At 36.3% G+C, this 41,154-nt stretch carries 38 protein-coding genes and 1 tRNA gene (1 of these 39 cut by a window edge); 15 read left to right on the top strand and 24 right to left on the bottom strand.

What is annotated here, in order from left to right; genetic code table 11:
- Together MWU65_RS12875 and MWU65_RS12870 are read left to right on the top strand one after the other, a co-directional pair.
- Positions 1 to 692: gliding motility-associated C-terminal domain-containing protein (locus MWU65_RS12875; protein WP_247078492.1), on the top strand; the 692-nt coding region annotated here is incomplete at its 5' end.
- Positions 693 to 696: 4 nt separating this feature from the next.
- Complete coding sequence (locus MWU65_RS12870) at positions 697 to 1,629, top strand: PorP/SprF family type IX secretion system membrane protein (RefSeq protein ID WP_247078491.1); 933 nt, start codon at positions 697 to 699, stop codon at positions 1,627 to 1,629.
- Positions 1,630 to 1,661: 32 nt separating this feature from the next.
- On the opposite strand, the gene MWU65_RS12865 is transcribed toward MWU65_RS12870, so the two are convergent.
- From MWU65_RS12865 to MWU65_RS12825, 9 genes are all read right to left on the bottom strand, one after another.
- Positions 1,662 to 2,504: a S4 domain-containing protein gene (locus tag MWU65_RS12865; RefSeq protein WP_247078490.1), complete on the bottom strand. Its 843-nt coding sequence runs from the start codon at positions 2,502 to 2,504 to the stop codon at positions 1,662 to 1,664.
- A 79-nt stretch (positions 2,505 to 2,583) separates the two neighbouring features.
- The gene (locus MWU65_RS12860; RefSeq protein ID WP_247078489.1) at positions 2,584 to 3,489 is read right to left on the bottom strand and encodes a geranylgeranylglycerol-phosphate geranylgeranyltransferase; all 906 of its coding nucleotides are present in this window, start codon (positions 3,487 to 3,489) and stop codon (positions 2,584 to 2,586) included.
- Positions 3,490 to 3,503: 14 nt separating this feature from the next.
- Entirely contained in the window at positions 3,504 to 4,439 is a 936-nt protein-coding gene (locus tag MWU65_RS12855) for a mevalonate kinase (protein WP_247078488.1), read from the bottom strand.
- 2 nt (positions 4,440 to 4,441) lie between these two features.
- On the bottom strand, positions 4,442 to 5,530 hold the full coding sequence (locus MWU65_RS12850; protein ID WP_247078487.1) for a diphosphomevalonate decarboxylase: 1,089 nt from the start codon (positions 5,528 to 5,530) through the stop codon (positions 4,442 to 4,444).
- 99 nt (positions 5,531 to 5,629) lie between these two features.
- The gene (locus MWU65_RS12845; RefSeq protein WP_247078485.1) at positions 5,630 to 6,037 is read right to left on the bottom strand and encodes a hypothetical protein; all 408 of its coding nucleotides are present in this window, start codon (positions 6,035 to 6,037) and stop codon (positions 5,630 to 5,632) included.
- An 84-nt stretch (positions 6,038 to 6,121) separates the two neighbouring features.
- Positions 6,122 to 6,655, bottom strand: coding sequence for a DUF1697 domain-containing protein (locus MWU65_RS12840; protein WP_247078483.1), 534 nt, complete (start codon positions 6,653 to 6,655; stop codon positions 6,122 to 6,124).
- Entirely contained in the window at positions 6,652 to 7,932 is a 1,281-nt protein-coding gene (locus MWU65_RS12835) for an NAD(P)/FAD-dependent oxidoreductase (RefSeq protein ID WP_247078481.1), read from the bottom strand. The genes MWU65_RS12840 and MWU65_RS12835 overlap by 4 nt, the downstream gene beginning before the upstream one ends.
- Positions 7,932 to 8,690, bottom strand: a complete 759-nt coding sequence (locus MWU65_RS12830) for a glycerophosphodiester phosphodiesterase family protein (RefSeq protein ID WP_247078479.1) — start codon at positions 8,688 to 8,690, stop codon at positions 7,932 to 7,934. The genes MWU65_RS12835 and MWU65_RS12830 overlap by 1 nt, the downstream gene beginning before the upstream one ends.
- A gap of 107 nt (positions 8,691 to 8,797) precedes the next feature.
- The gene (locus tag MWU65_RS12825) at positions 8,798 to 9,817 is read right to left on the bottom strand and encodes a LacI family DNA-binding transcriptional regulator (RefSeq protein WP_247078478.1); all 1,020 of its coding nucleotides are present in this window, start codon (positions 9,815 to 9,817) and stop codon (positions 8,798 to 8,800) included.
- A gap of 194 nt (positions 9,818 to 10,011) precedes the next feature.
- Here MWU65_RS12825 and MWU65_RS12820 point away from each other — a divergent pair, with 194 nt between their 5' ends.
- Positions 10,012 to 11,499: an FGGY family carbohydrate kinase gene (locus tag MWU65_RS12820; RefSeq protein WP_247078477.1), complete on the top strand. Its 1,488-nt coding sequence runs from the start codon at positions 10,012 to 10,014 to the stop codon at positions 11,497 to 11,499.
- Position 11,500: 1 nt separating this feature from the next.
- Positions 11,501 to 12,826, top strand: a complete 1,326-nt coding sequence (gene xylA, locus MWU65_RS12815) for a xylose isomerase (RefSeq protein ID WP_247078476.1) — start codon at positions 11,501 to 11,503, stop codon at positions 12,824 to 12,826.
- 96 nt (positions 12,827 to 12,922) lie between these two features.
- On the opposite strand, the gene MWU65_RS12810 is transcribed toward xylA, so the two are convergent.
- The 3 genes from MWU65_RS12810 to MWU65_RS12800 are packed head-to-tail and all read right to left on the bottom strand — an operon-like array spanning position 12,923 to position 15,672.
- The gene (locus MWU65_RS12810) at positions 12,923 to 14,077 is read right to left on the bottom strand and encodes a tetratricopeptide repeat protein (RefSeq protein ID WP_247078475.1); all 1,155 of its coding nucleotides are present in this window, start codon (positions 14,075 to 14,077) and stop codon (positions 12,923 to 12,925) included.
- A 7-nt stretch (positions 14,078 to 14,084) separates the two neighbouring features.
- Positions 14,085 to 15,305 carry a M56 family metallopeptidase gene (locus tag MWU65_RS12805; RefSeq protein ID WP_247078474.1) on the bottom strand — a complete coding sequence of 407 codons (1,221 nt, stop codon included), beginning with the start codon at positions 15,303 to 15,305 and terminating at the stop codon, positions 14,085 to 14,087.
- A gap of 4 nt (positions 15,306 to 15,309) precedes the next feature.
- Positions 15,310 to 15,672, bottom strand: coding sequence for a BlaI/MecI/CopY family transcriptional regulator (locus MWU65_RS12800; protein WP_247078472.1), 363 nt, complete (start codon positions 15,670 to 15,672; stop codon positions 15,310 to 15,312).
- Between the two features lie 120 nt (positions 15,673 to 15,792).
- On the opposite strand from MWU65_RS12800, the gene MWU65_RS12795 reads away from it, so the two are divergent.
- Positions 15,793 to 16,314 carry a DUF456 domain-containing protein gene (locus tag MWU65_RS12795; protein ID WP_247078470.1) on the top strand — a complete coding sequence of 174 codons (522 nt, stop codon included), beginning with the start codon at positions 15,793 to 15,795 and terminating at the stop codon, positions 16,312 to 16,314.
- Between the two features lie 38 nt (positions 16,315 to 16,352).
- On the opposite strand, the gene MWU65_RS12790 is transcribed toward MWU65_RS12795, so the two are convergent.
- From MWU65_RS12790 to MWU65_RS12780, 3 genes are all read right to left on the bottom strand, one after another.
- A complete protein-coding gene (locus MWU65_RS12790) occupies positions 16,353 to 16,904 on the bottom strand; it encodes a nitroreductase (protein ID WP_247078468.1) in 552 nt (183 codons plus the stop codon).
- A gap of 51 nt (positions 16,905 to 16,955) precedes the next feature.
- The gene (locus MWU65_RS12785) at positions 16,956 to 17,333 is read right to left on the bottom strand and encodes an RDD family protein (RefSeq protein ID WP_247078465.1); all 378 of its coding nucleotides are present in this window, start codon (positions 17,331 to 17,333) and stop codon (positions 16,956 to 16,958) included.
- A 67-nt stretch (positions 17,334 to 17,400) separates the two neighbouring features.
- The gene (locus MWU65_RS12780) at positions 17,401 to 18,294 is read right to left on the bottom strand and encodes a LysR family transcriptional regulator (protein WP_247078463.1); all 894 of its coding nucleotides are present in this window, start codon (positions 18,292 to 18,294) and stop codon (positions 17,401 to 17,403) included.
- A 78-nt stretch (positions 18,295 to 18,372) separates the two neighbouring features.
- On the opposite strand from MWU65_RS12780, the gene hutH reads away from it, so the two are divergent.
- The 7 genes from hutH (at position 18,373) to MWU65_RS12745 (ending at position 26,264) form a co-directional block, all read left to right on the top strand.
- Positions 18,373 to 19,953 (top strand): histidine ammonia-lyase, encoded by a 1,581-nt coding sequence (gene hutH / locus MWU65_RS12775; protein WP_247078461.1) that lies wholly within the window; start codon positions 18,373 to 18,375, stop codon positions 19,951 to 19,953.
- A gap of 1 nt (position 19,954) precedes the next feature.
- Entirely contained in the window at positions 19,955 to 21,190 is a 1,236-nt protein-coding gene (gene hutI, locus MWU65_RS12770) for an imidazolonepropionase (protein WP_247078459.1), read from the top strand.
- A gap of 315 nt (positions 21,191 to 21,505) precedes the next feature.
- Entirely contained in the window at positions 21,506 to 23,509 is a 2,004-nt protein-coding gene (locus MWU65_RS12765; protein WP_247078457.1) for a urocanate hydratase, read from the top strand.
- A 135-nt stretch (positions 23,510 to 23,644) separates the two neighbouring features.
- Positions 23,645 to 23,962 carry a thioredoxin gene (gene trxA / locus MWU65_RS12760; RefSeq protein WP_247078455.1) on the top strand — a complete coding sequence of 106 codons (318 nt, stop codon included), beginning with the start codon at positions 23,645 to 23,647 and terminating at the stop codon, positions 23,960 to 23,962.
- A gap of 240 nt (positions 23,963 to 24,202) precedes the next feature.
- Complete coding sequence (locus tag MWU65_RS12755; RefSeq protein ID WP_247078453.1) at positions 24,203 to 25,129, top strand: DUF58 domain-containing protein; 927 nt, start codon at positions 24,203 to 24,205, stop codon at positions 25,127 to 25,129.
- 73 nt (positions 25,130 to 25,202) lie between these two features.
- Positions 25,203 to 25,276, top strand: a tRNA-Asp gene (locus MWU65_RS12750).
- A 97-nt stretch (positions 25,277 to 25,373) separates the two neighbouring features.
- Positions 25,374 to 26,264, top strand: coding sequence for a DUF808 domain-containing protein (locus MWU65_RS12745; protein WP_247078452.1), 891 nt, complete (start codon positions 25,374 to 25,376; stop codon positions 26,262 to 26,264).
- Positions 26,265 to 26,275: 11 nt separating this feature from the next.
- Here the strand turns inward: MWU65_RS12745 and MWU65_RS12740 are convergent, their stop codons facing one another.
- The 5 genes from MWU65_RS12740 to modA all read right to left on the bottom strand — a co-directional run bounded on the left by MWU65_RS12740 (position 26,276) and on the right by modA (position 32,115).
- Positions 26,276 to 27,349, bottom strand: a complete 1,074-nt coding sequence (locus MWU65_RS12740) for a PepSY-associated TM helix domain-containing protein (protein WP_247078451.1) — start codon at positions 27,347 to 27,349, stop codon at positions 26,276 to 26,278.
- Positions 27,350 to 27,355: 6 nt separating this feature from the next.
- Positions 27,356 to 29,743, bottom strand: coding sequence for a TonB-dependent receptor (locus MWU65_RS12735; protein WP_247078450.1), 2,388 nt, complete (start codon positions 29,741 to 29,743; stop codon positions 27,356 to 27,358).
- 132 nt (positions 29,744 to 29,875) lie between these two features.
- Positions 29,876 to 30,517, bottom strand: a complete 642-nt coding sequence (locus MWU65_RS12730; RefSeq protein ID WP_247078449.1) for an ABC transporter ATP-binding protein — start codon at positions 30,515 to 30,517, stop codon at positions 29,876 to 29,878.
- 2 nt (positions 30,518 to 30,519) lie between these two features.
- The gene (locus MWU65_RS12725) at positions 30,520 to 31,275 is read right to left on the bottom strand and encodes an ABC transporter permease (protein ID WP_247078448.1); all 756 of its coding nucleotides are present in this window, start codon (positions 31,273 to 31,275) and stop codon (positions 30,520 to 30,522) included.
- 87 nt (positions 31,276 to 31,362) lie between these two features.
- On the bottom strand, positions 31,363 to 32,115 hold the full coding sequence (modA, locus tag MWU65_RS12720; protein WP_247078447.1) for a molybdate ABC transporter substrate-binding protein: 753 nt from the start codon (positions 32,113 to 32,115) through the stop codon (positions 31,363 to 31,365).
- 159 nt (positions 32,116 to 32,274) lie between these two features.
- Here modA and hutG point away from each other — a divergent pair, with 159 nt between their 5' ends.
- Positions 32,275 to 33,222, top strand: a complete 948-nt coding sequence (gene hutG, locus MWU65_RS12715) for a formimidoylglutamase (RefSeq protein WP_247078446.1) — start codon at positions 32,275 to 32,277, stop codon at positions 33,220 to 33,222.
- 11 nt (positions 33,223 to 33,233) lie between these two features.
- On the opposite strand, the gene MWU65_RS12710 is transcribed toward hutG, so the two are convergent.
- Both MWU65_RS12710 and MWU65_RS12705 read right to left on the bottom strand, forming a co-directional pair.
- Positions 33,234 to 34,391, bottom strand: coding sequence for a homogentisate 1,2-dioxygenase (locus MWU65_RS12710; RefSeq protein ID WP_247078445.1), 1,158 nt, complete (start codon positions 34,389 to 34,391; stop codon positions 33,234 to 33,236).
- A 297-nt stretch (positions 34,392 to 34,688) separates the two neighbouring features.
- On the bottom strand, positions 34,689 to 37,334 hold the full coding sequence (locus MWU65_RS12705) for a c-type cytochrome (protein ID WP_247078444.1): 2,646 nt from the start codon (positions 37,332 to 37,334) through the stop codon (positions 34,689 to 34,691).
- 178 nt (positions 37,335 to 37,512) lie between these two features.
- Between MWU65_RS12705 and MWU65_RS12700 the strand changes: the two genes are divergently transcribed.
- Positions 37,513 to 38,403 (top strand): sugar phosphate nucleotidyltransferase, encoded by an 891-nt coding sequence (locus MWU65_RS12700; protein WP_247078443.1) that lies wholly within the window; start codon positions 37,513 to 37,515, stop codon positions 38,401 to 38,403.
- Positions 38,404 to 38,408: 5 nt separating this feature from the next.
- Positions 38,409 to 39,473 (top strand): aminoglycoside phosphotransferase family protein, encoded by a 1,065-nt coding sequence (locus tag MWU65_RS12695; RefSeq protein ID WP_247078442.1) that lies wholly within the window; start codon positions 38,409 to 38,411, stop codon positions 39,471 to 39,473.
- A gap of 55 nt (positions 39,474 to 39,528) precedes the next feature.
- Here the strand turns inward: MWU65_RS12695 and MWU65_RS12690 are convergent, their stop codons facing one another.
- Together MWU65_RS12690 and MWU65_RS12685 are read right to left on the bottom strand one after the other, a co-directional pair.
- Positions 39,529 to 41,106: an arylsulfatase gene (locus MWU65_RS12690; RefSeq protein ID WP_247078441.1), complete on the bottom strand. Its 1,578-nt coding sequence runs from the start codon at positions 41,104 to 41,106 to the stop codon at positions 39,529 to 39,531.
- Between the two features lie 21 nt (positions 41,107 to 41,127).
- Positions 41,128 to 41,154, bottom strand: partial view of a sulfatase gene (locus MWU65_RS12685; protein WP_247078440.1) — the final stretch only. The gene runs 1,392 nt beyond the window's last position; the window shows 27 of its 1,419 coding nt (coding positions 1,393–1,419); the start codon falls outside the window, past its right edge; the stop codon is at positions 41,128 to 41,130.

Below are 41,154 nucleotides of genomic sequence, written 5' to 3'. Positions count from 1 at the left end.
CTGAAAACACACAAATATATGTGACTATCACTCCGTATAACGCAACGGGAGATGCCACTGGATGTTCTGAAGAGTCGTTTACCACAGAAAATACGACAACCGTCCCTAACTGTACTTCATTGAGCAGTCCGCTTACGGGGACTACCAATGTACCAATAGATACAGATCTAAGCTGGAATATGGTTGCTGAAGCAACGGGTTATAGATTATCAGTAGGAACCACTTCAGGGGGAACAGATATAATAAACGATGAAGATGTAGCCATTTTAACGAGTTACAACCTTGTTGCCGATTTACCTTTGGGAACTATAATTTATGTAAACATAACCCCATACAATGATCTAGGAGATGCCTCTGGCTGTTCTGAGGCGTCATTTGCAACTGTAAAAGAAAGTAAAAACAAAGTAAAGTATGGTTTTTCTCCTGATGGCGATGGAATTAATGAATACTGGCATATTGAAGGTATTGAAGACAATCCAGATAATATTGTTACAATCTATAACCGTTGGGGAGATATGGTTTTTCAAATACAAGGGTATGATAATGCCTCTAGAGTATTTAGAGGTATTGCCAATAAAAAAACTAAAATAGGTGCCAAGGTACTTCCTGAAGGAACCTATTTCTTCAACTTCAGTATTAGTAGTGTCCATAATTTTGAAAAACTACAAGGCTTCCTTGTTTTAAAAAGATAATTAAATGATTTCAAGAAAAAATACAACAGCCTTAGGTATTCTTATGCTCCTATCTGTATTTAATTTCAACATAATTTACGGGCAACAAACTCCCGTATTTGCAGAGTACAATTATAATGCATTTATTATAAATTCGGCCTATGCAGGTTTTCAAGAAGACACCGAAATTGCGATAAGCAATTCGGGTTTCTCTAAACAATTTGAGGGAAGCCCAAAAAACTTCACCCTCAGTTTTAACACCGCCCTAAATGATGGAAAAGTAGGTATTGGCGCAGGGTTTATTCAGGATGATATTGGGGTAACTTCCTCAACGAATATTTTTGGGGCTTATTCTTATAAGATATTTTTTGATTTTAAGAGCAACAGGCCTTATTGGCAGCACTTTACACCTACTGTGCTATCCTTTGGTATCACCGGCGGCCTACAAGTATTTAAAGACAACCTTTTAGAGTTGGGCATTACCGATGATCCTAGATTTCAAGAAAATGTAAATGCTACTATACCAACAGTTGGACTAGGAATTATGTTTAATCACGATACCTTTTTTATCGGGGCTTCCTCTCCTAACATCCTTGGAGATAAGCTTGCCTCTGAAGACAATATTAATCTAGAAAGTGTGTATTATGCCTATTTAGGATACCGATTTTACACCGATCTTTTTGAGCATACAATGATTAAACCAAACGCACTTATAAAACAAGAAAAAGGGGCGCCATTACAAGCAGATTTCAATGTGGCAGGTAGTTTTAATAATAAATTTGAATTGGGAATTGGGTACAGAACAAACACATCCCTTAATTTTTTAGCTGGCTTTTATGCACTAAAAAATATACGATTTATTTACAACTACAACAGTAGCAACGCTAAAGACGCTCCCATTGCCAATACCCATGGTATTGCAATTACTTATAAATTTGGAAAGGGGTATTCAGACTAGGATTGGGTTCTAAATTATGCTTGGCACATTTTTTATTTTACCATTCCTAGGTTAATAACCTCTTGTTTGGTCAAATAACGCCAGTGTCCGCGCGGTAAATCTTTTTTTGTAAGTCCGCCATAAATAACTCTATCTAACTTGGCAACTTCATAACCCAAGTGTTCAAATATTTTGGTTACAATATTACTTCTGCTGCTAAAAAGCTCAATTCCTATTTGGTTTTTAGGCGCATTATCTACATAGCTAATATCCTGAACGTTTACAACATTCTCGTCAATAGCAACCCCATTCTGAATTTTTTTCAGATCGGCACTTTGCAAAGGCTTTGTTAATTCTATATGGTATATCTTACGAATACCGTTTTTTGGTGTGGCTAACCGTTTTGTAAGTTCACCATCATTGGTAAACAACAACAAGCCCGTAGAGGCTTTTGCCATTTTATCTACAGGTAACAAGGTAGACTTAGAAGCACTTGAAATTAAGCCTGCAACATTTCTTTTACCATGCTCATTTCTTACGGTTGTACTAAAATCTTTGGGTTTGTTTAGTAATACGTACTCTTTCTTTTCTGGGTTTAAATGGCGACCATCAAACTTTACAACATCGTCTAGTTTAACCTTATACCCCATTTCTGACACTACTTTACCATTAACGGTAACGCTACCAGCTGCAATAAATACATCGGCCTCTCTTCTAGAGCATACTCCAGAATTTGCAACATATTTATTCAATCGAATAGCATTAGGGTCTGATGGTTTTTGAGGGCTTGTATTCTTTGGTTTTGGTGTACCTGAACCAGTGAAATTCCTCTTTTTCATTCCTCCATTATCCTTTCCCGAAGATTTTCTGTCCTTATTATAGTCAGATTTGCCCATTGTAGTTTTATTTTTTTTGCAAAGGTAGCAAAGGAATTTGGATGTAATACTATAGTACTCTATAATATAGCGCCTATTCTTATAAAATTCTATTTAGAACTAAGTCTATGTCTATCAACAAAATACTAAAAACTCCAACAATGATGATAAATTTAAGAATATTGTGCAGTGTATTGTATTGTTTTTTTGTTTGAGATCGCCATAATAGGAACACAAAGGCAATGAGTAACAATATTGCCATTTTAAAATAAAAGTGCATGTGACCCACATCAAAATTATAAATCAACAGTAAGGATGGTATTAAACTGAATAACACCAGTAAGGTGATTCCTATTTTAGACAACTTAGTCCCATACAAAACTGGGATGGTTTTATAGTTTTGGGCCAAATCTCCCGCTATATTTTCCAAATCCTTGATCATTTCTCTTGCCAAAATAAGAACGAATAAAAATATGGCATGCACAAAAATCACAGTTTCAAAATTCCTATAATACACAAATACAACAAAGAATGGTGCAATAGCCAAAGTCGCAGATACAAAGTTTCCGAGCAAGGGTATTTTTTTCAATCGATGTGAATAATACCAAATTCCAAAAATATAAGAAGAGAAAAACATAACTGCCTTAAAAGACACATAACTAGCACAGAAAACAGCTAGAAAATTTAACACAAAATAGGTTGTTAATTTAGTGCGCTGACTCACCAACCGATCTAGCATGCTCTTTTTTGGTTTATTGATAAGGTCTTTTTCTGAATCGTAAAAATTATTGATAATATAACCCGATGCAATGACCATTGCCGATACCAATACAATTATAAAAAGATTAATATCCAAAACAACGGTACGGAGTGGCAGTTGTGGTGCAAGGATATAAATGGAGGCTAAATATTGTGCTAGGGCTATCACTAAAATATTGTACCCCCTAACCACCGAAAACAGGCTAAAGAACTTTAAAACTATAAGTCTGTTCTTTCTGCTTAACATATTTAAAATGAAGTTTAGAAGTTATAAACTACTTCTAAATTATAATCTTTTAGTTCTTTACGCGCATGCTCAATATCTTCGGTAAAACCAAGAATATAGCCGCCCCCGCCTGAACCACATAGTTTTAAATAATACTTATTTGTGTCTATGCCGTGTTTCCATAATTGATGAAATTGTGAAGGGATCATAGGTTTAAAATGATCTAAAACTACATGCGATAATTGCTTTATATTACCAAACAGAGATTTCACATTGCCATTGACAAAATCTTCAACACAAGCATCTGTATGCTTTATAAACTGATCTTTTAGCATATGCCTAAAGCCATCCTCTTTCATACGTTCCATAAACAATTGTACCATAGGCGCAGTTTCACCAATGATACCACTATCCAATAAGAAAACAGCTCCTTTACCCTCGTTATTTTGAGATGGAATACTTGTAGACTCTATATTATCTTGAGAATTTATAAGAATCGGTAAACTTAAATAACTATTTAATGGGTCTAAACCTGAGGACTTCCCATGGAAAAAAGATTCCATTTTACTAAACACAGTTTTTAAGGTAAGTAACTTTTCTTTTGTTAAATTTTCTAGAATGGTTATTTTATTAAAAGCGTACTTGTCATAAATTGCCGCAACAAGAGCACCACTACTTCCCACACCATAGCCTTGTGGTATAGAACTATCAAAATACATCCCGTTACTCACATCACGTTTTAGCGTTTCTATATCAAACGTAAAACTTTGGTCTTCTACTGCTATTTTTTCTAAATACGTTGCAAATTTCTGTAAACTAAGGTTGGACTCTGCAGCTTCTACTGATAATTCGTCTGACGTTTTTAATGCGCCTTTGAAGAAATTATAAGGTATAGAAAGACCTTTAGAGTCTTTTATGATTCCATATTCTCCAAAAAGAAGAATTTTTGAGTAAAATAAAGGTCCTTTCATTCTTAATTGTATAATTGTTTCGCGCCTAGTCCAATTCTGTCGCAAAGATACTGCTCGTTTTCACAATATGCAATAAGCTGATCTTTAATAAATTGAAATGCTTGTTCTTTTTCACTTTCAGGATAAAGCACATGCACATTAGCGCCTGCATCTAAGGTAAAACAAATATTTGACTTTGTTATTGTCCTAAACTCCCATATTTTATTGATGATTTCTAAGGTATTGGGTTTCATTAATATAAAATACGGCATGCTCGTCATCATCATGGCATGCAGCGTTAATGCTTCACTCTCCACTATTTCTATAAATTTTTTAAGATCTCCTTCCTCAAAAACAGTTTGTAAGTCATCTAAATTTGTGTGTGCCTGAGCAAACCTTTGTGCGGCATATGGATGATTGTGCATTAAATTATGCCCCACAGTACTACTCACTTGTTTTTGCCCTTTATCAACGAGTAAAATAGTGTCCTGATAGTTATTAAAAACAGGATGTACCTTATGCGGGTATTTTATTCCAAATAAATCCGTGCTTCCGTTTGTATTCTTATGCTTTCCCCATTGCACTAACGGTCCTTCTATACTCCTACACGCACTTCCAGATCCTAATCGCGCTAAAAAAGAAGCCTTATTTTTAAAATAATTGGCACTTATTTCTGGGTTTAATTCTTTCTCCAAACTCATAAAACACAATGCTAAGGCAGACATACCACTGGCAGATGAAGCAATTCCACTGCTATGCGGAAATGAATTTGAAGTGTCAATGTTAAAATGATACGATTTTAAAAAAGGAAGGTACTTTTCTATTCTTGCTAAAAAAATTTCAATCTTTGGTTTAAAATCTTCTTTAGGCTTGCCTTCAAAAGACAAATCGAAAGAAAAATTTGCTCCTTTTTCTTTTAATTTTTTATAGGTTACGGCGGTTGTGGTAGCGCAAGCATCTAAGGTAAAACTAATGGATGGGTTTGCTGGAATCTGGTTTTCTTTCTTTCCCCAATACTTAACCAATGCAATATTACTGGGCGATTTCCATTCTACTGTTCCTTCTAAAACAATCGTTGGATAAGCAGAAGGTATAAAATCGGTTTCGGTCATTCTTTTCTAAATTAATTATGACAAATATACTAAAGATACCTGACCGACAAATTCAAGAATTTGGAATTAGAACTTTTTAGGATACAAATGTTTGAGGCCTTACTCCTTGCTGATTTCAATTTCAGCAACATAGTCATCCAAATTTATCACTTTGTCTTTTTCAGGGTACGGATGCACTTCTAACAACTTAATTCTATATCCGTTAATCAAAGTATCATTTATAAAACCATTCCCCGAATGTGTATTTAAACTAAAACCTGAGTCAACACCTAACCTATTTTCAAAAGTAAACGCAACCTCAGCATTACCAGCCCAAACACAGGTTACACCTATGGGGCACCTTGAGTCTGATTTCACCGAAAAAAAGGTTATTGCAAAACCATTTCCGTTATGGGATTCCCCCAATTCAAGTTCAATTACTTTAGGGATTTCTTCAGATTCACAATTGAGGTTCATAAAACCTATTAAACAGCATAGAAGGAGTTTTATGGACATACTTTTTTTCATACGTTCGTTTTAAGAATACCAAGATGAAGGTATATTAAAGAAGATGCTTTTTTTTACTATTGGTTGCGTAATCTGTGTCTTATTTTAGGAGGCACTCATATCCAATAACTTTACCATCGTATTATAATTACGTGTTGTTGCCTGTACTTGTAATTTACGCTCAAAAAAATTAGTGCCGCATTTTGCTTTTCCAAACCCTTCTAAACAATACAAATACACACAATTTGTAGTAATTTCAAAAAACTCATTAGGAAAGGTTACTTTACGGAGCTCTTCAATTAATAGCTGTTTGGGTGTTTTATTTAATAATACAAAACAAACAGCTTTAGGGTCTTTATCTCTATAAGGGTTATTCTTGAAAATTTGCCCTAAAGTGGCTGCTTTACAAACCAAAATTGGAACATCAAACCCAAAAGTATTCAAAATTCCTTTTTCAATTTTTTCTGATAACACCTCAACATTTTCAACATTACTTTTAAAAACAACATTGCCACTTTGTATATAGGTTTGCACCTCAGAAAATTTCATTTTTTCTAGCATCTCACGTAATTCTGCCATTAAAATTTTCTTTTGTCCACTAACATTAATCCCCCTTAAAAGTGCTATGTATGTGATCATCCTTTAGATATTTCTTGAGCAACTATAAAACCACTTGTCCATGCATTCTGAAAATTAAACCCTCCTGTTATGGCGTCAACATTTATAACTTCTCCTGCAAAATATAAATTAGGCACTATCTTACTCTCGTAGGTTTTAAAATTTATTTCCTTTAAATCAATACCTCCTGCAGTTACAAATTCTTCTTTAAATGTACTTTTCCCATTTACAGAAAATTTACATTCCGTAAGTTGATGAGACAATTCCTGCAATTGCTTTTTCGTTATTTCTGCCCATTTTACCGTTTCGTCTATTCCAGAAGCACGCACCAAACTTGTCCACAATCTTCTTGGAAGGTCTAAAACTTTGGTCCGTAACACCGTTTTTTTAGGCTCTGCTTCTTTTACATCTTGCAAATAATCTATAACGGCGCCTGGAACTATGTCTGGCAACCAATTAACATGTATTGTAAATTGATACCCTACTTCATTTAAGATTGTAGCTCCCCAAGCAGAAAGTTTTAAAATAGCAGGTCCGCTAACTCCCCAATGCGTTACCAACAAAGGCCCGTCTGCCTCTAACAATGGTTTTTTAGCGGTTTTCCCGTTTAACTTTATTGTGAGTTGTGTGTTCGTTACTACTTTTGAATAAATAGCCACCCTGGCCACAGTACTTACCCCTGGTATTCCATTGATACGTTCGTCATCTATATTAAATGTAAAAAGGGATGGCACTGGAGGAATAATGGTATGACCTAAACCTTCAATTAATTTCCACATTTTTGGATTGCTCCCCGTTGCCATAACTATTTTTTTGGCCTGATACTCTTTTTTAGTTGTACTGATCTTCCAGCCTAATTCTGGTTTGTTCTTATCGTTGAATTCGATGGCGGAAACAGGACTAAGTCTTATAACTTTTACCCCTAATCGGTCTGTCTCCTTTAAAAAACAATCGATAATACTTTGGGAGGAATTACTAACCGGAAAAATTCTTCCGTCCTCTTCAATTTTCAAAGGAATTCCACGTTCTTCAAAGAAGGCCATTGTATCTCCGGTGCAAAACGTATGAAAAGGACCTAATAACTCCTTTTCTCCTCTTGGGTAATTTAGCACCAAATCTGCAGGGTTAAACGCTGCGTGTGTCACATTACATCGGCCACCACCAGATACTTTAACCTTTGTTAAAACATCCTTACCTCGTTCTAAAATAGCAATTTTTAAATTCGGAGCATTTTCTGCGATCTGAATGGCTGTAAAAAAACCTGCGGCGCCACCGCCAATTATAACAACATCAAACATTAATAAACACGTTCTGGATAATTTGTAAAAATACCATCGACTCCCAAGTCTTTCATTTTTTGTATTTCTTGGAGCTCATTTACAGTATAGGTGTATATTTTTAAATCCTTTGCTTTTATGGCTTTAACATCTTCGGCAGTTAAACTACCCGCATCGGGGTTTATAGCAACTGCATTGAGTTCCAATGCTATGGGAATGGCCAATTGCGGATCTTTTCCTGTGAGCAGCGCTATGGCAATATCATTGTTAATTTGCCGCATTATGGCAAGCTCATTCCAATTAAAACTAGAAATTAAAAAGTTGTCTAAAGTCCAGCTTTTATTATCGATAACCTCTTTTATGATAGCATTTACACCCCTAGCTGTATGTGCTCCTTTCAACTCAATATTTAAACCTACTTTAGCATCAATGGTTTGCAGTACATCGGTTAACAGCGGTATTTTATGATTCCCAACTAGGTTTAGTTTTTGCAATTCTTGCCAAGTGTATTCTTCTATGGAGCCCACTCCATCTGTTAAGCGTTCTACATTACTGTCATGAAAAACAACGAGCTCACCGCTTTTAACTTTAAACACATCAATCTCTATCATATCTACCCCCAAATCTAAAGCCTTCTGTATTGATGCCAGCGTATTTTCAGTTTCATGCCCCATAGCGCCCCTATGACCAATTACCAGTACTTTTTCATTCATTTGGCTACAACTTTGGAGTAAAAATAAAGAAAGTATTATTGCTATATAGGTATATTTAGTATTCATTTTATTTCTGATTTAACTACTTACTCACAATTAAATTTAATGCATAACTACAATAAAAAAGGGAACATATACGGTATATACGTTCCCTTTTTTAGTATTATTTATTCTTAATTCAAGGTCGATTCTCTTTCTACTAAGGTTGATTGTATCACCTCGGTTCTATAGGTTTCTTCTTCTTTTTCGCTTTCAATCTTTTCTATCAACATTTCTGAAGCAATCTCTCCCATCTTTTCGCCATGTTGTGCAATGGCAGTAAGACTAGGATAGGCGTATTTGGAAAGAATTCCATCTGTAAATCCAATAAACTCGACATCTTCAGGAACTTTAAGTCCCTTTTTTAGGGCAACACGCATACTATACATCGCAAATATTTCATGCACACACAAAACAGCATCTACCTCTTCCCGATCATAAAAGTCACTAATAGCACCTTCATCCATCCGCATTTGTGGCAGGCTTAAGATTAAATTTTCATTAACGGTTATACCACAATCTCTTAAAGCATTACGATAGCCATCTGTACGTTCTTTTCCGATGCTTAAATAGTTGTCCGTTGTAATTAAGGCAATTTTTTTACGCCCATTTTCAACCAACTTTTTAACTGCCATATAAGCACCTTCCCTGTCATTTATTACCACTTTATCACATTCTATTTGATCTGTAACCCTGTCAAATAAAACCAAAGGAATTCCTTGTTCTGTTATTTCTTTTAAATGGTTGTAATCATTCTTCAATTGGGTTTCCATTGCCAATGACATGATAAAACCATCTATACTCCCATTGGCCAACATTTCCATATTGATCACTTCTTTGTCAAAAGACTCGTCAGACAAACAAACGATAACATTATACCCTTTAGAATTGGCGTAAGTTTCAATGCCTCGCACTACTGTTGTAAAAAAATGATGAACAATGTCTGGTACAATAACACCAATGTTTTTGGTGCGTTTATTTTTTAAACTTACCGCAATATTGTTAGGTCTGTAATTATAAAGCTTTGCATAAGCTTGGATTCGTTCTTTTGTTTCCCTACTTATTTCCTCACTATTTTTTAATGCCTTGGAAACCGTAGAAATAGACACTTCTAATTCTCTTGCAATATGTTTTAGTGTGATAACTTTTTTCAAAATAAGACCCTTTTTAATAACTGATGAAATTACGCATAAAAAACAATAATCAAAAATTTAACTGAAGCTTAAAAATTTAACGTTTACCACTATTTCCGTTAATACCCTCGTATTCAATTATTCTTTTCCATATCTGCCTTGCTCAATTTTTAGAAAAACAATATCTTTCACAAACATAAAACACAGCTATTTTAATGTATTACATAGGTTATGATATTGGCAGCTCTTCGGTTAAGGCTGCTTTAGTGAACGCTACAACTGGCAAACAATTGGATGTTTGCAATGAGCCTGAGAGCGAAATGGAAATGATTGCATTGAAAAATGGTTGGGCAGAACAAAACCCAAACGATTGGTGGACACACGTTTGCAGTGCAACACATAAATTAATTTCACAAAATAAGATTAGCGCATCTGACATTAAAGGTATTGGAATTTCGTACCAAATGCACGGACTTGTTGTTGTAGATAAAGCTGGTAATTCGCTGCGAGATTCTATAATTTGGTGCGATAGTCGGGCTGTTGCCATAGGCGATAAGGCATTTAAAGAATTGGGGAACGACAAATGTGCCACACAATTGCTAAATTCTCCTGCTAATTTCACAGCTTCTAAACTAAAATGGGTACAAGAAAACGAACCTGAAATTTATGCTAAGATTCATAAATTTATGCTGCCTGGCGATTATATCGCTTTCAAACTAAGTGACAGTATCAATACCACAATATCTGGATTATCGGAAGGTATTTTGTGGGACTTTACAACCAATACGCCGGCACAATGGGTGCTGGATTATTACAAAATAAGTGCAGATTTACTTCCCAATATAGTACCTACTTTTTCTACACAAGGAACCGTTTCTATGGCCGGGGCTAGCACTTCTGGTTTAGCGGAAGGTACTCCTATTTTGTACCGTGCAGGAGACCAACCAAACAATGCATTGTCCTTAAACGTTTTTAATGTTGGTGAAGTAGCTGCTACAGGAGGTACCTCAGGAGTTGTTTATGCAATTACAGATCAATTGGATATTAAAGAAAGTGCAAGACTAAATCATTTTGCTCATGTAAACCACAGCAAGGAAGCGTTGAAAATTGGAAAAATGCTTTGTATTAACAGTGCTGGAATTCAATACCGTTGGCTGTTAAACAATTTAGATGTAGCGTCTTATGATGCAATGAACACCTTAGCAAAGAGTATTGAAATTGGTTCTAACGGAGTTACTATTATCCCTTTTGGCAATGGTGCAGAACGGATGCTTAATAATACATCTTTGGGTACATCTATAAGCAATCTAAATCTAAACATTCACAACAAAGCCCATTTATGCAGGGCTGCTTTGGAAGGTATCGCATTTTCTTTTGTGTATGGCATGGAAATTATGAAGGCAGACGGCTTGGCTTCTGGGGTTATACGAGCGGGAAATGACAATTTATTTCAATCAGAAATTTTCTCGACAACAATTGCTACTTTAGTAGAACAGGATATCGAAATTTACAATACAACAGGAGCTATTGGCGCTGCCAGAGCCTGTGTATTGCATACCGGAGATTATAAAACTTTCGGAGATCAAATAATGAACAACGATCATATACATACATATACACCAGATACGGCTAAAAAAGACAACTATTACAAAGCGTATAGCCTCTGGAAAAACGAATTAGAGCAACTTTTAAATAAAAAATAAAATGGCATTAATAGGAGACAAAGAATACTTTAAAGGTATAGGAGATATTAAATTTGAAGGCAAGGAATCTGACAACCCTTTAGCTTTTAAGTACTACAACCCTACCCAAGTGGTAGCAGGAAAAACTATGGCAGAGCACTTTAAATTTGCAATTGCCTATTGGCATACATTCTGCGGACAAGGATCAGATCCTTTTGGACCAGGAACCCAGAGTTTTGAATGGGACAAGTCATCGAACGCCATTACTGCTGCTAAAGAAAAGGCAGATGCGGCTTTTGAGTTTATTACTAAAATGGGCTTTGATTATTTCTGTTTCCATGACTATGACTTAATTCAAGAGGGCAACACTTTTGCTGAATCTGAAAGTCGTTTGGCCACTATAGTTGATTATATCAAGGAGAAAAAAGCAGCTTCTGGGGTGAACCTATTGTGGGGAACAGCCAATTGTTTTTCTAACCCGAGATATATGAACGGGGCAGCTACCAATCCAGATTTTAATGTATTGGCAAGAGCAGGCGGACAAATAAAATTAGCCTTAGATGCTACCATTGCATTAAATGGAGAAAACTATGTGTTTTGGGGTGGTCGTGAAGGATATATGAGCTTGTTAAATACCGATATGAAACGCGAGTTAGACCATATGGGGCGTTTTTTAGGCATGGCAAGAGATTATGCACGTTCTCAAGGCTTTAAAGGAAACTTCTTTATAGAGCCAAAGCCAATGGAACCTATGAAACACCAATATGATTTTGATTCGGCTACTGTTATTGGCTTTTTAAATGAATATGGTTTACAAGACGATTTTAAAATAAATATAGAGGTAAATCACGCTACACTAGCAAACCATACCATGCAACACGAATTAGAAGTTGCTGCAGCACATGGCATGTTAGGGAGTATAGATGCCAACCGTGGCGATTACCAAAACGGATGGGATACAGATCAGTTTCCTAACAATATTACCGAGGTTACAGAAACCATGCTAACCTTTTTAAAAGCCGGCGGCTTACAAGGTGGCGGCGTTAATTTTGACGCAAAAATAAGACGTAATTCAACCGACTTAGAAGATGTTTTTTATGCGCATATTGGCGGGGCAGATACTTTTGCTAGAGCTTTATTAATTGCGGATAAAATTATCACTTCTTCGCCTTATGATAAACTGAGGTCGGAACGTTATAGTTCTTTTGATGCTGGTAAAGGAGCCGATTTTGAAGCAGGAAAATTAGACTTTAATGACCTGTACAAGTTAGCCAAGGAAAATGGCGAATTAAAACTACAGAGCGGCAAACAAGAATTGTTTGAGAATATTGTGAATCAGTATATCTAAATCTTTTTTACACACCCCTTAGTCCCCTCTTTTTAGAGGGGATAACCTAAGGACAATAATCTAGCTTCTGTAGAATACCAATTTTAAAACAAGTCGCTAACCACCATTTTCAGAAATTTGGGTTTTTAATTCAGTAATACGTTTGTCTGCCAGAGCATCAAAATACGAGTTTAGCTCGTTGTTCTTTATTTGCTTTTTAAGATCAACGTAACATTTCAAATTAAGCTTAACATCTTTGTAATATGCTTCACCAACTGCACAAATTTGATATGCATACTTAAGTTGCTCAGGCGCTTCATACGCTGCCAATCTATAATACTTCAAAGCTTCTCCTAACTGATTTTGCTCACGCGCAATACCGGCCAACATTCCATACTCCGTATCCAAAACCACCACCAACTCATCAATGGCTTTTTGCACATACACTTTAGCACTATCTAATTGACTGTCTTTCCTAAAAACTTCGGCCATATTAGTGTAAGTTGTTGGATCTGGATTTAATGCTTGTAGTTTTAAAACATTGCGATAACTTTCCAACGCTTTTTCAAACTCATAAAGTTTATAATAAGAATACGCCAACTTATTATGAATATGTGCTTTGTTGGCTTCACCCAAGGCTATTAAGCGTTCAAAAAGGGGAATTGATTCTGTATACTGATAATTATTAAAAAACGCCAATGCCTTTAAATTAATAAGCGACACATCATTTTCATAAAACCGAAGCCCTTTGTCTACATATTTAAAAACAGAATCTACCTCTTTACGGGCTACATAATACCTGCCAATTCTAAAAAGACTTCGCAAATGTGTGCTATCAATGAGTACCGCTTTTTTATAATCTATAAGTGCTTTATCAGAATCTCCAAGCTTTTCAGTTATACTGCCAGCATTATAAAAATACTCTGGATTCTTAGGATTGTTTTTTATCAATACCATAAATTCGGAAAGCGCTAAGGAATCTTTATTCACTTTAGACAACAGCTTTCCCAACTCAAAACGTGGCAGTTCAGAAGTATTCTTTTTGATAAGTACATTCTTGTATTCCGCAATAGCCTTGTCGTAATTTCCAATAGCATGGTATGCCCTAGCAATCTGTAAACTAGCATTGGTGGTACCTAATTTTGCATAATTATTTATTGCAGCAGTATAATTCCCCGAGGCATACAAACTATCTGCAGTTGTTAAAACAGACGACTGAGCTTTAGCTTTAATACCTATAAAAACTAGAATTAAAAATAAGTACGGCTTCATGTATACCTTATTGCAACCTAAAGGTAATGGGCAAAGAAAAAGGTACTCTTACGTTAGTTCCGCGTTGCATCCCAGCTGTCATTTTTGGCAACAAACTTATAATACGAGCCGCTTCCTTTTCTAAATTTTTATCTGGTCCCCGCATTTGCAGTTGCCCTATAGACCCATCTTTTTGAATGACAAAGCGAATATTAACTTTCCCCTGCACTCCTTGTTGTTGGGCTATTTCTGGGTATTTAAAGTTTTTACGAATATGTTTGTTCATTTGCTCATTGAAACATGCACGAACATCTTCGGCATTTTCGCAACCTGGAAAAACGGGTGGGGTTTCAACGACTGAAAAAGGCACATCCACTGCAATTTCAATTACTTCATCTACTTGTTCTTTTGGCTCTGTTTCACAGGAGGTATAAAACAACATCCCCGTTATAAGGGGCACAAGTGCCAAATACTTAAACTTTAAAATTGTACTCGATTTTGATTTCTGTAACATAACTATTCGTTTTTTGATTAATGATGATTTATAAAAATGATTGATGAATGAAATATTTTTAGTTTGAAAAATTTGAGACAATAACAATTCGTATTGTTCGCTTCTATTGTCTTTGCCTGCGTGGTCATCTGCAATAAACTCATGCAATTCGGCTATCCTATTTTGATAGACATAAACCAACGGATTAAACCAAAAGACAATACGTAATATCTCAAAAAACAATAAGTCCAAACTGTGTTTTTGTCTAATGTGTACCAATTCATGTTCTAAAATTCCTTTTTCACTTGTTTTGTCTACAGCATCACCTATAAAAACCGTATCGTAAAAGGAAAAAGCGAGGTTACTCTTTGCTACGGTAACCTTAGTGTAGTCTGAAAATTGTTGCAATTCACCTTGTCTCTTTAATTTAACTATTTGGTGAATCTTAAATCCAAAAACTAAGACTGAAATTGCCATTCCAGTGTAGAATAAAAGCTGAAAAATTGAAAAATTACTGGCTACATCTGAAGTATTTGGCGTTAGTATAATTTCTTGGAGCACAATGACTGAGAATTGCTCTGGAACAACCGTGGCAAAGGCTGCTAATTTTACAAACGGCAAAAATAAGGACACTAGAAATGTACCTATAAGGTAAACCCTATTCCATTGAAAAAATGTTTCGCGCTTTAAGAACACATCATAAATTATTAGAAACAAAATCTGAAACGTTACAAATAACAAGATATACTGTACCATAATTTTACTTTTTATCTTTCTTAATATCCTTTAAAATAGACTCTAATTCTTGTAGACTCATATCGTTCTTTTTCATAAAAAACGACACCATACTTTTAAAGGAGCCTTGAAAATACCCATCCATTAGTTTAGTAATAGATTGGTTGCTGTAATCCGACTTTTTTACCAGTGGATAATACAAATACCCCCTACCTTCTTTTTCATGCCCCACAAAACCTTTATTCTCTAAAATACGCACAATGGTAGACACCGTATTATAGGCTGGTTTAGGTTCTGGAAGTCCATCTATGATAGCAGCAACACTCGTTTTTTCTAGCTGCCATAGTTGTTGCATTATTTCTTCCTCTGCCTTTGTTAATTGCTTCATATTGCTCACTTTACACTCAATTCTTTTGCTAATATAACTAATTTCTTAGTTTAACCTAACTTTTTAGTTGAAAAAAATGTAACAAATTGTAATTATCTTCGTCAAACAAGAAAACAAAGTATGGATATTGCGCTTTTACTAATCGGGTTTCTATTAATGCTTACGGGTATTTTAGGAAGTTTTTTACCGGTTTTGCCTGGCCCCCCTATAAGTTGGTTGGGGCTATTACTACTCTATCTTACCAAGGCCATACCAACCGACTGGACATTTTTAGGTATAACCTTGGTTGTAGCGCTACTAGTTTTTGCCTTAGATTATATTATACCAGCCCTTGGAACCAAAAAATTTGGTGGTACAAAAGCGGGTATGATAGGGACTACGGTCGGATTGTTAGTCGCTATATTTTTTCCTGTTTTAGGAATATTTGGCATTGTAATTTGGCCCTTTGTAGGTGCTTTGGCTGGAGAACTTCTGAATAAGGCGGATAAAAAAACAGCCCTAACGGCTGCTTTTGGTTCTTTTATTGGTTTCTTAACCGGGACCTTTTTAAAGTTTATGGTGGCTATAATTTACCTCGGTTTATTTATTGCTACCGTTTGGGAGTACAGTGCGTCTTTGTTTCCGTTCTTTTATAAATCATAGGTATTCAACCAAAATTGCACAGCCTAGACTTTAACACACTACAACCAAACCGTTTTATCTTCAATGGGTGTTCTAACCCCTGTTGTTGGTTCATCATCAGTATAACCCATATAGAAAAATCCAAGGCACTTTTCACCTTCTGCCATTGCGAAAAATTCGTCCATATGCTTTATCAGCCCTGGAGAACTCCAGTAACTGCCAATACCTAATGCTGTACAACACAACCACATATTCTGTACCGCCATTGCGGTAGCAGCAATTTCTTCCCATTCGGGAATACTTTCGTTAGGGTCTCGCTGCATGCATATGGCAATAATGGCTCCTGCCTTTTTGGGGTTACTAATTAACTTTTCTACCTTAAACTGCTTTGGTTTGGGATCGGTTTCCATATACTTTAAAGACAAAAACAATCCTAATCTTGCCTTTGTTTCTCCTTGTATTACCTTAAATCGCCAAGGTTCTGTTTTTTTATGTGTCGGTGCCCAATTGGCAGCTTCCAATATTTCTTGTATCGCCTCTTTGGAAATGGGTTTGTCATTATATTGAACAGGAAAAACAGATCTCCTCTTTTTTATTAGGTCAAAAATCATAGTTAATTTCTTAAATAAGCGACACAAAGATAGGAAGCATCAGCTATACTATTATAGGCTGGCATCATTCTTTTTCTTTAGAACTAATTTGGTTTTAGACAATACATCATGTGTTCCTTGTACGCGTCCAAACAAATATGAAATTCCATCCAAGGGGTTTAGGCGCAATAGCGTTCGTATTGCAATTCTTTTCGCGCTAGGCTTTCCATTTTCTAAATCGACCACAAGGGTGTTTGTAATTAGCTTCCCTGGGGTTCTGCCCGTGAAAAATTCAAAAACAAAATAATAAGCCATCCATACACTGATGAAAATAAATGGAGAACTTACCATATTATCCAAAATCAACGAGAGCATAGCAGCTATAAAACTTACCACGATCATATCAATCACAACGTTTACTATTCTGGTCCCTTTATTAATTTCCTTCATCTTTTCCTATTAGTATAACTAAAGCTAATGATTTTTAATCCAATTTCGCAAATGCTCTATAAAAATCTTATATAACATCCTCCAATAGCAACTTCAAGCAATGATGCAAGACCGGATTTCTATTGTCTTCTTTCCAAATCACGGATAAAACAGCCCTTTGAGGTATATTTTTTAACTCAATGAATTTTACATTCATATTAAACCCTTGTTGTAAAGAGGTGGGCACTATCGCAATTCCCAGATTATTTTCTACCAAGGTAAAAATGGTTTGCGCATGCACAGATTTATGAGACACCTTGGGCGTAAAGCCAGCATCTTCGCAAATACTCATCACCGTGTCGTAATACAGCGGACTATAATTCTGAGAAAACAAAATAAAACTCTCTTCCTTAAATTGTTGCATCCCTTTAAAATTAGCCGCAGAAACGGTATAGTCAGCAGGCATAACCACTGAAAAAGTATCATTAAACACAGGGTGTATCCCTAACCCCTTAGGTACCCTTGTCATACGTACAAACCCAATATCCAAGCCATCTTTCAAAATTGCATTCAATTGAGCATTGTTAGATAATTCTTCTAAACTGGTATTAATTTTAGGGAATTTATCCTTTAGTTTTAATAGTAATTCTGGTATAACAGTTTGCATGGCCGATCCCAAAAAACCTATGTTTAGTTCACCAAATTTACCCTGGCTCACCAATTTTATATGTCTTTTGGTTAACTCCAAATGGTTTAAAATAAACTCTATTTCATCCTTTAGATATTCACCAGCTGCTGTAAGGGTCACTTTTTTCTTATTTCTTACAAAGAGTTGGGTTTCTAAAATTTCTTCCATTTGTTTTATCTGCCTACTTAAACCGGGTTGTGATATAAACAGTCGTTCTGCAGCCTTTCTAAAGTGTAATTCTTCCGCTACAGCTAAAAAATAATGGAAATGACGTAGTTCAATTTGATAACCCATAGTTATTACTAGTTGATAAAAATGATATTGGTAATTATCAAACTTAATCAATAATTTTAGACTATTAAAAATTAAGCTATGGTTTCAGCACTTAAAACATTTAATTATGGAGAAGATCACTTAACTGCAGGTATTGCACTTTTAATCGCTAAAGGCAAAATCCAAGGCTTAATTTCAAATGCTTCTCGTATAAAAATCAGAAACAGCAGCAAAACTGTTGCTGCTATTGTAGAAAAAGGAGATCCTGTATATGGTATAAACACTGGGTTTGGACCTTTGTGTACGACTAAAATATCTAAGGAGGAAACCAAAATTTTACAGGCTAACATTTTAAAAAGTCACAGTGTTGGCGTAGGCAAGCCTATTGATACCGAAATAGCCAAATTAATGCTGATCCTAAAAATGAATAGTTTATCTCAAGGTTATTCTGGTATTGCAGAAACTACCTTAGATCGTATTATATGGCATATTGATAACGATGCCATTCCCGTTGTGCCCTCACAAGGATCTGTAGGTGCTTCCGGAGATTTGGCACCTCTTTCTCATTTATTTTTACCCTTAATCGGTTTGGGGAAGGTTGAATTCAATGGAGCAACGCTAGAAACCTCAGAACTCTTTAATATCACAGGAGTAAACGCTATTGATTTAGGCCCTAAAGAAGGGTTGGCTCTTATTAACGGAACGCAGTTTATTGCAGCGCATGCGGTAAAAGTGATTGAAAAATTACACAACTGTTTATCGCAAGCCGATGTTATAGGCGCTATGATGGTGGAAGGCTTACAAGGTTCTGTAAAACCATTTTATAACGAATTACATGCCTTACGCCCATTTAAAGGAAATCTCTATGTGGCCAAAAAAGTAAAACGCTTGCTCAAAGGGTCAGAAATAATGGAAGACCATATCAATTGTGATCGTGTACAAGATCCGTATTCGTTACGTTGTATACCACAGGTACATGGGGCCTCTAGAAATGCCTGGTTGCATTTGAAAGAATTACTGGAAATAGAATTAAATTCGGTTACAGACAATCCTATAATTATAGATGAAGAACTCACCATTAGTGGCGGTAATTTTCACGGGCAGCCTTTGGCTATGGCATTAGATTATGCGTGCTTGGCAGCCTCAGAAATTGGAAATATATCAGACCGAAGAATTTATTTAGCCTTGGAAGGCAACAGTCCTGGAGTACCTAAATTACTGATGAACGAAACGGGTATAAATTCGGGTTATATGATTTTACAATACACAACTGCCGCCCTAGCCAGTGAAAACAAAGGGCTATGTTTTCCGTCTAGTGCAGACAGCATACCAACTTCCTTGGGGCAAGAAGACCATGTAAGTATGGGGTCTATTAGCGGACGGAAAGCATTACAGGTTATCGGAAATGTGGAAAAAATATTAGCCATAGAAATGCTAACAGCAGCCCAAGCCTCCGAGTTTAGGAAACCAATGAAATCTGGCGTATTTTTAGAAGCAGTACATAGTGAAATCCGTAAAAAAGTAGCTTTTGCAGACAAAGACCGTGTATTTGCCACGGATATTGAAGCCGGAATTGCAATGATCCAAAACCAAACTATTTTAAAAGCGATAGAACAGGTAAAAGAACGCGAGCAACTAACCATGAAAATTCCGTTTGCTAAAGAATTTGAAACCTATTAATATGAAACAAACACTCATAGGCCCTTTTACACAAATCTTACCCATGACAGGCATTCTTGTTAAAGGAGCCGTAAAAGACGAGCAATTAAGAATCATTGAAAATGGTGGAATTTTAGTTGAGAACAACACCATAATTGCTATTGACAAGTACAAGGACTTATTACAGCAAATTGATATAAGAAACACCTCACTTGAAGAAGTAATAGGCGATTATGTCTGTCTTCCGGGCTTTATAGATTCGCACACCCATATTTGCTTTGGCGGTTCTAGAGCCAATGATTACGCCATGCGCAATGCTGGAAAAACTTACTTAGAAATTTCTAAATCCGGTGGTGGCATTTGGGATACCGTAACTCAGACAAGAAAAGCGAGTCAGGAAGAATTAGAAGAAGGTATTGCAAAAAGAGCAAATCACCATTTTAAAAATGGAGTTACCACAATTGAAGTTAAAAGTGGATATGGCTTATCAGTTTCTGAAGAACTAAAAATGCTCCGCGCCATTAAAAATGGTAATGCCCAAAGTAAAGCTGATTTAATTCCTACTTGCCTAGCAGCACATATGCATCCCAAAGATTACAAGGGCACGGCTAGTGAATATTTGGAAGAAATAAGCACCAATCTCTTTCCTATTTTAAAAGCAGAAAACCTAACAAACCGAATAGATGCTTTTATCGAAGAAGGGGCATTCTCACCCCAACTAATTGCACCCTACTTTAAAAAAGCTACGGAAATGGGGTTTACCATTACAGTACATGCAGATCAATTCTCTACAGGCGGTAGTAAGGTTGCCGTAGATTTTAATGCCATTAGTGCAGATCACTTAGAGGCTAGCACTGCCAAAGAAATAGAAATTTTAGCCAACAGCAATTGTATTGCAACCGCTTTACCCGGTGCAAGTATTGGACTTGGCTGCGCGTTTACTCCCGCTCGTAAATTGCTAGATGCCGGGGCCGCTGTTGCCATTGCCAGCGACCATAACCCGGGTTCTGCCCCTATGGGCGATTTACTTACGCAAGCCGCTATTCTAGGGACTTTTCAAAAATTAAGCAATGCGGAGGTTTTATCGGGGATAACATTTAGGGCTGCTGCGGCTTTAAACCTAAAGGATAGAGGACAATTACAACAAGGCTTTTTGGCCGATTTTAGTGCCTTTCCAACTACAAACTATAAAGAAATATTATACCAACAAGGGCAGTTAAAACCAGAAATGGTTTGGAAAAACGGCAAGCATTTCTAGTTTGATAGTTGATAGTTGATGGTTGATGGTTGATGGTTGATGGTTGATGGTTGATGGTTGATGGTTGATGGTTGATGGTTGATGGTTGATAACCTATTCATTTTCCATAAATAAAAAAAGGAAACTTAGATAAATTTGAAAGGATTTAGGTTTATGAGTAACAATAGAAAAAGAAGTAAAATAAATACCTAGAAGTTTACAACCCTAGAATTTGGTGAGCCTTGAGCAAAATATTCATTTTAGGGATAGCAAAAAATTAAAAAGAGTTAGGTGGCTAAAAATTTTAAATAAAAACCCAATTTAAAAAACAATACAATGGATTTTAAATCGCAAATCCTTCAAGGAATTCCATCGCAATTGCCTTCAAAAAAGGCTTATGTGTTGGATGCAAATCACGCTCCAAAAAGAAAAGACATTCTTTCCAAGGACGAAAAAAAATTGGCCTTAAAAAATGCATTGCGTTATTTTCCAGCTACTTGGCATCAAGAATTGGCGCAAGAATTTGCGCAAGAATTACAAAATTACGGTCGCATTTATATGTTTCGGTTTAAACCAGCCTATAAAATTCATGCACGACCCATATCAGCATATCCTGCAAAAACATCTCAAGCTGCTGCCATAATGCTTATGATTCAGAATAATTTAGATCCTGCTGTTGCCCAACATCCTGAGGAATTAATTACCTATGGTGGCAATGGCTCTGTTTTCCAAAACTGGGCACAATACCTGTTAACTATGCAGTATTTGGCAACAATGACAGACGAACAAACCTTACATATTTATTCTGGGCATCCTATGGGACTTTTCCCCTCTACCAAAGAAGCCCCAAGGGTTGTGGTGACCAACGGAATGATGATTCCCAATTATTCTAAACCAGACGATTGGGAAAAATACAATGCGCTAGGTGTTACCCAGTACGGACAAATGACTGCTGGCTCCTACATGTACATTGGACCGCAGGGAATTGTGCATGGCACTACAATTACGGTTATGAATGCCTTTAGAAAAGTGTTGCAACCCCATGAAAATTCGGCTGGAAAAATATTTCTAACTGCTGGCTTGGGAGGAATGAGTGGCGCACAACCCAAAGCAGGAAATATTGCGGGCTGTATTACTATTTGTGCTGAAGTAAATGCTGCAGCAGCAACAAAAAGACATGCCCAAGGCTGGGTAGATGTATTAATCAATTCTATGGAGGAATTAATTATAAGAACAAAACAAGCACAACAGAATAAAGAGGTTGTTTCTATCGCCTACATTGGAAATATTGTAGAAGTTTGGGAGCAGTTTTATAAGGAAAAAATATTCATTCATTTAGGGTCAGATCAAACTTCTTTACACAATCCTTGGGCTGGTGGATACTATCCCGTCGGACTAAGTTTTGAAGAAGCCAATACATTAATGAGTTTCAACCCTGATGCCTTTAAAGAAAAAGTACAAGTATCATTACAAAGACAGGTAACCGCTATAAATAAGCACGCCGCAAAAGGGACGTACTTTTTTGATTATGGCAACGCTTTCTTATTAGAAGCATCACGTGCAGGGGCAGCTGTAATGGCGGCAAATAATATCGATTTTAAATACCCCTCCTATGTACAAGATATTCTTGGCCCTATGTGTTTTGATTATGGTTTTGGGCCTTTCCGATGGGTTTGCACTTCTGGAAATCCAATAGACTTACAAAAAACAGATGCAATTGCACTTCAAATATTGGAAGAAATAAAGGCTACTGCTCCAGATGAGATTCAGCAACAAATGCAGGACAATATTATTTGGATTAGAGAGGCCGAAAAAAACAAAATGGTTGTTGGTTCTCAAGCTCGTATTTTATATGCCGATGCTGAAGGTAGAGCTAAAATTGCAGAAGCTTTTAATAGCGCCATACAAAGGGGAGAACTTTCTGCTCCTGTGGTTTTAGGTAGGGATCACCATGATGTAAGTGGCACTGACTCTCCTTATAGAGAGACTAGCAATATTTACGATGGCAGTAAATTTACGGCAGATATGGCCATACACAATGTTATTGGCGACAGTTTTAGAGGCGCCACTTGGGTATCAATACACAATGGTGGTGGCGTTGGCTGGGGAGAAGTAATTAACGGTGGTTTTGGAATGGTTTTAGACGGTACCATTGAAGCTTCAAAGAAGTTAAAAAACATGCTTTTTTACGATGTAAATAACGGTATTTCTAGACGTAGTTGGGCGCGTAACAAGGAAGCTATTTTTGCCATAGAAAGAGAAATGGAGAGAACACCCACCTTAAAGGTCACCATACCTCATTTGGTTGAAACTAATTTAATAGATGATTTATTTGCTTAAAGTAACTATATCCTATATTTTTAATAAAATTTCTATAATATTTACCAATACTACAATAGAGAATAGGTATAAGTCGTTGTTAAGGAAATAGGAATTTAATTGACTAACTTTGTATAATATTAAAAATTAGAAAATATGGCATTAGAAATAACAGATGCTACTTTTGACGAAGTAGTACTAAAAAGCGATAAACCAGTTGTTGTTGATTTTTGGGCTGCTTGGTGTGGTCCTTGTAGAATGGTTGGTCCAATCATTGACGAGGTTAGCAACGAATATGAAGGAAAAGCTATTGTTGGTAAAGTAGATGTGGATGCAAATCAAGAATTTGCAGCGAAATACGGTGTACGTAACATTCCAACAGTATTGGTTTTTAAAAATGGTGAAATGGTTAGCAGACAAGTTGGTGTTTCTCCAAAACAAGTTTACACAGATGCTATAGACGCTTTATTATAGTCTACAGCTTACTATTATAAAAAAGGGTTTGGCGTTTGTCAGACCCTTTTTTATTTTTACGATCTACCTAAAAAACAACCGCTTAAAGCAACACTCCTATTTCAAGAAACAAAGTAGAATTATAGCCCCATAGAAAGGAAGGTTACTTTAGGAAAAAAACCTAACTTTATTCCTACTCTAATAAAAATGAATACGGCTACAGCTAATTTAGAAAAAGAAATAATTTTCAAAAAATAAGTTATGAATCTGAAGGACAATTTAAATGCACAGCCACTATTAAATCTAGACCTTTTAGCCAAACAAGTGGTAGAAGGGTTTATTAGTGGCATTCACAAGAGTCCGTTTCATGGTTTTTCAGCTGAATTTGCAGAACATAAAATCTTTAACAATGGGGAAAGCACCAAGCATATAGATTGGAAACTCTATGCCAGAACAGACAAACTTTACACCAAAAGATATGAAGAAGAGACCAATTTAAGGTGTCATATGATTTTAGATAGCTCGGCATCCATGTACTATCCTGAAGTTAAAAGTCTCAATGTAAATAACCTCAACAAAGTTGGCTTTGGTGTATTGGCCATTGCAGCATTAATGAATATTTTAAAGCGACAAAGGGATGCTGTTGGTTTAAGTGTGTATTCTGACGCGTACAACTTCTATGCTTCCGAAAAAAGTAGCGAACGTCATCATCAAATGTTGCTTGCTAAATTAAGTGAAATTAGTGTAGATAAAGCACCCGCCAAACAAACGGAAAGCTACACCTATTTACATCAGATAGCAGAAAAAATGCACAGACGTAGTTTAATTTTTCTGTTTACTGATATGTTTCAGACAACAACAGCTAACGAAAAACTGTTCGATGCATTGCAACATTTGAAGCATAATAAGCACGAAGTTGTACTTTTTCACCTCTTAGACACCCAAAAAGAGGTCCATTTTAATTTTGACAACACTCCTAAGCGTTTTATTGATGTAGAGACAAATAAACAAATAGATGTTTACCCAGATCATATTAAAGAAGCTTATCACGAAGAGCTAAATAGTTATTTATCAGCACTTAAATTAAAGTGCGCACAATATAAAATCAAATATGTGGCTGTGGATATTCGCGATAATTTTGCAACAATTTTTAACACCTATATGGTAGAGCGACAAAAGTTTTTATAATTTTTGTTTTTTTTAGTGAAATTGTTTTGTGCAATTAAATAACCGATGTATATTTGCAACCGCTAAACGCCACGGTCTGGTAGTTCAGTTGGTTAGAATACCTGCCTGTCACGCAGGGGGTCGCGGGTTCGAGTCCCGTCCAGACCGCTAAAAGCCTTCAACTTTGTTGAAGGCTTTTTTGGTTTTATACCCATTATAAAAAAAGAAAAATATTACCTTTGGGGCTTTTAAACGAAACAAATATATGGCATCAGGATTTTTTGCATTATTAGATGATATCGCAGCCCTAATGGATGACGTTGCCGTAATGAGTAAGGTGGCTGCAAAAAAAACAGCAGGCATCCTTGGTGATGATTTAGCCGTAAATGCTGAAAAAGCCTCTGGATTTATTTCAGACAGAGAACTCCCTGTGCTTTGGGCCATTACAAAAGGTTCCTTTTTAAATAAACTTATTATTTTACCCATTGCCTTTTTACTTAGTGCGTTTATACCCATTGCAGTGATTGTTATCCTAGTACTAGGCGGACTTTATTTAGCCTACGAGGGAGCAGAAAAAATATATGAATTTTTAACAGGACACAAACACAAAAGTGAAGCAATTCTAGATCCAAACATTTCTATTGAAGAACTTCAAGTGATAGAAAAACAACGTATAAAATCTGCTATCCTAACAGATTTTATCCTATCCATTGAAATTGTTATCATTGCATTAGGTACGGTTACAAAAGAACCTATCTCTACCCAAATTATGGTGGTTTCTGTAATTGCAATAATTGCAACCATTGGTGTTTATGGTATTGTCGCTTTAATTGTTAGAATGGACGAGTTTGGCCTAAAACTAATCAATCTTAATGAACGTGAAGATAGCTTTTCTGATAAGGTTGGCAACTTATTAGTAAATGCTTTGCCATGGGTTATTAAAGGTTTAGCTGTTATTGGTACCTTAGCATTATTATCCGTAGCTGGCGGTGTATTTGCACATAACGTTCCATTTTTCCATCATTTTACCGAAACAATACCGTTACCAGGAATGCTCGTTGAATTTCTTCTTGGGCTTATTATTGGTCTTCTCACATTGCCTATCGTTGGCCTATTTAAAAAAATATTTGGAAAGAAAACTGCGGTTGATCATTAAAAATAAAAAAGCTATTTTATTTTTTTCCGTTTCTTTTTAGAACGATAAATTTTAAAACCTGTTATATAGAGTGTAATGGGGATAAATCCAGAGATAAAAACCAAGATTCTTCCAAACAGACCGGCGATTTCTCCAATATGAACGGGATATAATTGTGCTGCAATTTGATTACTAACCGTATCAAACCTGTAGTCTGAGAACGCCGTAATATTTTCACTTGTACTTAGCTGCATTTCTTTAGTTCTTCTAAGTCCAGCAGTTATAAACCTATTTTCAACATACCTAAACTTATAATCCTCAGTACTATTTTTAGGAAAGTAAATAGCACGTAGCGCATAATTAGTATCCGCATTTGCTAAAGCAGCCTTAAAAGATAAGCCATGACCTATTTTTGATTCTTGTGCAGTAGGCGCCTTTGAGTCTAATACTGATAACCCCTTTTTGTAATACGAATTATAGGTAAAATAGGCACCAGTAAATGCCATTATAAATAGCGGGATAAAAAAACCAACCCCTAGCACCTTATGAAGGTCATAATTAAACTTCTTTTTTTTCTTCTTCTTAAATTTAATTTTAAAACCATCCTTTAGGCTAGTTCCATATGCTTTCCACCAAATAAAAAAACCAGAAAAGAGGATCATTAAAAAGAAAATGATAGCACTCGTTCCCATAACATACTTTCCTATTACTGGGATTCCTAAGGTACGGTGTAACTGTAATAAATTTTCAAAAAAGAGAATAGAGTTAGATTTACCTCCTAAAAACACGCCATTGCTGGGGTTATAATAGGCGGTTTCACTATTCTTAAAAAGTATAGAAATAGTTTGTTGTTCCCTGTACGGCAAATACACTTTATCTATACTGTCTTGATGTATTTCTATAAGATTTGCAGCCGTTTTTGAAAAATCAATCGCCTCTAAATCAGTCTTATTTTCTACCTGAAGCAATTCAGGGTTAAGTACCCCTGTTATTTCTGGCTGCCAAACATATAAGGCTCCTGTAAGCCCAGAAAAAGAGGCCAGGAGCCCACAGGTGAGTCCTAGCCAAAGGTGTATCTTTCGAATTATTTTGTTGCCCTGAATCACAATTTTTTAAAAAGTATACTGTACACTTAATTTGGTATTTATGCCTTCACCTGCACCCGTAAATGTTTTTAATGGAGATGCCCATTGAGACCTGGCAGGAAGATAATATTCATTAAATAAGTTATTCACCGCCAAAGAAACAGAAATATTTGGTTGTAATTTATAAGCCATTGACAAGTTTACCAAGGTATAGCCACTGACAGGAAACTGCGTATGACTGTATTCATAGTTCATTGTATTTTCGTTTAAAAAAGGATCAAACCGCTGTCTATTTCCCAGATTTGTCATTCTAACTGACGTACTCAACTTCGTAATGGGCTTCCAAGTTACATAGGTTGTCCATTTTGGTGCAGAAATTACATCCCCACCAATGTATGTTAAGTTATTTTCATCACCAACATTGTGCTTTGTTCCTTCTACATAGGAATATGAAGTCCCTATTTGCCATTTGTTGTCTGGTGTAAAATAGTCTATTGACACTTCCCCTCCATAAATGTTTTGTGGCTGATTAGACGGTTGAAACGTATTGAGCACATCATCAAAAACAACACCTGTACCCAAATTTGAGGTACTATAGTATCCTACAGCTTCAAATTTTAGCGTATTAAATTTTGAAAGAAAACCAAATTCATAATTTTTTGTCACCGCTGGCTCCAATTGAATATCATTAATATTACTAGCCACCGCAGAACGTAACACCGACCCTAAATCTGCAATAGAAAACCCTTGTGAGTAACTCACATAGGGTATAAATTCTTGATGGGCTATATAACGAGCTCCAAAATTAAAAGCTAGGTTATTAAACCCAAGTTCACCACCTTCTACAGCTATGGAAGGACTAAAATTACCATCCCCTTTGGCTGAATATGGCAAGGTGCTATAATCCACAATATCCAAATTAATATCATCATAGCGCAAGCCAGCTTTCACTACCCAATTTTCATTAAATTTTAAGGTAGATTGCGCATAGGGTGCCCAGCTATTCATCTGAATGTTTGGCACCCACAATCTACCGTCTAAAAGCCCTTGATTGGTTTTATCTTTTAGAACATCTAAACCATAAGTTAAAGTGATATCTGTAGTATTAGCCGCACTTAAACTAGTGATAAAATTAGGTCTAATTCCATATTTTTCTGCATTAATTACAGATTGCCCACCATTTTCAAACTTATCAGAATAAAAGAAAACATTTTCTGTGTTTTGATAATATAGGTCGGTTTGAAAATCTGTAGTCCCCGAAAAAATATTATTTAGCGTATATTTCAATTGCCCATTTATAAGGGTAGAACCAGTAGCTTTTTCTCCAGGAATAGTTCCTTTTTCACCATATCCAGCAGTGATATTATATTCGCCTTCCTCATTAAAAACCTCTACAACCGCTGCCACAGGAATAAATGGCGTGTCTTGAGCCGACTTGTATAAATTACCGCCTAAAAGTATTTTCTGATTGCTAGAAAGTTGGTATTCAATTTTCCCCAAAGTGGTATAAATTTTGGTATTGTCAAACCCATAAGTAGGCAAAATAGGAACACCATCAGCATCGTATTTATTTCCTGTTTGCTCATAGCCTCCACTAATATAATAGCTAACCTTATCCAAATTACCTTTAAAAGATTGATTGATCCCAAAACCTAGGGCTTCATTCGTTTTTGCCAAGTTAGAGGTTCCCCAAACATTGGTAAAACCTTCTAATTTTTCTATCGCATTTGGCTTTTTTGTAATATAATTGACAAAACCGCCGTTACCGCCATTACCAAATATGGAAGTTGCCCCTTTAATCACCTCTACCCGGCTAATATCATTTGGGCTTATCGACTTAATACCCAATTGCCCATTCCGTAAGGGGGTAGATTGCGGAATACCGTCTACCATAACCAATAACGACCGTCCTCTTAAAGTTTGTCCCCAATTAGAAAAAGTTCCTGTTGACACCGCCAAGCCAGGAACTGTAAATTCTAGTATTTCACTAATATTAGTCGTTGAATTAGCAAACTCGGCTAGTTTAGCTTCACCAACAACAGTAACTGAGGCAGGTATTTCCGAAAGGTATTCTGAATGACGACTGGCAGAAACCACTACCTCATCTAAACTATTTAAATCCTCTTCTAAAACAATATCTAATTGGTTGGTGGCTCCCGTATTGAAAGCAATGTTCTTTGACACCAATTGATACCCCAACATTCTATACGTAACTACATAAGAACCATTTTCTGTGATCCTAAGATTATATTCACCATTTAGATCTGTGGTTGTCCCCTTACCCAATGTTTCAATATAAATTGTAGCACCTGAAATTGGCTGATTTCTTTGGTCTGTTATTTTCCCATGTAAATTAGATTGTGAAAATGACTGAACTGACAGTAGTAAAGTAGCAACCCATATAAAAAGTCTCATTCTTTATGTTTATTTAGATTCGTTAAAAATAAGATGCAAATATAAAATCCTTCTTGAAAAGAAGAAATTATTTTTGAATTTATTTCAACAAAGAAAATAATGGGGACTAGTGGCACTGTTAGGAATAAAAATTTAACTCAGCTCAACAACTTCACCCCCATGTAGTTGCAGAATTCTATCTGCTAGTTTATCTGCTTCAAATTTAGAATGAGAAACGTGAAGTATCGTAAGCTTTAAACTTTTCTTTAAGTGGAGTAACAAATTATACATCCTAGCCTTGCTTGAATCATCCAGTGCACTTAGTGGCTCATCCAAACATAAAAATTTTGGATAAAAACTTAAGGCACGTCCTAATGCAACCCGTTGTTTTTCACCTCCACTTAAATTTTGAACGCCACGTTCTAATAAATGATTAATCTCTAAAATAGCCGCCAATTCCTTAACACGCACATCAATTTGACGCGGTGACCATTTTCTTATTTTTAAAGCAAAACCTATATTTTGGGCCACAGTCATTGTTGTAAACAAGGCGCCATCTTGGGGTACATACCCTATTCCTCGCTGTCCAGGAGACAGCTTAGAAATATCCATTTTATCTAACAATATTTGTCCCCCTTTAATTTTGCGCAACCCACAAATAGCCTCCAATAACGTTGTTTTACCACTGCCTGTTTTTCCCATTAGCACAACATAGGTTTCTTTTTCTATGGCAACACTAATATTTTCTAATAAAAAGTTGTCTTGCTCTATACATACGTTTATACATTCAATCATACTTACAAGGCTGTTTTTTGATTCCCAAACATGCGTACAATCAATAATACCGCAAAACCTGAAGCGATCATCAGTAAGGAAACAGCTATCGCTGCCTCAATATTCCCGACCGACATTTCTAAAAAAATGGTTGTCGGTAACACCTCTGTTCGCATTCTGGTTGCCCCAGCAAAAATTAAAATAGGCCCAAATTCTCCCAATGCCCTTGCCCAAGCCAAAGAAGCCGCTGTTAGGATTCCGTTTTTAGCTTGTGGTAACAACACATAAAAAAAGGATTGCTTTTCATTACACCCTAGGGTTAAAGCCACCTGTTCTTGTCTACTATTAATTTGAGCAAAGGTCACATACATGGTACGGACTGCAAACGCACAGGCCACCATAAACTGGGCCAGCACTACAGCATAAACCGTATAGGTAACCCCTACATAACTTTCTATGAGCCTACCCGGTCCTGTCTGAAAAAGGATCAACAAACTTAAACCTATAACTAAGGGGGGCAGTACAATAGGTATGTCTATAATAGCATCAATGAATTTTTTTAATCGGAACTGAAAACGGGCCATAAAATACCCAATAGGAATGGCTACAAGCACACTCAATACCATAGTAATGGTAGCCGTTATTAGGCTTAATTTAATAGCATATTGAATTTCTTTACTTCCCAGGGCCTCAATAATATGGCCCGGGCTTGTATAGGCAAAATCTGCTAAAATCATAGCTATGATCAATACAATATAGGTAGAACCAATTACCCCCATTACCAAATAAAATGGTACGTTAGATTTTACCTTGTGACGCTCTATATGTTGCTTTTCTTTATTGATAACTCCTTCTTTTACGCCTTGCTAATATACTGGATATCCATACTTTTTAAAGGTTTTTGCGCTTTTATCTCTTGTTGATAAATAGGCTAAAAATCGACTAGCTTCTTCGGGTTGGGCTGAAGATTTTAAAACTCCAGCTGACACATACTTTGTAAACAAAGTAAAATAGTCAATGGGCACTACTTCCAATTCTTGATATTGATGCACAGTAACATTCCAAACTACCCCTACATCTATGGTTTTAAGCTTAATTGCATTGGCAACATCGGAGACGGTTGGCATTTGCACATACACATTGGACTTTATCGCATTCCAAGTGCCATTTTGCACAAACATTTGTTTTGTAAGTCTTCCAATGGAGGCAGCATCTGGGTTTGCAATGCCTAATTTATAGGAGCTATTGTATAAATCGTCCAGGGATTTAATTGCCTTAGGGTTCCCTTTTGCAACAGCTATTACAGGTGTAATTGGGACTAAGGCTTTACTTTCTGTTATTAACCCAAAACTGAGTGCTTCTTCTATATAGCTCCCATCTGCGGGGATATACAAATCGCCCTTACCAGAAACTCTCATATTGGCTAACAAAGTGCCAGAACCACCATACTGCACATCTATTTGCACCCCTTTTTCTGCATAGTAATCCCGACTAATTTCCTCAAGTACAGGTTTTACAACAGCAGCACAATACACCAAAAGCGCACCTTTTTCTGCTTTTTGTTTACAACTAATTGTAAAAAGCAATAAGAGTAACAGTAGTAAAATTTTACACTTCATTTAGAGCTATTGCTAGATTAATAATCCTATGATTTAGCTTGACTAAATTAAAAGTTTTAAACTAAAATAGGACGGTTTGAAACGTATTTATATTTTTAACTATAAACTACAGTGGGATATTAAAGGAACTACCTATTTTTGTTAGTATACACTTCTGTTATGAGTAATCTAAAGGAACCCAATCCAACCCTATGGCAAGGAAGACAGTCTGAGCAACAACTGTATCTACACGAAAAAATTAGTTGCACAGCCACTTTACCACATGTGATGAACAGTACAATTGCCCTGTTAAGTTATGCTTGCGACGAAGGTGTAAAACGAAATCAAGGTAGGGTTGGTGCCCTAATGGGACCAGATGCCATTAAAGGGCAGTTATCAAAAATGCCCAATCACTTACCACAGGAAACCCAAGTATCGGATATAGGTATTGTAGAGTGCATAGATACGGCTATGGAAGAAGCACAAGAAACTTTAGCGCATACAATAACAACTCTGTTACAAAAAAATGCTTTCCCAATTGTTTTTGGTGGGGGGCACGATATGGCTTACGGGCATTATAACGGTATTAAAAACTATTTGGGTACAACCAAAACCATTGGTATACTTAATTTTGATGCCCATTTTGATCTACGCTCTAATGCCAACGGCAACAATTCGGGTACGCCATTTTTTCAAATCGCCCACGATTGTAAAACAAGCAACACTAATTTTCAATATTTAGTCTTAGGAATTCGGGAAGATGCCAATGACCGCGAACTTTTTAAAACTGCCAAGGAGTTAGGAGTGCATTATATCAGGAATGAAAAATTTAACGGGCAACATTTAAAAAATATTCAAAACCAAATATCTGAGTTTATACACAGGGTAGATTACATATACACCACCATAGATTTAGACGGATTTTCTTCAGCCTATGCCCCGGGTGTTAGCGCCCCTTCGCCTATGGGTTTTTCACCCGACATTGTTTTAGCGTGTTTGGAAACGATTATCCATTCTGGGAAACTAATTAGTGTAGACATCGCAGAGATGAATCCAACCTACGATCAGGACAAACAAACGGCAAAGTTAGCAGCCTCTCTAACGCATTATATTATGCATTCCATTTAAAAGGGGACTCCCTATTCCATCCAACTCTGGTAATACTTTCCATCGTCAATATCTAAGGCATATTGGGTAACTTGTAATGGTTTAAAGGTGTCTACCATTACCGCTAGTTCCTCCGTTTTTGTTTTTCCAATACTAGCCTCATAGGTTCCTGGGTGCGGCCCATGTGGAATCCCAGCAGGATGCAGGGAAATATAACCTTTGTCAATATTGTTTCGGCTCATAAAATCTCCGTCTACATAGTACAATACCTCATCTGAATCTATGTTAGAATGGTTGTAAGGCGCCGGAATTGAATCTGGGTGATAATCGTACAACCTTGGCACAAAAGAACAGACTACAAAGGCACTCGTTTCAAAAGTTTGATGTACTGGTGGCGGTTGATGTACACGACCTGTAATGGGCTCAAAATTATGTATAGAAAAAACATATGGATAATTGTAACCGTCCCAACCAACCACATCAAAAGGATGTGACCCATAGGTTAACTGATGCAACCGTCCCTGCTTTTTAATTTTCATTAAAAATTCACCTTTTTCATCATGCGTCTGTAAGTTTCGCGGCAATTTAAAATCGCGCTCACAAAAAGGGGAATGTTCCAAATGCTGGCCAAACCAATTGCGGTATCTTTTTGGGGTATAGATAGGGTGGTAAGACTCTGTAATAAACAATCGGTTATCTTCTGTATCAAACTCTATTTGATAGATAATTCCGCGAGGAATTAGGATATAATCGCCATATTCAAACGGAATCTCTCCCAACATTGTTTTTAAAGTTCCAGTACCTTTATGTACAAAAAGCAATTCATCTGCATCTGCATTCTTATAAAAATAATCGGTTAGCGATTTTTTTGGAGCCGCCAATCCAATGTGCACATCATTGTTAAACAATACGGTTTTTCTACTCTCTAAATAATCGTCTTCCGGTTTAACTTGGAACCCTTTTAACAACCGAGATTTAATATTATGTGACACAGCAGCCTTTGGAGAAACATCGATAGACTCCCCCACCTCTTTCACCATTGTGGGCCTATGCAAATGATACATTAATGATGACATCCCGTCAAATCCAATGGTACCAAACAATTGTTCGTAGTGCAATGTGCCATCCTCTTTTTTAAAAACAGTGTGTCTTTTAGATGGGATTTTTCCTAGTGTATGATATAAAGGCATATTTTCTTGTGCTAATAAATCTTTACTAAAAGTACACTATTTAGAACTTTTAGTGAAATATAACGCCCAAAATAAACGGTTATCGCAAGAAATGTAAGGGGCATAAAAAAAGCCTTCCAATAGGAAAGCCTTTCATTGGTTGAAACCGTTTAATTGGGTTTTCAACTTTTGCCTCAAAATTAATTGAGACACAACACAACCCTACAAAGATACTAAAGGTTTTTAATATTTAAACGCTTATATAAAAAAACCACTCCTAAAAAAAGAGTGGCTTATTAATTCCTGAATTTCTAGATATTATTTTTGCTTCTGCAAAAACGTTACTAGAGATGCCATTTCTTCAAAACTTAAAGAATTGGCAAGACCTGCAGGCATCATAGATGTTTCTAGTTCTTTTCTAGTTTCAATATCAGATTTCTTTAATGACGTTGCTGTTCCAACAATATTTCTAATGGTTAAGGCATCAGCAGATTCTTCGGTCACAAATCCAACGAAACTTTTACCTTCCTTTGTTTTTATTTGTACTGTTGAAAATCCTTGAGAAATAGATGCATTTGGCTTTAAAATAGATTCCGCAATTTGCTCTCTATTTAGAATAGATCCTACTTGCCCCATAAAAGGTCCTTTCATTACCTGATCTTTAGTAATGCTATGGCAAGCAAAACATCCTTGGCTAGCAAATAAAGCTTCTCCTTTTGCTGCATCTCCTTTTATTTTTCCTAATGCAAGCATTACATCTTCAATAGAAGACTCTCCTATTTGTCCTTTTTTGTTCTTAATCTTTTCAAAATCAACAACTGGCATATCTTCTTTAGGTTTCTCAATTTTAACTTCCCCAAAAGCATCAATACCTAATCTATATTTACTATTCAATTCCGCAAAATATTCCTCATTCTCTTTTCCAATCTCTTTAAATTGATTCAATAGGAAAGAACGAATTACAGGAGATTGATCCCATTCCATTGTTTTGTAATACGGTCCGTGAGTATCTGGACGTGTACTCCACCACCAAGAGGTATCATACGGTTGTTCTTTGAAATAAATTCTAGATAAATTATTTAATATTTTTAATTTAAATGCTTCATCCGTGGTACTTTCATAAGCTTTCATTAAGCCTTCAACAACTTTATCATCATGCATATAACGCATAGCCCACATGGCTATGTCTTTTTGTTCTGTTTGTAATGCTGCCACACTAGCATCAACAGCATTTAATTGTACCAATGCTCTAACTGCCAAATGAGGTAGCACAATTTCTGAGTTTGGAGTAGCATGAGGTCCTTCCGTATTAATAACGGGTGCTACAAATGAACTCGGAACTTTTAGCTGCAACAATTCTTTGGCTGCGGCTGTATTTTCTAACCTTCCTAAACCAACTATTGACGCTGCTTTTACTCGAACTGATGAAGAGTGTAAACCATCAACATAAAGGCTCATTGGTACCTTTTTAATTAATCCTTTACGATCTGCCATTGCGCGTAGTGCAAATTCTTGTACCGCCGTATCTTTAGTCAAAGCAGAAAGTCCTTCAATTCCGTCTTCTCCCGCAATTTGAGCATAGGTAAAAATTGCTGCTGTACGAGTTTCTAAAGAAGCATCTTTATCATTTGCTAATTTTAACACCTTAGAAGCTGTTTTTTCTTTAGGACGTTGTAACAATTCGTACTGCGCACTTAATCTCGCTTTTGCACTTCCAGACTTTAATTCATTTACCAATGTATTTACTGATGCATCTTGCACATCAATAAAGGCTTCATAGGCAAAATCTTTTGGAGTAACGCGTACCACATAACCTTTATCTGGATTTCCAGAATAGCCTGCACCATCCCAAGCAGCTAAATACATTGCTCCTGCTGCATCAACATCAACATCTGTTATTTGCGGCATTTGAATAAATTTCTCTTCTTTTTGTGTAAAACTTGGACCGTCTTTTTCAACCCTATGAAGGTATAAATGACTTCTTCCCCAATCTGCCATCATAGGCACATTGTTGTATTTTGCCGGCCATCTATGATCGTTCATAAATAAGGCACCTGTACCAGAACCACCACCCACATCAACTAAGGCTGGTAAAGTTTCTTCCGTAAAATGTTTAAACAAGATAGGATATCCATATTCACCCGATTGAATCTGGTGAATAAATCGAATATTCCATCCGCCACCATCATTGGTATTTCCTCTTGTAAAAATATTCATAAATGGATCTATAGCAACATCATAAATGTTACGCAATCCGTGGGTATACTCTTCCATTTCTGTACCATCTGGCCGTACTCTTACAATACCACCACCTAGCATTGTCATTTGTTTTCCACTTGCGTCTGTAGCATTGTAAAAACCAAAATCACCAACAGCAATATAAATCCATCCGTCAATACCCATTTGTATTCCGTTGGTTGCGTGGTCTGTTCCTCTTTCCCTTAAATATTTTGGATTACTTATGTTTTTTATCAACACTTTTCCTGGTCCATCAGCAATACCATCTTTGTCTAAATCATCAAAAACCACCAAATCCATATTGTCGGCTTTTTTGGTTTCATCAGAAAACGTGGTGTGCAATACATATACTTGATCTCCTATGGCTAAAATTCCTCTAGGATTGTCTAATTGTACAAATTCAGTATAAGAATCCATAACACCATCATGATCACAATCCACTAGTTTCTTTATAAAGCCTTTCCCCATTTCTTTTCCTAAAGAACCAATCATATCTACCCCTACAAACACATCACCATTTGGAGCAACGGCCATACAAGCAGGACTAGGATTTAATTCTGGACCAGAAAAACCTTTAACAACCAAATCATCTGGCCAATTTAAAGCATTAACGATAGAGTCTGTTGGGTAAACAACTATATCGGTACTTGAGATACATTCTACTTTCTCTTTACAAGCAGTGATTGCCAGCGCGGCCATCACAAAAAAACCAATTCTTTTAAGCATTTTAAATATGTTCTATTTATTTGTATGAAATTCTGATTCAAATTTAACTAATTTTAGGATAAATGCTACGATTTATTCCTTTTGATACATATTCTATTTTAGATGTGATAAGTTTTTACATTAGAATATTAGAATCTTTTTTCTCAATGCCTTACTTTTACAGCTCTAAAACAGAAAAATGACGCTATTATTAATGGCTGCTGGTAGTGGTAGCCGATACGGAAAATTAAAACAGTTTGATGACCTAGGTCCTAACGAAGAATTTTTAATGGAGTTTGGTATTTTTGATGCTCTTAAATACGGTTTTACACATATAGTTGCCGTTACAAAAAAGGACAATGTAGATTTTCTTCAAAAACATTTATCTGAACGCTTACCCAAGGACATAAAATTAGATGTCTTGGCACAAGAAATAACCGATGTTCCTCCCGGAACTAGTTACACTTCTGAGCGAAAAAAACCTTGGGGAACGGCACATGCCGTATGGACTGCCAGAAACGTAATCAAAGGATCTTTTGCTGTTATTAATGCAGATGACTTTTATGGAGAGTTAGCCTTTAAAAATGCCGCAAAAATTATGGCATCTGAAACTAATGCTGATAAATTTGGACTTATTTCTTATACATTAAAGGATACCTTATCTACCTACGGCTCGGTTTCTAGAGGCGTTTGTCAAATTAAAGACAATGTTTTAACTGTGGTTGAAGAGCGCTTAAAACTAAAAGAAGAAAACAATAAAATTATCGATTTAGATTCTGGTATAGAGTTTACAGGGAACGAAGAGGTAAGTATGAATTTCTGGATTTGTGGCACCTCTATTTTTGATTATATAGGGCGCTCATTTACGGAATTCTTAAAGGATGAAAATAAGATTAGCTCTAGTGAGATTTACCTTCCTTTTGTGATCCAAGAAATGATCACAGAAAAAGGCATAACTGTTCCCGTATTGAATTCTGAAAGTAATTGGTTTGGGGTTACCTATGCCGATGATAAAGCAATGGCGGTTTCAAAATTAGCAGAAATGACTAAAAATGGGGACTACCCACTTAACTTATGGACTAAACATTAACTTTGATGAAGACAAATCCTGAAGTTATTTTAAGCAATTTTGTTGTTCCTGCTAGGCCCTATACTTTTCAACCCATAAACAATGGACTTATAAACGACACTTATTTGGTTATAAGTAATGCTAAGTCGGTTTATATCCTTCAGCGTATTAACCACAATGTGTTTACCAATATTGAAGGTTTAATGCAAAATATTGATGCTGCTTTGTCGCTCTTAAAAAGCGATGCATACAACCACATCGCATTGGTAAAAACCAAAACGGACAAAACCTATCATACGGAAGATGGGTATTGGCGATTAATGAGTTTTATTGACGAAAGCACTACATATAACACCACAACAAATTCTAAAATTGCTTTTGAAGCAGGGAAGATTGTAGGGGAATTTCATAAATTATTAAGCCCCGCAGAAACAGATACTTATACAGATACTATACCTCAGTTTCACGATTTAAGACTACGTAAAGATCAGTTTGAAGAAGCATTAAAAAATGCGAATAAAACGAGGCTAGCTACGGCTACCAGTGCTATTCAATTTGCACAAGGCTTATTGCCTAAACTAATTGAATTTAGCAGCCAGGATTTACCAGTACGTGTTTGCCATAATGATACCAAACTAAATAACATCCTTTTTTCTAAAAGCACAGAGAAGGCTTTGTGTTTAATAGATTTAGACACCCTAATGAAGGGGTATTTCTATTATGATTTTGGGGATGCAGTACGTACCATTGCAAATACTGCCGATGAAGATGAAAGAGATCTAAGCAAAATTACTTTTAACAAGAATCTTTTTGAAGCTTTTGTTGATGGCTTAAAAACAAATGCAACCCAATTAACGAAAGAAGAGATTGCCTCCTTACCACTTGGTGCTGTTTTTATGCCTTTTATACACGGGTTACGAGCGTTGACAGACTATTTGGAAAATGATAAATATTACAAAACCGCATACGAAAACCAGAATATAGACCGATGCATTAGTCTTTTTGATTTCTCTAATAAAGCCTTAAAAGAAGAAAGCTTTATGCAGCATGTATTGGCTGAAAAATTTAGCGAAACACTACAGACCCTATAAAAAAAGTGAGTTTAAGAATCTTAAACTCACTTTTTTATTTATATTCTATTGTACTTTATTCCTCAAACAACAATCCATTTTCAATCACTGGAATTCGGAACCTTTCTACGGCTGAATTTCTATGCTGTTCCTTAAATATTGCAGCAGCCTTTTCTATAATTTCTGGATGCTGTGCCGCTACATTATGCTCTTCTCTAATATCATCTTTTAAATTGTACAACTCTAATGTTGGCTCCTTGTTTTTGTTTTTTAAATTCATCCTAATTAATTTCCAATCGCCCATACGAATTGCTACTTGACCTCCGTACTCTGGATATTCCCAAAATAAAAATTCATGTTCTTTCTGACCTTCTGCACCCATTAGTGTTGGCAAAAAGCTTATTCCATCAGTAGTCACAGGGATTTCTTGATTGGTTATTTCACACAAGGTTGCCATAACATCATAATGTGCAGAAATTAAATCTGTAGTAGAACCTGCCTTAATTTTACCTGGCCAAGAGGCGATCATAGGAATTCGAATTCCGCCTTCATACACATGACCTTTTCCATAACCAAGTTCACTTCTAAAAGGCTTAGCACTATCAAACCAAGGGGAATCTGAACCACCATTAAAAGTAGGGCCGTTATCTGAGGTAAAAATAATTAAGGTATTTTCATACAAGCCTTCTTTCTTTAATTGGGCCACTAGCTTGCCTACATTCTCATCCAAATAGGACACCATAGCAGCATAGGCAGCCCTAGGATTTTTATGAGGGAAATACCCTTTGTTTCCTAAATAGGGTTCTTCGTCTCCAAACTTTTTAATATAATAATCTACCCAACGCTGTGGTGCTTGCAAAGCAGCATGCGGAATGGGATCTGCCCAATACATAAAGAATGGTTTCTCTTTATGATCATCTACAAACTGTGTGATTTTTTGAAACATCATTTCTGATGCGTAATCATTTAAGGTATACTTAGCGTAGCTAGCAGGATCATTAGGGTCTGCACCTTCTTCCAACTTTGTACTAGGTGCAATGGTGTCATTGTTTAAATGCACTCTATGCTTATTTTCATACAAGTGTACTGGGTAATAGGTATGTGCTTGGCGCTGACAGTTAAAACCATAGAAATAATCGAACCCAAAATTATTCGGGATAGACTCTGTATGTGGCGCTCCTAGTCCCCATTTACCAACCATACCCGTAGCATAACCTGCTGTTTTTAATTTATTCGCAATTGTGATTGTATTGCCTGGTATTGGTCGCTGTCCTTCAAGGGTAGAATCTAAAATTGCCGCTTTATAATCCCATACCGCTCCACGATCTGCCCATTCATCATTGCCACGAACATAGGCACGGCCAGAGTGTGTCCCTGTTAACAAATCATAACGTGCCGGTGCACAAACGGGCGCTCCTGTATAATGCTGTGTAAACATCATTCCTCCTTTAGCCAGTGCATCTATATTTGGTGTTTCAATCTTTTCTTGCCCGTATACACCGAGCTCAGCATATCCCAAATCATCTGCTAAAATATAGATGATATTAGGTTTTGCACTTTTGTTTGGCTCCGCTTTAGCTTTCTTTTCGGCACAAGAAGACACCGCAATTAATAAAATGCCTAATACGGCAACACGTACAACAGTTTTTTTCATAGATATTAATTATTTAATTATTTATTCGCCTCCCTTGTATTCCGGATT

Origin of the sequence: Cellulophaga sp. F20128, from assembly GCF_023015805.1 — a bacterium.
Taxonomy (GTDB): domain Bacteria; phylum Bacteroidota; class Bacteroidia; order Flavobacteriales; family Flavobacteriaceae; genus Cellulophaga.
This window is presented reverse-complemented; position numbering and strand designations above follow the sequence as displayed.

Excerpts from the sequence above, each read along its gene's own strand:
- MWU65_RS12710 (WP_247078445.1), bottom strand. The coding sequence starts at position 34,391 with ATGCCTTTATATCATACACTAGGAAAAATCCCATCTAAAAGACACACT.
- MWU65_RS12865 (WP_247078490.1), bottom strand. The coding sequence starts at position 2,504 with ATGGGCAAATCTGACTATAATAAGGACAGAAAATCTTCGGGAAAGGAT.
- modA (WP_247078447.1), bottom strand. The coding sequence starts at position 32,115 with ATGAAGTGTAAAATTTTACTACTGTTACTCTTATTGCTTTTTACAATT.
- MWU65_RS12850 (WP_247078487.1), bottom strand. The coding sequence starts at position 5,530 with ATGACCGAAACCGATTTTATACCTTCTGCTTATCCAACGATTGTTTTA.
- hutH (WP_247078461.1), top strand. The coding sequence starts at position 18,373 with ATGGTTTCAGCACTTAAAACATTTAATTATGGAGAAGATCACTTAACT.
- MWU65_RS12805 (WP_247078474.1), bottom strand. The coding sequence starts at position 15,305 with ATGGTACAGTATATCTTGTTATTTGTAACGTTTCAGATTTTGTTTCTA.
- MWU65_RS12695 (WP_247078442.1), top strand. The coding sequence starts at position 38,409 with ATGAAGACAAATCCTGAAGTTATTTTAAGCAATTTTGTTGTTCCTGCT.
- xylA (WP_247078476.1), top strand. The coding sequence starts at position 11,501 with ATGGCATTAATAGGAGACAAAGAATACTTTAAAGGTATAGGAGATATT.
- MWU65_RS12745 (WP_247078452.1), top strand. The coding sequence starts at position 25,374 with ATGGCATCAGGATTTTTTGCATTATTAGATGATATCGCAGCCCTAATG.
- MWU65_RS12705 (WP_247078444.1), bottom strand. The coding sequence starts at position 37,334 with ATGCTTAAAAGAATTGGTTTTTTTGTGATGGCCGCGCTGGCAATCACT.
- MWU65_RS12845 (WP_247078485.1), bottom strand. The coding sequence starts at position 6,037 with ATGAAAAAAAGTATGTCCATAAAACTCCTTCTATGCTGTTTAATAGGT.
- MWU65_RS12855 (WP_247078488.1), bottom strand. The coding sequence starts at position 4,439 with ATGAAAGGACCTTTATTTTACTCAAAAATTCTTCTTTTTGGAGAATAT.
- MWU65_RS12785 (WP_247078465.1), bottom strand. The coding sequence starts at position 17,333 with ATGAAGGAAATTAATAAAGGGACCAGAATAGTAAACGTTGTGATTGAT.
- MWU65_RS12765 (WP_247078457.1), top strand. The coding sequence starts at position 21,506 with ATGGATTTTAAATCGCAAATCCTTCAAGGAATTCCATCGCAATTGCCT.
- MWU65_RS12840 (WP_247078483.1), bottom strand. The coding sequence starts at position 6,655 with ATGATCACATACATAGCACTTTTAAGGGGGATTAATGTTAGTGGACAA.
- MWU65_RS12690 (WP_247078441.1), bottom strand. The coding sequence starts at position 41,106 with ATGAAAAAAACTGTTGTACGTGTTGCCGTATTAGGCATTTTATTAATT.
- trxA (WP_247078455.1), top strand. The coding sequence starts at position 23,645 with ATGGCATTAGAAATAACAGATGCTACTTTTGACGAAGTAGTACTAAAA.
- MWU65_RS12730 (WP_247078449.1), bottom strand. The coding sequence starts at position 30,517 with ATGATTGAATGTATAAACGTATGTATAGAGCAAGACAACTTTTTATTA.
- MWU65_RS12755 (WP_247078453.1), top strand. The coding sequence starts at position 24,203 with ATGAATCTGAAGGACAATTTAAATGCACAGCCACTATTAAATCTAGAC.
- MWU65_RS12800 (WP_247078472.1), bottom strand. The coding sequence starts at position 15,672 with ATGAAGCAATTAACAAAGGCAGAGGAAGAAATAATGCAACAACTATGG.
- MWU65_RS12860 (WP_247078489.1), bottom strand. The coding sequence starts at position 3,489 with ATGTTAAGCAGAAAGAACAGACTTATAGTTTTAAAGTTCTTTAGCCTG.
- MWU65_RS12790 (WP_247078468.1), bottom strand. The coding sequence starts at position 16,904 with ATGATTTTTGACCTAATAAAAAAGAGGAGATCTGTTTTTCCTGTTCAA.
- MWU65_RS12835 (WP_247078481.1), bottom strand. The coding sequence starts at position 7,932 with ATGTTTGATGTTGTTATAATTGGCGGTGGCGCCGCAGGTTTTTTTACA.
- MWU65_RS12735 (WP_247078450.1), bottom strand. The coding sequence starts at position 29,743 with ATGAGACTTTTTATATGGGTTGCTACTTTACTACTGTCAGTTCAGTCA.
- MWU65_RS12870 (WP_247078491.1), top strand. The coding sequence starts at position 697 with ATGATTTCAAGAAAAAATACAACAGCCTTAGGTATTCTTATGCTCCTA.
- MWU65_RS12820 (WP_247078477.1), top strand. The coding sequence starts at position 10,012 with ATGTATTACATAGGTTATGATATTGGCAGCTCTTCGGTTAAGGCTGCT.
- MWU65_RS12780 (WP_247078463.1), bottom strand. The coding sequence starts at position 18,294 with ATGGGTTATCAAATTGAACTACGTCATTTCCATTATTTTTTAGCTGTA.
- hutI (WP_247078459.1), top strand. The coding sequence starts at position 19,955 with ATGAAACAAACACTCATAGGCCCTTTTACACAAATCTTACCCATGACA.
- MWU65_RS12725 (WP_247078448.1), bottom strand. The coding sequence starts at position 31,275 with ATGGGGGTAATTGGTTCTACCTATATTGTATTGATCATAGCTATGATT.
- hutG (WP_247078446.1), top strand. The coding sequence starts at position 32,275 with ATGAGTAATCTAAAGGAACCCAATCCAACCCTATGGCAAGGAAGACAG.
- MWU65_RS12700 (WP_247078443.1), top strand. The coding sequence starts at position 37,513 with ATGACGCTATTATTAATGGCTGCTGGTAGTGGTAGCCGATACGGAAAA.
- MWU65_RS12795 (WP_247078470.1), top strand. The coding sequence starts at position 15,793 with ATGGATATTGCGCTTTTACTAATCGGGTTTCTATTAATGCTTACGGGT.
- MWU65_RS12810 (WP_247078475.1), bottom strand. The coding sequence starts at position 14,077 with ATGAAGCCGTACTTATTTTTAATTCTAGTTTTTATAGGTATTAAAGCT.
- MWU65_RS12830 (WP_247078479.1), bottom strand. The coding sequence starts at position 8,690 with ATGAATACTAAATATACCTATATAGCAATAATACTTTCTTTATTTTTA.